The 56831-nt window shown below is 70.0% G+C and carries 58 protein-coding genes (2 of these 58 cut by a window edge); 38 read left to right on the forward strand and 20 right to left on the reverse strand.

The window, feature by feature from the left end:
- The 13 genes from G6N16_RS22030 to secA all read left to right on the forward strand — a co-directional run.
- Positions 1-735 carry the 3' portion of a fatty acid desaturase gene (locus G6N16_RS22030; RefSeq protein ID WP_083032678.1) on the forward strand. The gene continues 699 nt to the left of window position 1, outside the view, so only the last 735 of its 1434 coding nucleotides appear in the window; its start codon lies off the left edge, out of view; it ends in the stop codon at positions 733-735.
- A 28-nt stretch (positions 736-763) separates the two neighbouring features.
- The gene (locus G6N16_RS07920; RefSeq protein WP_083032675.1) at positions 764-952 is read left to right on the forward strand and encodes a rubredoxin; all 189 of its coding nucleotides are present in this window, start codon (positions 764-766) and stop codon (positions 950-952) included.
- A 17-nt stretch (positions 953-969) separates the two neighbouring features.
- Positions 970-1617, forward strand: a complete 648-nt coding sequence (locus G6N16_RS07925) for a TetR/AcrR family transcriptional regulator (RefSeq protein WP_083032674.1) — start codon at positions 970-972, stop codon at positions 1615-1617.
- Between the two features lie 105 nt (positions 1618-1722).
- Positions 1723-3192 carry an adenosylhomocysteinase gene (ahcY, locus tag G6N16_RS07930; RefSeq protein ID WP_083032672.1) on the forward strand — a complete coding sequence of 490 codons (1470 nt, stop codon included), beginning with the start codon at positions 1723-1725 and terminating at the stop codon, positions 3190-3192.
- A gap of 112 nt (positions 3193-3304) precedes the next feature.
- A complete protein-coding gene (locus tag G6N16_RS07935) occupies positions 3305-4657 on the forward strand; it encodes a lipase family protein (RefSeq protein WP_083032670.1) in 1353 nt (450 codons plus the stop codon).
- Positions 4658-4823: 166 nt separating this feature from the next.
- Positions 4824-6128, forward strand: coding sequence for a lipase family protein (locus tag G6N16_RS07940; RefSeq protein WP_083032708.1), 1305 nt, complete (start codon positions 4824-4826; stop codon positions 6126-6128).
- 16 nt (positions 6129-6144) lie between these two features.
- Positions 6145-6771, forward strand: coding sequence for a dTMP kinase (locus G6N16_RS07945; RefSeq protein ID WP_083032668.1), 627 nt, complete (start codon positions 6145-6147; stop codon positions 6769-6771).
- A gap of 59 nt (positions 6772-6830) precedes the next feature.
- Positions 6831-7517: an MtrAB system response regulator MtrA gene (gene mtrA, locus G6N16_RS07950; RefSeq protein WP_083032666.1), complete on the forward strand. Its 687-nt coding sequence runs from the start codon at positions 6831-6833 to the stop codon at positions 7515-7517.
- Positions 7518-9158 (forward strand): MtrAB system histidine kinase MtrB, encoded by a 1641-nt coding sequence (gene mtrB / locus G6N16_RS07955; RefSeq protein WP_083032665.1) that lies wholly within the window; start codon positions 7518-7520, stop codon positions 9156-9158.
- Complete coding sequence (lpqB, locus tag G6N16_RS07960; protein WP_083032663.1) at positions 9155-10924, forward strand: MtrAB system accessory lipoprotein LpqB; 1770 nt, start codon at positions 9155-9157, stop codon at positions 10922-10924. Before mtrB ends, lpqB begins: the two co-directional genes overlap by 4 nt.
- Positions 10925-11027: 103 nt before the next feature.
- Complete coding sequence (locus G6N16_RS07965) at positions 11028-11660, forward strand: ComF family protein (RefSeq protein WP_163787966.1); 633 nt, start codon at positions 11028-11030, stop codon at positions 11658-11660.
- A gap of 237 nt (positions 11661-11897) precedes the next feature.
- Positions 11898-12539, forward strand: a complete 642-nt coding sequence (hpf, locus tag G6N16_RS07970; protein ID WP_083032662.1) for a ribosome hibernation-promoting factor, HPF/YfiA family — start codon at positions 11898-11900, stop codon at positions 12537-12539.
- Positions 12540-12702: 163 nt separating this feature from the next.
- Positions 12703-15498: a preprotein translocase subunit SecA gene (secA, locus tag G6N16_RS07975; RefSeq protein ID WP_083032661.1), complete on the forward strand. Its 2796-nt coding sequence runs from the start codon at positions 12703-12705 to the stop codon at positions 15496-15498.
- 181 nt (positions 15499-15679) lie between these two features.
- Here the strand turns inward: secA and G6N16_RS07980 are convergent, their stop codons facing one another.
- The gene (locus tag G6N16_RS07980) at positions 15680-16138 is read right to left on the reverse strand and encodes an Rv3235 family protein (RefSeq protein WP_163787823.1); all 459 of its coding nucleotides are present in this window, start codon (positions 16136-16138) and stop codon (positions 15680-15682) included.
- Between the two features lie 134 nt (positions 16139-16272).
- Between G6N16_RS07980 and G6N16_RS07985 the strand changes: the two genes are divergently transcribed.
- The 6 genes from G6N16_RS07985 to G6N16_RS08010 all read left to right on the forward strand — a co-directional run bounded on the left by G6N16_RS07985 (position 16273) and on the right by G6N16_RS08010 (position 23168).
- Complete coding sequence (locus G6N16_RS07985; protein WP_083030687.1) at positions 16273-17685, forward strand: WS/DGAT/MGAT family O-acyltransferase; 1413 nt, start codon at positions 16273-16275, stop codon at positions 17683-17685.
- Between the two features lie 9 nt (positions 17686-17694).
- Complete coding sequence (gene ppk2 / locus G6N16_RS07990; RefSeq protein WP_083030689.1) at positions 17695-18573, forward strand: polyphosphate kinase 2; 879 nt, start codon at positions 17695-17697, stop codon at positions 18571-18573.
- The gene (locus tag G6N16_RS07995; protein ID WP_110810826.1) at positions 18570-19064 is read left to right on the forward strand and encodes a DUF6912 family protein; all 495 of its coding nucleotides are present in this window, start codon (positions 18570-18572) and stop codon (positions 19062-19064) included. Before ppk2 ends, G6N16_RS07995 begins: the two co-directional genes overlap by 4 nt.
- Before the next feature lie 52 nt (positions 19065-19116).
- Positions 19117-20265, forward strand: coding sequence for a ferredoxin reductase (locus tag G6N16_RS08000; RefSeq protein ID WP_083030692.1), 1149 nt, complete (start codon positions 19117-19119; stop codon positions 20263-20265).
- Positions 20266-20332: 67 nt separating this feature from the next.
- On the forward strand, positions 20333-21643 hold the full coding sequence (locus G6N16_RS08005) for a fatty acid desaturase family protein (protein ID WP_083030694.1): 1311 nt from the start codon (positions 20333-20335) through the stop codon (positions 21641-21643).
- 235 nt (positions 21644-21878) lie between these two features.
- Positions 21879-23168: an ammonium transporter gene (locus G6N16_RS08010; RefSeq protein ID WP_083030695.1), complete on the forward strand. Its 1290-nt coding sequence runs from the start codon at positions 21879-21881 to the stop codon at positions 23166-23168.
- A 14-nt stretch (positions 23169-23182) separates the two neighbouring features.
- On the opposite strand, the gene G6N16_RS08015 is transcribed toward G6N16_RS08010, so the two are convergent.
- Genes G6N16_RS08015 through aroA form a run of 3 tightly spaced genes read right to left on the reverse strand, consistent with a single transcriptional unit; the run spans position 23183 to position 26391 of the window.
- Complete coding sequence (locus tag G6N16_RS08015) at positions 23183-24031, reverse strand: aldo/keto reductase (protein WP_083030697.1); 849 nt, start codon at positions 24029-24031, stop codon at positions 23183-23185.
- Between the two features lie 31 nt (positions 24032-24062).
- Entirely contained in the window at positions 24063-25073 is a 1011-nt protein-coding gene (gene rsgA / locus G6N16_RS08020; protein WP_083030768.1) for a ribosome small subunit-dependent GTPase A, read from the reverse strand.
- A 16-nt stretch (positions 25074-25089) separates the two neighbouring features.
- Entirely contained in the window at positions 25090-26391 is a 1302-nt protein-coding gene (gene aroA / locus G6N16_RS08025) for a 3-phosphoshikimate 1-carboxyvinyltransferase (RefSeq protein ID WP_083030698.1), read from the reverse strand.
- 74 nt (positions 26392-26465) lie between these two features.
- On the opposite strand from aroA, the gene G6N16_RS08030 reads away from it, so the two are divergent.
- The gene (locus tag G6N16_RS08030; RefSeq protein ID WP_083030700.1) at positions 26466-27218 is read left to right on the forward strand and encodes an SOS response-associated peptidase; all 753 of its coding nucleotides are present in this window, start codon (positions 26466-26468) and stop codon (positions 27216-27218) included.
- 14 nt (positions 27219-27232) lie between these two features.
- Positions 27233-28726, forward strand: coding sequence for a DUF7782 domain-containing protein (locus tag G6N16_RS08035; RefSeq protein ID WP_083030769.1), 1494 nt, complete (start codon positions 27233-27235; stop codon positions 28724-28726).
- 27 nt (positions 28727-28753) lie between these two features.
- Here the strand turns inward: G6N16_RS08035 and G6N16_RS08040 are convergent, their stop codons facing one another.
- Together G6N16_RS08040 and G6N16_RS08045 are read right to left on the reverse strand one after the other, a co-directional pair.
- Complete coding sequence (locus tag G6N16_RS08040; RefSeq protein ID WP_083030701.1) at positions 28754-29599, reverse strand: SDR family oxidoreductase; 846 nt, start codon at positions 29597-29599, stop codon at positions 28754-28756.
- 23 nt (positions 29600-29622) lie between these two features.
- Complete coding sequence (locus tag G6N16_RS08045) at positions 29623-30135, reverse strand: hypothetical protein (RefSeq protein WP_133052925.1); 513 nt, start codon at positions 30133-30135, stop codon at positions 29623-29625.
- A 258-nt stretch (positions 30136-30393) separates the two neighbouring features.
- Between G6N16_RS08045 and G6N16_RS08050 the strand changes: the two genes are divergently transcribed.
- From G6N16_RS08050 to G6N16_RS08060, 3 genes are all read left to right on the forward strand, one after another.
- Positions 30394-31110, forward strand: coding sequence for a TetR/AcrR family transcriptional regulator (locus tag G6N16_RS08050; RefSeq protein ID WP_234805832.1), 717 nt, complete (start codon positions 30394-30396; stop codon positions 31108-31110).
- An 84-nt stretch (positions 31111-31194) separates the two neighbouring features.
- Entirely contained in the window at positions 31195-31368 is a 174-nt protein-coding gene (locus G6N16_RS08055) for a CsbD family protein (protein WP_083030704.1), read from the forward strand.
- Positions 31369-31486: 118 nt separating this feature from the next.
- Positions 31487-31906, forward strand: coding sequence for an anti-sigma factor antagonist (locus tag G6N16_RS08060; RefSeq protein ID WP_083030706.1), 420 nt, complete (start codon positions 31487-31489; stop codon positions 31904-31906).
- On the opposite strand, the gene G6N16_RS08065 is transcribed toward G6N16_RS08060, so the two are convergent.
- Entirely contained in the window at positions 31877-32314 is a 438-nt protein-coding gene (locus G6N16_RS08065; RefSeq protein WP_234805834.1) for a YbaK/EbsC family protein, read from the reverse strand. The genes G6N16_RS08060 and G6N16_RS08065 overlap by 30 nt on opposite strands.
- Before the next feature lie 112 nt (positions 32315-32426).
- On the opposite strand from G6N16_RS08065, the gene G6N16_RS08070 reads away from it, so the two are divergent.
- From G6N16_RS08070 to G6N16_RS08080, 3 genes are all read left to right on the forward strand, one after another.
- Positions 32427-33200, forward strand: a complete 774-nt coding sequence (locus G6N16_RS08070; RefSeq protein WP_407663623.1) for a sigma-70 family RNA polymerase sigma factor — start codon at positions 32427-32429, stop codon at positions 33198-33200.
- Entirely contained in the window at positions 33197-33505 is a 309-nt protein-coding gene (gene rsrA, locus G6N16_RS08075; protein ID WP_083030709.1) for a mycothiol system anti-sigma-R factor, read from the forward strand. The genes G6N16_RS08070 and rsrA overlap by 4 nt, the downstream gene beginning before the upstream one ends.
- A 145-nt stretch (positions 33506-33650) precedes the next feature.
- Positions 33651-35726, forward strand: coding sequence for a hypothetical protein (locus tag G6N16_RS08080; protein ID WP_083030710.1), 2076 nt, complete (start codon positions 33651-33653; stop codon positions 35724-35726).
- A 67-nt stretch (positions 35727-35793) separates the two neighbouring features.
- Here the strand turns inward: G6N16_RS08080 and G6N16_RS22105 are convergent, their stop codons facing one another.
- On the reverse strand, positions 35794-35883 hold the full coding sequence (locus tag G6N16_RS22105) for a 50S ribosomal protein bL37 (RefSeq protein WP_109519535.1): 90 nt from the start codon (positions 35881-35883) through the stop codon (positions 35794-35796).
- A 194-nt stretch (positions 35884-36077) separates the two neighbouring features.
- Between G6N16_RS22105 and G6N16_RS08085 the strand changes: the two genes are divergently transcribed.
- A complete protein-coding gene (locus tag G6N16_RS08085; RefSeq protein WP_083030774.1) occupies positions 36078-36293 on the forward strand; it encodes a biotin/lipoyl-binding carrier protein in 216 nt (71 codons plus the stop codon).
- A gap of 81 nt (positions 36294-36374) precedes the next feature.
- Positions 36375-37874 carry a two-component system sensor histidine kinase PdtaS gene (locus G6N16_RS08090; protein WP_083030712.1) on the forward strand — a complete coding sequence of 500 codons (1500 nt, stop codon included), beginning with the start codon at positions 36375-36377 and terminating at the stop codon, positions 37872-37874.
- 88 nt (positions 37875-37962) lie between these two features.
- Here the strand turns inward: G6N16_RS08090 and whiB1 are convergent, their stop codons facing one another.
- The 3 genes from whiB1 to G6N16_RS08105 form a co-directional block, all read right to left on the reverse strand.
- On the reverse strand, positions 37963-38217 hold the full coding sequence (whiB1, locus tag G6N16_RS08095; protein ID WP_014208822.1) for a transcriptional regulator WhiB1: 255 nt from the start codon (positions 38215-38217) through the stop codon (positions 37963-37965).
- A gap of 234 nt (positions 38218-38451) precedes the next feature.
- Positions 38452-39420 carry a diacylglycerol/lipid kinase family protein gene (locus G6N16_RS08100; RefSeq protein ID WP_083030714.1) on the reverse strand — a complete coding sequence of 323 codons (969 nt, stop codon included), beginning with the start codon at positions 39418-39420 and terminating at the stop codon, positions 38452-38454.
- 42 nt (positions 39421-39462) lie between these two features.
- Positions 39463-40005 (reverse strand): M15 family metallopeptidase, encoded by a 543-nt coding sequence (locus tag G6N16_RS08105; RefSeq protein ID WP_407663624.1) that lies wholly within the window; start codon positions 40003-40005, stop codon positions 39463-39465.
- Positions 40006-40078: 73 nt separating this feature from the next.
- On the opposite strand from G6N16_RS08105, the gene aroQ reads away from it, so the two are divergent.
- Positions 40079-40522 (forward strand): type II 3-dehydroquinate dehydratase, encoded by a 444-nt coding sequence (gene aroQ, locus G6N16_RS08110; protein ID WP_083030717.1) that lies wholly within the window; start codon positions 40079-40081, stop codon positions 40520-40522.
- Positions 40519-40920 carry a hypothetical protein gene (locus G6N16_RS08115; RefSeq protein ID WP_083030719.1) on the forward strand — a complete coding sequence of 134 codons (402 nt, stop codon included), beginning with the start codon at positions 40519-40521 and terminating at the stop codon, positions 40918-40920. Before aroQ ends, G6N16_RS08115 begins: the two co-directional genes overlap by 4 nt.
- Positions 40921-40937: 17 nt before the next feature.
- On the opposite strand, the gene G6N16_RS08120 is transcribed toward G6N16_RS08115, so the two are convergent.
- The 3 genes from G6N16_RS08120 to G6N16_RS08130 are packed head-to-tail and all read right to left on the reverse strand — an operon-like array spanning position 40938 to position 43107.
- Positions 40938-41417 carry a GNAT family N-acetyltransferase gene (locus G6N16_RS08120; RefSeq protein ID WP_083030720.1) on the reverse strand — a complete coding sequence of 160 codons (480 nt, stop codon included), beginning with the start codon at positions 41415-41417 and terminating at the stop codon, positions 40938-40940.
- Positions 41414-42499, reverse strand: a complete 1086-nt coding sequence (locus G6N16_RS08125) for an isochorismate synthase (RefSeq protein WP_083030722.1) — start codon at positions 42497-42499, stop codon at positions 41414-41416. Before G6N16_RS08125 ends, G6N16_RS08120 begins: the two co-directional genes overlap by 4 nt.
- Positions 42496-43107 (reverse strand): acid phosphatase, encoded by a 612-nt coding sequence (locus tag G6N16_RS08130; RefSeq protein WP_083030723.1) that lies wholly within the window; start codon positions 43105-43107, stop codon positions 42496-42498. The genes G6N16_RS08125 and G6N16_RS08130 overlap by 4 nt, the downstream gene beginning before the upstream one ends.
- Before the next feature lie 125 nt (positions 43108-43232).
- Between G6N16_RS08130 and G6N16_RS08135 the strand changes: the two genes are divergently transcribed.
- Positions 43233-44033: a ParA family protein gene (locus tag G6N16_RS08135; RefSeq protein WP_083030776.1), complete on the forward strand. Its 801-nt coding sequence runs from the start codon at positions 43233-43235 to the stop codon at positions 44031-44033.
- 15 nt (positions 44034-44048) lie between these two features.
- Here G6N16_RS08135 and G6N16_RS08140 read toward each other — a convergent pair whose 3' ends face one another.
- Positions 44049-45284 (reverse strand): Rv3212 family protein, encoded by a 1236-nt coding sequence (locus tag G6N16_RS08140; RefSeq protein ID WP_083030725.1) that lies wholly within the window; start codon positions 45282-45284, stop codon positions 44049-44051.
- 26 nt (positions 45285-45310) lie between these two features.
- Entirely contained in the window at positions 45311-46795 is a 1485-nt protein-coding gene (locus tag G6N16_RS08145) for a DEAD/DEAH box helicase (protein WP_083030726.1), read from the reverse strand.
- 243 nt (positions 46796-47038) lie between these two features.
- Here G6N16_RS08145 and G6N16_RS08150 point away from each other — a divergent pair, with 243 nt between their 5' ends.
- Positions 47039-47698 carry a ferritin-like fold-containing protein gene (locus tag G6N16_RS08150; RefSeq protein WP_083030730.1) on the forward strand — a complete coding sequence of 220 codons (660 nt, stop codon included), beginning with the start codon at positions 47039-47041 and terminating at the stop codon, positions 47696-47698.
- 85 nt (positions 47699-47783) lie between these two features.
- On the opposite strand, the gene G6N16_RS08155 is transcribed toward G6N16_RS08150, so the two are convergent.
- Complete coding sequence (locus tag G6N16_RS08155; RefSeq protein WP_179961186.1) at positions 47784-48671, reverse strand: hypothetical protein; 888 nt, start codon at positions 48669-48671, stop codon at positions 47784-47786.
- Between the two features lie 174 nt (positions 48672-48845).
- Here G6N16_RS08155 and G6N16_RS08160 point away from each other — a divergent pair, with 174 nt between their 5' ends.
- Positions 48846-49079: a DUF3107 domain-containing protein gene (locus G6N16_RS08160; RefSeq protein WP_083030731.1), complete on the forward strand. Its 234-nt coding sequence runs from the start codon at positions 48846-48848 to the stop codon at positions 49077-49079.
- 25 nt (positions 49080-49104) lie between these two features.
- On the opposite strand, the gene G6N16_RS08165 is transcribed toward G6N16_RS08160, so the two are convergent.
- A complete protein-coding gene (locus G6N16_RS08165; protein ID WP_083030733.1) occupies positions 49105-49773 on the reverse strand; it encodes an HTH-type transcriptional activator FasR in 669 nt (222 codons plus the stop codon).
- Between the two features lie 130 nt (positions 49774-49903).
- Here G6N16_RS08165 and G6N16_RS08170 point away from each other — a divergent pair, with 130 nt between their 5' ends.
- The 3 genes from G6N16_RS08170 (at position 49904) to G6N16_RS08180 (ending at position 53142) form a co-directional block, all read left to right on the forward strand.
- Complete coding sequence (locus tag G6N16_RS08170) at positions 49904-50956, forward strand: DUF3152 domain-containing protein (RefSeq protein ID WP_083030735.1); 1053 nt, start codon at positions 49904-49906, stop codon at positions 50954-50956.
- Positions 50957-50989: 33 nt separating this feature from the next.
- Entirely contained in the window at positions 50990-52144 is a 1155-nt protein-coding gene (gene moeB, locus G6N16_RS08175) for a molybdopterin-synthase adenylyltransferase MoeB (RefSeq protein ID WP_179961249.1), read from the forward strand.
- 143 nt (positions 52145-52287) lie between these two features.
- Positions 52288-53142 carry a TIGR02569 family protein gene (locus G6N16_RS08180; protein WP_083030738.1) on the forward strand — a complete coding sequence of 285 codons (855 nt, stop codon included), beginning with the start codon at positions 52288-52290 and terminating at the stop codon, positions 53140-53142.
- On the opposite strand, the gene G6N16_RS08185 is transcribed toward G6N16_RS08180, so the two are convergent.
- Complete coding sequence (locus G6N16_RS08185) at positions 53139-53435, reverse strand: MGMT family protein (RefSeq protein WP_083030739.1); 297 nt, start codon at positions 53433-53435, stop codon at positions 53139-53141. The two genes, G6N16_RS08180 and G6N16_RS08185, sit on opposite strands and share 4 nt — an antisense overlap.
- 3 nt (positions 53436-53438) lie before the next feature.
- A complete protein-coding gene (locus tag G6N16_RS08190; RefSeq protein WP_083030741.1) occupies positions 53439-54224 on the reverse strand; it encodes an alpha/beta fold hydrolase in 786 nt (261 codons plus the stop codon).
- 192 nt (positions 54225-54416) lie between these two features.
- On the opposite strand from G6N16_RS08190, the gene G6N16_RS08195 reads away from it, so the two are divergent.
- A protein-coding gene (locus G6N16_RS08195; RefSeq protein ID WP_083030742.1) for an ATP-dependent helicase crosses the window boundary here: on the forward strand, positions 54417-56831 show its 5' portion. The gene runs 714 nt beyond the window's last position; the window shows 2415 of its 3129 coding nt (coding positions 1-2415); its start codon is at positions 54417-54419; the stop codon falls past the right edge of the window.

Raw genomic sequence — 56831 nt, forward strand, 5'->3', positions numbered from 1 at the left:
AAGCCGGTGTGGCATCCGTCCAACGACGTGCTCAACGCCTGGGTGATGTCGCTGGTGCTGTGGGGCGCGCTGGTCGCGGTATTCGGCTGGCAGCTCTGGCCCTACCTGCTGATCTCCGCGGTGTTCGGGTTCTCCCTGCTGGAAGCGGTGAACTACCTGGAGCACTACGGACTGCTGCGCCAGAAGCTGCCCAGCGGCCGCTACGAACGCTGCACCCCGCAGCACAGCTGGAACTCCGACCACATCGTCACCAACCTGTTCCTCTACCACCTGCAGCGGCACAGCGATCACCACGCCAACCCGACCCGGCGCTACCAGACGCTGCGCAGCATGGACGGGTCGCCGAACCTGCCCACCGGCTACGCCAGCCTGATCGGGCTGACCTACTTCCCGCCGCTGTGGCGCCGCATGATGGACCACCGGGTGCTGGAGCACTACGACGGCGACATCACCCGGGTCAACATCCAGCCGAGCAAGCGCGCGAAGATCCTGGCCCGCTACGGCGCCGCCGACGCCGCGGTGGCGGTACCGGACGGTCAGCCGGAGCCCGGACCGGTCGCCACGGTGGTGGCCACCCGGTACCGCTGCCCGAACTGCGAATACGTCTACGACGTCGCCGTCGGCGCGCCCCGGGAGGGCTTCCCGGCCGGCACCGCATGGGCCGACGTTCCCGACGCCTGGTGCTGCCCCGACTGCGGGGTCCGGGACAAGGTCGACTTCACCCCCATCGCCTAGAACCGTCGCGAACCCGAGAGGAAAAGCCATGAGCACCGAGCCCTACAAGCTGTACCGCTGCTTCCAGTGCGGATTCGAATACGACGAGGCGAAGGGCTGGCCGGAGGACGGACTGGCCCCGGGCACCCGGTGGGAGGACATCCCCGAGGACTGGAGTTGCCCGGACTGCGGCGCGGCCAAGGCGGACTTCGAGATGATCGAGGTGGCCCGGTCGTGACGGCTACGCTGTCGGCCATGACCCCGACGAGTCCTGCCCCGCGCCGCCGGGGCAGGACTTCCGGCGTCGGCTACGCCGAGGCCTCCCGCAGCCTGCTGCGCGAGATGGTGCTCGACGCCATGCACGACCTACTGCTGACCAAGGACTGGTCGGCGGTCACCCTGTCCGATGTCGCCGGCGCCGCCGGGGTGAGCCGGCAGAGCATCTACAACGAGTTCGGTTCCCGCCAGGGCCTGGCTCAGGGCTATGCCTTGCGGTTGGGCGACCGGTTGGTCGACGCGATCACGGCGGCCATCGAAGTCAACGCTGGCCACGCCGAGCAGGCGTTCCTGGACGGGTTTCGCTCCTTTTTCCTCGCGTCGGCCGCCGATCCGCTGGTTGTCTCGCTGCAGACCGGGGTGGCCAAGCCGGACCTGCTGCAGATCATCACCACCGACAGCGCGCCGATCATCACCCGTTGCTCGGCCCGGCTCATCGACGCCTTGGTCAACAGTTGGATCCCCATCGGGGTCAACGACGCCGGGGTGCTGGCGCGGGCGGTGGTGCGACTGGCGATGAGTTACGTCTCGATGCCGCCGGAGGCCGACCACGACGTCGCCGACGACTTGGCCCGGCTGCTGGCCCCGTTCGTCATGAACCCGGCCGCGATTGGACCGGCGGATTGACGTAGCGCCCGGCGGTCGGTCGATGTCGCGCCACCGGTGCTCAGGGCGTCGGTCTACTGTGTACCCGAGCTAAGTTAACCGCCGCACCCGAGAAAGTGGGCCTGCATGACGCTGACCGCCGACAGCCGAAACGGCATCGATTTCAAGGTCGCCGACCTGTCCGAGGCCGAGTTCGGCCGCAAGGAAATCCGACTGGCCGAGCACGAGATGCCGGGCCTGATGTCGCTTCGCCGCGAGTACGCCGACGTCGCCCCGCTGCAGGGTGCCCGGATCTCCGGCTCGCTGCACATGACCGTGCAGACCGCGGTGCTGATCGAGACGCTGGTCGAACTCGGCGCCGAGGTGCGCTGGGCGTCGTGCAACATCTTCTCCACCCAGGACCACGCCGCCGCGGCCGTCGTCGTCGGCCCGCACGGCACCCCCGAGGAACCGCAGGGCACCCCGGTCTTCGCCTGGAAGGGCGAGACGCTGGAGGAGTACTGGTGGTGCGCCGAGCAGATGCTGACCTGGCCCGATCGGGACGGCGCGCCGGCGCCGGCCAACATGATCCTCGACGACGGCGGGGATGCCACCATGCTGGTGCTGCGCGGCGCGCAGTTCGAGGCCGCCGGGGTGGTGCCGCCCGCCGAGGACGGCGACTCCGCCGAGTACAAGGTGTTCCTGAACCTGCTGCGCGAGCGGTTCGAGACCGACAAGACCAAGTGGACCACCATCGCCGAGTCGGTCAAGGGCGTCACCGAGGAGACCACCACCGGTGTGCTGCGCCTCTACCAGTTCGAGGCCGCCGGCGAGCTGCCGTTCCCGGCGATCAACGTCAACGACTCGGTCACCAAATCCAAGTTCGACAACAAGTACGGCACCCGGCACTCGCTGATCGACGGCATCAACCGCGGCACCGACGTCCTGATGGGCGGCAAGCAGGTGCTGATCTGCGGCTACGGCGACGTCGGCAAGGGCTGCGCCGAGTCGCTCAAGGGTCAGGGCGCGCGCGTCGCGGTCACCGAGATCGACCCGATCAACGCACTGCAGGCGCTGATGGAGGGCTTCGACGTGGTGACCGTCGAGGACGCCATCGCCTCCGCCGACATCGTCATCACCGCCACCGGCAACAAGGACATCATCACCCTCGATCACATGCTGGCGATGAAGGACAAGGCCATCCTCGGCAACATCGGCCACTTCGACAACGAGATCGACATGGCCGCGCTGGAGTCCAGCGGCGCCACCCGGATCAACATCAAGCCGCAGGTCGACGAGTGGGTGTTCGACACCGGCCGCTCGATCATCGTGCTGAGCGAGGGCCGGCTGCTGAACCTGGGCAACGCCACCGGGCACCCGTCGTTCGTGATGAGCAACAGCTTCGCCAACCAGGTGATCGCCCAGATCGAGCTGTGGACCAAGAACGACGAGTACGACAACGCGGTCTACCGGCTGCCCAAGCACCTCGACGAGAAGGTCGCCCGCATCCACGTGGAGGCGCTCGGCGCCAAGCTGACCCGGCTGTCCAAGGACCAGGCCGAGTACATCGGCGTGGACGTCGAGGGACCGTACAAGCCCGAGCACTACCGGTACTGAACGTGTACGGTCAGGGGCCCGGAAAATTTCCGGGCCCCTCGTCGTACCCGAGACTTCGGGAGATTTCATCCGGAGACCAAATCGTTATGTGATGGTTACACGCATGTTGACGATGAGGTCAGTGGTGAGTTCTGTGGCTGTTGCGGCGACCGTCTTCACCGGGGCGATTCAGTTGGCGGCGGCGAACGCCGACCCGGTCACCGGTAACTGCGGGTTCCCGCCCGGGGACATCTATGCGCATGAATTCCAGTGCAACCGATACGGGGAGTTCTACACCCCGCCGGACCCCCTGCCGGCCGGCAAACCGGGCGACCTGATCCGCCACGAGCCGCAGCCGCTCGTCTACGAGCCCTCCGGTGAACTCGGCAGCTGGGTGGCCACCGGAACCCGGATCATGTATCGGAGCACCGACGCGCGCGGCAATCCCAACGTCGTCACCGGCACCTACTTCGAGCCGGACAACCCGTGGCCGGGAAACGGTCCGCGTCCGCTGCTGGCCGTCGGGCCGGGCACCCAGGGCCAGGGTGATCAGTGCGCGCCGTCGCGGGTGTTCTCCCAGAGCATCCACTTCTCCTCCGGCCTGGACATCACGCTGGGCTACGAGGAAATGTTCGTCGCCACCCTGGTGGCCCGCGGATTCGCCGTGGTGGTGACCGACTACGACGGCCTGGGCACCCCGGGCATGCACACCTACGTCAACCGGCTGGCCGAGGGCCAGGCGTTGCTGGACGCCGCGCGGGCGGCCAAGAAGCTGCCCGGCACCTCGCTGACCCCCGACGGCCCGGTGGCGCTGTGGGGCTACTCGCAGGGCGGTGGCGCATCGGCGTCCGCCCTGGAGCTCGCCCCGTCCTATGCCCCGGAGCTTGACCTGGTCGGCGCCTACGTGGGGGCGCCCCCGGCCGACCTGACCACACTGCTGCCGTTCATCGACGGCTCGATCCTGACCGGGGTGATCGGCTATGTGCTCAACGGCATGATCCAGGCCTACCCCGAAGCCGAGCAGGCACTGCGAGCCAAGCTCACCCCCCAGGGTGAGGACCTGCTGGAGAAATCCAAGGAGCAGTGCATCGGCGAGACCATCATGACCTTCGGCCTGCATCACCTGCAGCCGTATTTCAACGTTCCGCTGGCGGAACTGGTGCGCGATCCGCAGTTCCACGGACTGCTGGACCTGCAGCGCATCGGCCGGCTCAAGCCGAACGCCCCGGCGTTCATCGACAACAACCGGTTCGACCCGATCATCCCCTGGGTGCAGGCCCGTCAGCTCGCGGTGGACTGGTGCGCACTGGGCGCCGATGTCGAGTTCTGGACCAATCAGCAACCGCCGTTCCTCAACAAGCTGGCCATCAACCACGCGCTGCCCATGTTCGTCGAGGGCGAGCGTGCCATCGCCTGGATCACCGACCGGTTCAACGGCGCCCCGACCACCCCGAACTGCGACTCGCTGCCTCCGCTGGAGCTCTGACCGGTAGACCCAGATCCCTACCGGGAGTCTCCACGAGCAACTCGTTGCTGAGAGTTCGGCAAATTTCATCCAGATATCAAATCGTTATGCAACGGTTACCAGCATGTTGACGATGAGGTCAGTAGCGAGCACTGTGGCGGCTGCGGCGACCCTCGTGGCCGTGTCAATGCACCTCGCGATAACGCCGGCAAACGCGGATCCGGTCACCGGCAATTGCGGATTCCCGCCGGGCGACATCTACGCGCACGAATTCCAGTGCGATCGCTACGGCGAGTTCTACACCCCGCCGGACCCGCTGCCGGCCGGCGCATCGGGGAACCTGATCCGCCACGAACCCATGCGGCTGGTGTACGAGCCGTCCGGTCAGCTGGGCAGCTGGGTGGCCACCGGCACCCGGATCATGTACCAGAGCACCGACGCCACCGGGCATCCCGACGTCGTCACCGGCACCTACTTCGAGCCGGACAACCCGTGGCCGGGCAACGGCCCCCGCCCGCTACTGGCCGTCGCACCCGGCACCCAGGGCCAGGGCGACCAGTGCGCGCCGTCGCGGCTGTTCTCCCAGAGCATCCACTTCTCGTCCGGCCTCGACATCACCATGGGCTACGAGGAGCTGTGGGTCGCCACCCTGGTGGCCCGCGGCTACGCCGTGGTGGTCACCGACTACGAGGGACTGGGCACCCCGGGCGATCACCCGTACATGAACCGGCTGTCGCAGGGGCACGCGCTGCTCGACGCCGCGCGGGCAGCCAAGCAGTTACCCGGCACCTCGCTGACCCCGAACGGACCGGTGGCACTGTGGGGCTACTCGCAGGGCGGCGGTGCGTCGGCATCGGCCGTCGAGCTCGCCCCGTCCTACGCCCCCGAGCTCGACCTGGTCGGCGCCTACGTCGGCGCGCCGCCCGCCGACCTGATCGCGACGCTGCCGTTCATCGACGGCTCGATCCTGACCGGTGTGCTGGGCTACGTGCTCAACGGCATGATCCACTCCTATCCCCAGGCCGAGGCGCCGCTGCGGGCCAAGCTCACCCCCCAGGGTGAGGACCTGCTGGCGAAGTCCAAGGAACAGTGCGTCGCCGAAACCGTCATGACCTTCGGCTTCCATCACATGCAGCCGTACTTCAACGAGCCGCTCGCCGACGTGTTGAGCGATCCGCAGTTCCACGCCCTGCTGGAACTGCAGCGCATCGGCACCCTGAAGCCGAAAGCGCCGGTGTTCATCGACTCCAACCGGTTCGACCCGCTGGTGCCGTGGGTGCCGGCCCGTCAACTCGCCCAGGACTGGTGCGACAAGGGTGCGGACGTGGAGTTCTGGACCAACCAGCAGCCGCCGTTCCTCAACAAGACCGGGACCAACCACGTCCTGACCTATCTGGTCGACGGCGAGCGGGCCATGGGCTGGATCCTGGATCGGTTCAACGGTGTCCCCACCACGCCGAACTGCAACGCGCTGCCGCCGTTCGAGCTCTGATCACTACGCTCGGCGTGTGCTGATCGTCATCGAGGGACTCGACGGGGCGGGCAAGCGCACCCTGACCGAGGGGCTGCGCGCCGGCCTGAGCGCGGCCGGGAAAACCGTCGCCACCCTGGCGTTTCCGCGCTACGGCGTCTCGGTGACCGCGGATCTGGCCGCCGAGGCGCTGCACGGCGGTCACGATCACCTGGCCGATTCCAGCTACGCCATGGCGATGCTGTTCGCCCTGGACCGGGCGGGCGCGGCGGGCGAGATCACCGCGCTGGCCGCCGGCCACGACGTCGTCATCCTGGACCGCTACGTCGCCTCCAACGCCGCCTACACCGCGGCCCGGCTGCACCAGGGCGCCGACGGCGACGCCGTCGAGTGGGTCGCGGACCTGGAGTTTCGCCGCCTCGGGCTGCCGCGCCCGGACTGGCAGCTGCTGCTGGCGGTGCCCCCCGCGCTGGCCGCCGAGCGCGCCCGCGGCCGGGAGGCCACCGACGCCGATCGCGTCCGGGACCGCTATGAGCGCGACGGCGACCTGCAGCAGCGCACCGCGGCCGTCTACGCCGATCTGGCCGCCGCGAACTGGATGGGCCGCTGGCACCGAGTCGGGCCCGACGACGACGCGGCCGCCGTTCTCGCCGCGCTGCGCTGAAACACAAAGGCCGCGCTTACGGCGTGTGACGCCCGGGAATATTGCGATTTGGTGACAACATGGACGCCATGAGGCAACGGATCCTGGTCGTCGACGATGACGCTGCACTGGCCGAGATGCTCACCATCGTTCTGCGCGCCGAGGGCTTCGACACCGCGGTGGTCGGCGACGGCAGCCAGGCGCTGCCCGCGGTCCGCGAACTGCGGCCCGACCTGGTGCTGCTGGACCTGATGCTGCCCGGCATGAACGGGATCGACGTGTGCAAGGCACTGCGCGCGGACTCCGGGGTGCCGATCGTCATGCTGACCGCCAAGACCGACACCGTCGACGTGGTGCTGGGTCTGGAGTCCGGCGCCGACGACTACGTGATGAAGCCGTTCAAGCCCAAGGAGCTCGTCGCCCGGGTCCGCGCCCGGTTGCGCCGCAACGAGGACGAGCCGGCCGAGATGCTGTCGATCGCCGACATCGACATCGACGTGCCCGCGCACAAGGTGACCCGCGACGGCGAGCAGATCGCGCTGACCCCGCTGGAGTTCGACCTGCTGGTCGCACTGGCCCGCAAGCCGCGTCAGGTGTTCACCCGCGAGGTGCTGCTGGAACAGGTGTGGGGCTACCGGCACCCCGCCGACACCCGGCTGGTCAACGTGCACGTGCAGCGGCTGCGCGCTAAGGTCGAGAAGGATCCGGAGAACCCGCAGGTCGTGCTGACCGTGCGGGGGGTGGGTTACAAGGCCGGACCCCCGTAAATGTGGCGTTCCACCCGGCGGATCCAGGGCGGTTGGGGGCCCGCCGATCCGCTGGTGCGCGCGCTCCGGGCCCTGGGCCGTGCGCTCGCCGTCATCTGGCGTCGTTCCCTGCAGCTGCGGGTGGTGGTGCTGACCCTGGGGCTGTCGCTGGCCGTGCTGCTGGTGCTGGGCTTCGTGCTGACCAGCCAGATCACCGACCGGATTCTCGACGTCAAGGTGCGTGCGGCGACCGAGGAGGTCGAGCGCGCGCGGAACACCGTCGGCGGCATCGTCGGCGGTGAGGAGACCCGCTCGCTGGACTCCAGCCTGCAACTGGCCCGCAACACCCTGCTGTCGAAGTCCGAACCGTCCTCCGGCGCCGGGCTGGCCGGCACGTTCGACGTCGTGCTGGTGGTGCCGGCCAAGGGTCCCGGCGCCGCCTCGTCGGCCGGGCCGATCGACCAGATCCCCGGCGAGCTGAGGGAATTCGTCAAGGCCGGCCAGGTCAGCTACCAGTACTCGACGGTGCACACCGACGCCTACACCGGCCGGGCGCTGATCGTCGGCACCCCGGCGGTGTCCCGGGTGCCCAACCTGGAGCTCTACCTCATCTTCCCGCTGACCAGCGAGGAGAACACCATCGCGCTGGTGCGCGGAACCATGGCCACCGGCGCCCTGGTGCTGCTGCTGCTGCTGGCCGGCATCGCGGTCCTGGTGTCCCGGCAGGTGGTGCTGCCGGTGCGCTCCGCCTCTCGGATCGCCGAGAAATTCGCCGAGGGCCAGCTCACCGAGCGGATGCCGGTGCGCGGCGAGGACGACATGGCCCGGCTCGCGGTGTCGTTCAACGACATGGCCGAGAGCTTGAGCCGCCAGATCACCCAGCTGGAGGAGTTCGGCAACCTGCAGCGCCGGTTCACCTCCGACGTCAGCCACGAACTGCGCACCCCGCTGACCACCGTGCGAATGGCTGCGGACCTGATCTATGACCACAGCGAGGAGCTCGACCCGGCGCTGCGTCGCTCCACCGAGTTGATGGTCGCCGAACTGGACCGGTTCGAATCGCTGCTGGCCGATCTGCTGGAGATCTCCCGGCACGACGCGGGCGTCGCCGAGCTGTCGGTGGAGGCCGTCGACCTACGGGCCACGGTGAAAAGCGCCCTGGACAACGTCGGGCACCTGGCCGCCGACGCGGGCGTCGCCCTGGAGGTGGACCTGCCCGAGCACGAGGTGATCGCCGAGGTGGACGCCCGGCGGGTGGAGCGCATCCTGCGCAATCTGATCGCCAACGCGATCGACCACGCCGAGCACAAGCCGGTGCGGATCCGGATGGCCGCCGACGAGGACACCGCCGCGGTGACCGTCCGCGACCACGGCGTCGGGCTGCGTCCCGGCGAGGAGAAGCTGGTGTTCTCCCGGTTCTGGCGCTCGGACCCGTCCCGGGTGCGTCGTTCCGGCGGCACCGGGCTGGGGCTGGCGATCAGCATCGAGGACGCCCGGCTGCACCAGGGCCGGCTGGAGGCGTGGGGCGAACCCGGAAACGGCGCCTGCTTCCGGTTGACGCTGCCGCTGGTGCGCGGCCACAAGGTGACCACCTCGCCGCTGCCGCTCAAACCGACCAGCGCCGAACGGGCGATGGCCGGCCAGGCGGGGGACCAGCGATGAGGCCGCGGGTCCTCGGGGCGGTGCTTGCGGCGGTGGTGCTGGGCCTCACCGGGTGCGCCGGGGTGCCGAAATCGTCGGCGCCCCAGGCCATCGGGACGGTTGAGACTCCCGCGCCGCGGGCACTGCCGAACCCCAGCCCGGGCATGGATCCCGACGTGCTGCTGCGCGAATTCCTCAAGGCCACCGCCGATCCCGAGGGCCGCCACCAGGCCGCCCGGCAGTTCCTGACGTCCTCGGCCGGCGGATCGTGGGACGACTCCGGCAGCTCGCTGCTGATCGACAACGTGGTGTTCGTCGAAACCCGCACGGCCAACCGGGTTTCCGTGCGAATGCAGGCCGATATTCTCGGATCACTGTCGGACATGGGGGTTTTCGAGACCGGTGACGGTGCGCTGCCCGACCCGGGTCCGATCGAACTGGCCAAGAGCCCGCAGGGCTGGCGGATCGACAAGTTGCCCAACGGGGTGTTCCTGGACTGGCGGCAGTTCCAGTCCACCTACAAGCGGTACACGCTGTACTTCGCCGAGCCGACCGGCCACACCATGGTGCCGGACCCGCGCTACCTGGCGGTCTCCGACGCCGATCAGTTGGCCACCGAGCTGGTCAGCAAGCTGATCGCCGGGCCGCGTCCCGAACTGTCGCACGCGGTGCGCAACATGGCCGGTGCCCCGCTGAAGCTGCGCGGCCCGGTGACTCGCGCCGACGGCGGCAAGACCGGGGTGGGCAAGGGCTACGGCGGTGCCCGGATAGACCTGGAGGGTCTGTCGACGACCGACCCACAGAGCCGGGCATTGCTTGCCGCGCAACTGATCTGGACGCTGTCGCGCGCCGACATCCGCGGGCCGTACGTGATCAACGCCGACGGCGCGCCGCTGGACGACCGGTTCGCCAAGGGCTGGGAGACCTCCGACGTCGCGGCCACCGATCCGGGCGCCGCCGACGGCGCCGCGGCCGGGCTGCACGCACTGGTCGGCGGCTCGCTGATGGCGCTCGACGGGCAACAGCTGACACCGATGCCCGGCACCTTCGGCCAACTGCCCGAACAGCATTCGGCCGCCCTGTCGCGCGACGGCAGCGGCGTCGGCGCCGTGGTGGTCAACCAGCCGGGCGCCCCCGACGTCGCCTCCCAGCTGTGGATCGGTGCCGGCGGACAGGCCGGGGTGATGGCCGCCGAGGGCCGCAGCATCTCGCGCCCCACCTGGGCGCTGGACTCGGCGGTGTGGGTGGTGATCGACGGCAACAACGTCGTGCGGGTAACCCAGGAGGCCGCCACCGGCGCCCCGGCCCGGGTGCCCGTCGACTCGACGGCGGTGAGCAGCAAGTTCCCCGGGGTGATCAGCGAATTGCAGCTGTCCCGCGACGGGATCCGGGCCGCGATGGTGATCGACGGCCAGGTGGTGCTGGCCGCCGTCGAGCAGGCGCCCGGCGGTGAATTCGCGCTGACCCGGCCGCGGCGGTTGGGCTTCGGCCTGGGCAAATCGGTGACGGCACTGTCCTGGCGCACCGGCGACGACATCGTCGTGCTGCGCAGCAACGCCGAGCATCCGGTGTCGTTCGTCAACCTCGACGGGGTCAACTCCGATGCCCCGGCCGCCGGCCTGACGCTGCCGGTGTCGGCGGTGGCTGCCAACCCGTCGACGGTCTACGTCGCCGACAACCGCGGGGTGATGCAGCTGTCGGGCTCTGGCGCGGAGAACGGTGAGCCCCGGTGGACCGAGGTCCGCCCGCTGATGATCGGCGGCGCGATCCCGGTGCTGCCGGGCTGACCGGCCGCTTCCGGTACCAATCTCGGAGCTTCATCCACACCCCGGCCCGCACCGAACTGAACTGCACAGCTGCCCCGCGCACACTGACCCCATGCTCGCCGCGCTGCTGGATCTGGTGCTGCCGGTCGAGTGCGGCGGCTGCCGGGCGCCGGGGGTGCGCTGGTGCGACAACTGCGCGGCGGCCTGGCGGGTCGACGCCCACGAACCGCTGCTGATCAGCCCCCGGGTCGACCCGGGGGTACCGGTGTTCGCCCTCGGCCGGCACGCCGGGCCGCGGCGCGCGGCGATCGTCGCGCTCAAGGACCGCGGCCGTCGCGACCTGCGGGCGCCGCTGGCCGCCGCGCTGGCCGACGGCATCGATCGGCTGCTGTGCTGGGGGATTCTGCAACCACCGGTGGTCGTCGTCCCCGCACCCACCCGGCGGTGGGCGGCGCGCCGGCGCGGCGGGGACCCGGTCACCCTGCTCGCCCGCCTCGCCGTCGGCCGGGCGCCGCAGGTCCGCGTCGTCCCCGCGTTGCGCACCTCGCCCCGGGTGCGCGACTCCGTCGGTCTCGGCGCCGACGCCCGGCTGCGCAACCTCGCCGGCCGGGTCGCGTTGATGCGCACCCCGCCGCCCGGGGAACTGCTGCTGGTCGACGACATCGTCACCACCGGTGCGACAGCCGCCGAATCGGTGCGGGTGCTGGCCCGGGCGGGGTCACCGGTGGCGGCGGTGCTGGCGCTGGCCCACGCCTGACGGCCCGGGGGACCGCCGGGCGCGGAAATCAGGGCCCGAAGGTCCTGTAACTGATGACCGAAAGGTCTGGTCGGACGCGGTCGACTCGGGCTACGGTCGAAGCAAACGAGCGCGGCAGGAGGTGATGTGACCACCCTGCCGTGCAGGGTGCCGGGACACGTACACTCGCCTGTCAAGCTGTAAAGACATGAACCGACTGCGCACATCGCGCGACGCAAAAGAAACGAGTTGACGAGCATGTCAAGCCAATCCGTTGATACCGGCCAGGCCACCGACGCCGAAGTGGTGGTGAAGGGACGCAACGTCGAGGTGCCGGACCACTTCCGGGTGCACGTCTCCGAGCGGCTGGGTCGCCTGGCCAAGTACGACGATTCGATCTACCTGTTCGACGTCGAACTGCACCACGAGCCGAACCGCCGCCAGCGCAAGAGCAGCCAGCACGTCGACATCACCGCTCGCGGCCGCGGCCCGGTGGTGCGCGGCGAGGGCAAGGGCGAGAACTTCTACGCCGCCCTCGAGCTGGCCGTCAGCAAGCTGGAGAAGCGACTGCGTCGCGGCAAGGACCGCCGCAAGATCCACTACGGCGAGAAGACCCCGATCGCGCTGCACGAGGCCGCCGCGCTGGCTCCGCTGTTCGAGCCGAACGCCGCTACCCCGGAGCAGATCGACCGGGTGGAGGCCATCGACGACGCCAACGAGCCGGGCCACATCGTCCGGGTCAAGGAGCACACCAGCAAGCCGATGACCGTCGACGACGCCCTCTATGAGATGGAGCTCGTTGGCCACGACTTCTTCCTGTTCCACGACAAGGAGACCGACAAGCCCTCGGTGGTGTACCGCCGTCACGCGTTCGACTACGGCATCATCCGGCTGGTCTAGTCCGCCCACCGATACCCGCACAGAGACCCGGCCGGAGCACATCCGGCCGGGTCGACTGTTTTCGGCGGGTGAGCGCGGACACAGCACCTGTCGGTCCCGCGCAGGTGGTTCCCCTACGATGGATCGCAATTACGCGTCGACCCGCTAGGGGATATCTGTGTCAGTGCTGTCGAAACTTCTGCGCCTCGGTGAAGGCCGCATGGTCAAGCGCCTCCACGGGCTGGCCAAGCACATCGAGACCCTGTCCCCGGAGGTGGAGAAGCTCGGCGACGACGAGCTGCGCGCCAAGACCGACGAGTTCCGCAAACGCCATGAGGACGGGGAGAGCCTCGACGACCTGCTGCCCGAGGCGTTCGCCGTCGCCCGCGAGGCGTCCTGGCGGGTGCTGAGCCAGCGTCCGTTCGAGGTTCAGCTGATGGGTGGCGCGGCGCTGCACTTCGGCAACGTCGCCGAGATGAAGACCGGTGAGGGCAAGACCCTGACCTGTGTGCTGCCGGCCTACCTCAACGCCATCGGCGGCAAGGGTGTGCACGTCGTCACCGTCAACGACTACCTGGCCAAACGCGACAGCGAGTGGATGGGCCGGGTGCACCGCTTCCTCGGCCTGGACGTCGGCGTCATCCTGTCCGGCCTGACCCCGGAGGAGCGCCGCGCCGCCTACGCCGCCGACATCACCTACGGCACCAACAACGAGTTCGGGTTCGACTACCTGCGCGACAACATGGCGCATTCGGTCGACGAGATGGTGCAGCGCGGCCACAACTTCGCCGTCGTCGACGAGGTCGACTCCATCCTGATCGACGAGGCGCGCACCCCGCTGATCATCTCCGGTCCGGCCGACGGCGCGTCCCACTGGTACACCGAGTTCGCCCGCATCGCCCCGCTGATGGAAAAAGACGTCCACTACGAGGTCGACCTGCGCAAACGGACCGTCGGTGTGCACGAGATCGGCGTCGAGTTCGTCGAGGACCAGCTCGGCATCGAGAACCTCTACGAGGCTGCCAACTCGCCGTTGGTCAGCTACCTCAACAACGCGCTGAAGGCCAAGGAACTGTTCCTGCGCGACAAGGACTACATCGTGCGCGACGGCGAGGTGCTCATCGTCGACGAGTTCACCGGCCGCGTGCTGCTGGGCCGGCGCTACAACGAGGGCATGCACCAGGCCATCGAGGCCAAGGAGCACGTCGAGATCAAGTCCGAGAACCAGACGCTGGCCACCATCACGCTGCAGAACTACTTCCGGCTCTACGACAAGCTGTCGGGCATGACCGGTACCGCCGAGACCGAGGCCGCCGAGCTGCACCAGATCTACAAGCTCGGCGTGGTGCCGATCCCGACCAACCGGCCGATGGTCCGCGCCGACCAGTCCGACCTGATCTACAAGACCGAGGAAGCCAAGTTCATCGCCGTCGTCGACGACGTCGCCGAGCGCTACGAGGCGGGCCAGCCGGTGCTGATCGGTACCACCAGCGTCGAGCGGTCGGAGTACCTGTCGCGGCAGTTCACCAAGCGCAAGATCCCGCACAACGTGCTCAACGCGAAGTACCACGAGCAGGAAGCCGGCATCATCGCCGAGGCGGGCCGGCTCGGCGCGATCACCGTGGCCACCAACATGGCCGGCCGCGGTACCGACATCGTGCTGGGCGGCAACGTCGACTTCCTGGCCGACCAGCGGCTGCGCAACCGAGGACTGGACCCGGTGGAAACCCCCGACGAGTACGAGGCCGCCTGGGACGAGGTGCTGGAGAAGATCAAGGCCGAGGTCGAGGAGGAGGGCGACAAGGTCCGCGCCGTCGGCGGCCTCTATGTGCTGGGTACCGAGCGCCACGAATCCCGGCGCATCGACAACCAGCTGCGCGGCCGCTCCGGCCGTCAGGGCGACCCGGGTGAGTCCCGGTTCTACCTGTCCCTGGGCGACGAGTTGATGCGCCGCTTCAACGGCGAGACGTTGGAGGCTCTGCTCAACCGCCTCAACCTGCCCGACGACGTGCCGATCGAGGCGAAGATGGTGTCCCGGGCCATCAAGAGCGCCCAGACCCAGGTCGAGCAGCAGAACTTCGAGGTCCGCAAGAACGTCCTCAAGTACGACGAGGTGATGAACCAGCAGCGCAAGGTCATCTACGCCGAGCGTCGCCGGATCCTGGAGGGTGAGGACCTCGCCGATCAGATCCACCAGATGCTGGTCGACGTCATCACCGCCTACGTCGACGGCGCCACCGCCGAGGGCTACGCCGAGGACTGGGACCTGGAGAAGCTGTGGGAGGCGTTGGGCACGCTGTACCCGGTGTCCATCGACCACCACGACCTGCTGGGCTCCGGCGAGATCGGCGAACCCGGCGAGCTGACCCGCGAGGAACTGCTCGACGCGCTGGTCGAGGACGCCGAGAGCGCCTACACCAAGCGCGAGACGACGATCGACGAGCTGGCCGGCGAGGGTGCCATGCGCCAGCTGGAACGCAACGTGCTGCTCAACGTCATCGACCGCAAGTGGCGCGAGCACCTCTACGAGATGGACTACCTCAAGGAGGGCATCGGTTTGCGGGCGATGGCCCAGCGTGATCCGCTGGTGGAGTACCAGCGCGAGGGCTACGACATGTTCATCGCCATGCTCGACGGGCTGAAGGAGGAATCCGTCGGGTTCCTGTTCAACGTGCAGGTCGAGGCCGCCCCGGCGGCACCGGCCGTCGCGCCGATGGACGCGCCGCAGGGGCTGGCCGAATTCGCCGCCGCGGCAAAGGAATCCGGCGCATCGGACGACCAGCCCGAGCCGGCTCCGCAGGTGCACGCCAAGGGCATCGACGGCGACGAGGACAAGCGGCCGCTGACCTACTCCGGTCCCGCCGAGGACGGCCACGCCGAGGTGCAGCGCCGCAGTGGTGGCGCCGCCACCGGCAAGCCGTCCGGCAGCCGTCGGGAACGCCGCGAGGCCGCCCGGAAGGCGGGCAAGGCCCGGCGCTGATCTCCCGGCGCTACCCGATCCCAGTGCTCGGGTGACCTCTTCTCGCAGAACTACACTGCTCGTCGAGTCACCCGATGCCCGTGCTCGGGTGACCTCTTCTCGCAGAACTACACTGCTCGTCGAGTCACCCGATGCCAGTGCTCGGGTGACCTCTTCTCGCAGAACTACACTGCTCGTCGAGTCACCCGATGTGCAGGGCGGTGAACCGCCAGCCCGTCGGGCCCGGTGCCACCCGCCCGGCGATCGCGTGCCCGCGCCCGGCGCGCGCATACCCGGCGACCACCTCGAAGGCGGATTCGGCCGGGTCGACGGCCTGCAGCCGAACCCGGCGCAGGGTCGCGACCTCGGCGTTGGCCGGGCGGCCGCGGATGAAGGACCCCAGCGCGTCGATCAGCCCGTCGGCCAGCAGGCTGCGCAACTGGGCCGGCTGGCGCCGGCCGTCCAGGGTCTCCAACAGGGCGCGCAGGACGGCGTCGGCGAACGCGGTGGCGTCGCGTTGGCGCGGGGTGAGGGGCGCGGGCTCGGGCGCCGGCCGGATGCGGGGGCGCCGCCGGGCACCGGGGCGCCGCGCCACCCTCAGACACCCGGGCACGCCGGTCGGCGGTTCGTAGTCGATGACGGGGGTGACGGTCATGGTCATCGGGCAACCCTCCACGGCTCGGTGCGATAGACGCGGCCTGCTGGAGAGGGGCAGACACGTGCGATCATGGCACAGGACCGGTCGGGAGAATAGTCAGTCACCGTGGGTCATCGGAAGAGGGGAGGAGAGCCGCCGTGGATGCCCGACTGTCGGCCGCCGATGCGGCTTTCTACCGGCTGGAAAACACTGCCACCCCGATGTACGTCGGGTCGCTGGCGATCCTGGGCCCCCCGCCCGGCGGGCTGAGCTACCAGGCGCTGCTGCACACCGTCGAGCAGCGCCTGCCGCAGATTCCGCGCTACCGGCAGAAGGTGCGCGAGGTGACCATGGGCCTGGCCCGCCCGGTCTGGATCGACGACCGCGACTTCGACATCACCTACCACATCCGCCGCTCCGCGCTGCCGTCCCCGGGATCGGATGAGCAGCTGCACGACCTGGTGGCCCGGCTCGGCTCGCGCCCGCTGGATCGCTCCCGCCCGCTGTGGGAGATGTACCTGGTGGAGGGCCTCTCGGAGGGGCGGGTGGCGATCTACACCAAGACGCACCAGTCGCTGGTCAACGGCATGTCGGCGCTGGAGATCGGGCACGTCATCGCCGACCGGACCGAGGAACCCCCCGATTTCGGCGAGGACATCTGGATTCCCGGGCGCGAACCGGGCAACGCGGCGCTGCTGCTGGGTGCGATCGCCGACTGGATCGCCGGGCCGCGTCAGCAGCTCGGTGCCCTCGGCTCGGCGGTCGCCGGCGCCGTCACCAACGCCGGCGAGCTGGTCGAGGCCGGGCGCCGGATGGCCGACATCGCGCGCACCTTCGCCCGCGGTATCGCGCCGAGCAGCCCGCTCAACACCACCGTGTCGCGCAACCGCCGGTTCGCGGTGGCCGCCGGGGATCTGGCCGACTACCGGTCGCTGCGCACCCGGTACGACTGCGACGTCAACGACGTGGTGCTGGCGGTGATCGCTGGGGCCCTGCGCAACTGGTTGCTGTCCCGCGGGGAGCCGGTCACCCCGACGGCCACCATCCGGGCGATGGCGCCGATGTCGGTCTACGCCGACCCGGATTCCGACGGTTCCGCCGGACCCGGCCAGGCGATCAGCGCAGTGGCGCCGTTTCTGGTGGACCTGCCCGTCGGCGAGGGCAACGCGGTGATCCGGCTCTCCCAGATCGCGCACGCCACCGAAAGTCATTCCACCGCAGCGAGTCTGGTCGACGCCCGGACCATCGTCACGCTCTCGGGGTTCGCCCCGCCGACGTTGCACGCCATGGGGATCCGGGTGGCGACCAGTTTCTCGGCACGCCAGTTCAACTTGTTGGTCACCAATGTGCCCGGCGCCCAGGCGCAGATGTACGTCGCCGGCTCCGAACTGCTGGAGACCTACGCGGTGCCGCCGCTGCTGAACAACCAGGTGCTCGCCATCGGGGTGACCTCCTACAACGGCCGGCTGTACTACGGCATCAACGCCGACCGAGACGCCATGAGCGACGTCGATCTGCTGGCAAGTCTGCTTGTCGAATCTTTGGACGAATTGTTGGAGGCGGCGCGGTAAGCTTCGCGGATGCCGAAGACCAAGGCCCGGAAGACCAAGACGTCCGGGGCCGACCCGAGTTCCAATGGGGCGACAAAGCCCAAGAAGCGCAAGCTGCCCAACGACGTCTACGAGGCCGAATTGTTCCGGCTGCAAACCGAACTCGTCGCCCTGCAGGAGTGGGTGAAGGAGACCGGTGCGCGGATCGTGATCATCTTCGAGGGTCGCGACGCGGCCGGCAAGGGCGGCACCATCAAGCGCCTCGCCGAATACCTCAACCCGCGCGTGGTGCGGACCGTGGCGCTGCCGGCACCCACCGAACGCGAGCGCGGCCAGTGGTACTACCAGCGTTACGTGCAGCATCTGCCCACCAAGGGAGAGATCGTGCTGTTCGACCGGTCCTGGTACAACCGCGCCGGTGTGGAGACGGTGATGGGTTTCTGCACCCCGGCCGAGCACACGCTGTTCCTGCGGCAGACCCCTATCTTCGAGAACATGCTGATGGACGACGGGATCATCTTGCGCAAGTACTGGTTCTCGGTGTCCGACGGGGAACAGTTGCGCCGGTTCCGGGCCCGGCTCAACGACCCGGTGCGCCAATGGAAGCTCTCCCCGATGGACCTGGAATCGCTGTACCGGTGGGAGGACTACTCGCGCGCCAAGGACCAGATGATGGTGCACACCGACACCAAGGCCAGCCCCTGGTACATCGTGGAATCCGACATCAAGAAGCACGCCCGGCTCAACATGCTGTCGCATCTGCTGTCCAGCATCGACTATCACCGGGTGGACCGGCCGTCGGTGGCCATCCCGAAGAAGCGGCCCGGCGGAAACTACATCCGGCCGTCGCGGGATCTGGCGACCTATGTGCCCGACCACGTATCGCAGCTGCTCGGCGATCCGAGCTGATGCGGGTCTACCTCCCGGCGACGCTGTCCATGGTGGCGCGCCTGGTGGACGACGGGCGGTTGGCCGCCGTCAACGGAACCGCGTTCGCCCTCACCCCGGCGCTGCGGGAGGCCTATGCGGCCGGTGACGAGGACGAGCTGGCCGAGGTCGCCCTCGGCGAGGCCGCGCTGGCCTCGATCCGGTTGCTGGCCGCCGAGCCCGGTGTGCGGCCCCGGCGTGCGGTGCTGGTCGCCGACGTCGACGACGTGACCCTGCGGCCTGATCTCGACGACGCCGTGGTGCGGCTGGCCGAGCCGGTGACGATGGCGCAGATCGCGGCCGGCTTCGTCGACAACGCCGATGCCGAGCCCGCGGTCGCGGCCGCGATGGCGGCGATCGACGAGGCCGATCTCGGCGACGAGGACGCCGAACTGACCGTCGGCGACGCGCAGGATCACGACCTGGCCTGGTACGGCACCCAGGAACTGCCATTCCTGTTGGATCTGCTGTGAAGTTGTTCTCAGCACTGGCTACCGAACCGTAACTTACGGTACCGTAGGTTTGATGGCTAAGAATCATGTGAAGTTCAACGCCAAGGTCGTGGATACCGTGCGGCCGACGGTGGCCGGCGCCGATCGGCACCCGATCTGGCACTCGGTCCGCGGTCTGGTGGGGCGGATGACCACCCCGCTGCTGCCCGACGACTACCTGCACCTGGTGAACCCGCTGTGGTCGGCGCGCGAGCTGCGCGGCCGGGTGGTGTCCGTGCGCAAGGAGACCGCCGACTCGGCCACCCTGACCATCCGTCCGGGGTGGGGATTCAGCTTCGACTACCACCCGGGCCAGTACGTCGGTATCGGCGTGCTGGTCGACGGCCGGTGGCGGTGGAGGTCCTACTCGCTGACCTCCAGCCCGGTGATCGACGGCGCGCGCCGCGATCGCACCATCTCCATCACCGTCAAGGCCATGCCCGAGGGCTTCCTGTCCTCGCACCTGGTCGACGGCATCGAACCGGGCATCATCGTGCGGCTGGCCGATCCGCAGGGCAACTTCGTGCTGCCGGACCCGGCGCCGGAGAAGGTGCTGTTCCTGACCGCCGGCTCCGGGGTCACCCCGATCATGTCGATGCTGCGCACCTTGGACCGGCGCGACCAGATCACCGATGTCGTGCACGTGCATTCCGCACCGAGGGCCGACGACGTGCTGTTCGGCGCCGAGCTCGCGGCGCTGCACGATGCGCACCCCAGTTACCGGCTGCTGCTGCGGGAGACCCGTACGCAGGGCCGCCTCGCGCTGGACCGGCTCGACGAGGTGGTGCCCGACTGGCGCGAGCGTCAGGCGTGGGCGTGCGGCCCCGGGGCGATGCTGGCCGATGCCGAGCGGGTGTGGGGGCAGGCCGGGCTGCCGGACAACCTGCACCTGGAGCATTTCGCGGTGTCGCGGGCCGAGCCGCACGGTGCCGGTGGCACGGTGACCTTCGCCCGCACCGGGAAATCGGTGACCGTGGACGCCGCGACCTCGGTGCTGGAGGCCGGTGAGGGCGTCGGCGAGCTGATGCCGTTCGGCTGCCGGATGGGGATCTGCCAGTCCTGCGTGGTGGAGTTGGTCGACGGGCACGTCCGCGACCTGCGCACCGGCGTCGAGCACGAACCGGGTACCCGGATCCAGACCTGTGTGTCGGCCCCGTCGGGCGACTGTACGGTCAATTCATAACTTTACCGGTTGGTAACCTACGGTTTCGTAGGTTACGCTAGCGTAGGTAACGGAAAGGGGATGGCACATGGCGATTACCGACGTACCGGAGTTCGCGCATCTGACCGACGCCGACATCGACAACCTGGCCGCCGACCTCGACGAGATCCGGCGTGATGTCGAGGCCTCACTGGGTGAGAAAGACGCCCGCTACATCCGGCGGACCATCGCCGCCCAGCGCGCGCTGGAGGTCGCCGGCCGGCTGATGCTGACCGCCGGCACCAAGCGCAAGGCGTGGTGGGCCGGGGCGGCGACCCTGGGTGCGGCCAAGATCATCGAGAACATGGAGATCGGCCACAACGTCATGCACGGCCAGTGGGACTGGATGAACGACCCGGAGATTCACTCCTCCAGCTGGGAGTGGGACATGGCCGGCGCATCCAAGCACTGGCGGTTCACCCACAACTTCATGCACCACAAGTACACCAACATCCTCGGCATGGACGACGATGTGGGCTACGGCCTGCTGCGCGTCACCCGCGACCAGCGGTGGACGCCGAGCAACGTCCTCAACGTCGTGTACAACACCATGCTCGGCCTGCTCTTCGAATGGGGTGTGGCGCTGCAGCACCTGGAGATCGGCAAGATCTTCAAGGACCGCGACGACCGCCAGGCCACCCTGGTCCGGCTCGGCGAGTTCTCCGGCAAGGCGGGGCATCAGATCTTCAAGGACTACGTGATGTTCCCGGCGCTGACCTCGCTGTCACCGTGGGCGACCTTCCGCTCGACGGCGACGGCCAACGTGCTGGCGAACATCATCCGCAACGTCTGGTCCAACGCGGTCATCTTCTGCGGTCACTTCCCCGACGGCGCAGAGAAATTCACCAAGACCGACATGATCGGCGAGTCCAAGGGCCAGTGGTACCTGCGGCAGATGCTCGGTAGCGCGAACTTCGAGAACGGGCCCGCGCTGCGCTTCATGAGCGGCAACCTGTGCCACCAGATCGAGCACCACCTGTACCCGGATCTGCCCAGCAACCGGCTCTACGAGGTGTCGATCCGGGTCCGGGAGGTCTGCGACAAGTACGACCTGCCCTACACCACCGGACCGTTCCTGGTGCAGTACGCCAAGACCTGGCGGACCATCGCCAAGCTGTCGCTGCCGGACAAGTACCTGCGCGACACCGCCGACGACGCACCGGAGACCTGCAGCGAGGCGATGTTCGCCGTGCTCGGGGCCGACGACGCCGTGGCGCCGGCCGAGGGACCCCGGCGCGGTCTCAAGAGCGCCATCGCCCGGGTCCGGGCGGTGCGCCAGGAGCGCCGCCGGGCCCGCAAGGCCGCGGCCCGAAAGGGTGCCGACGTGACCCGCATCGACCGCGGGGATAAAGCCGCCTGAACCGCCCGAGTCACCCGGGACCACACCGGGTGACTCGGCGAGCGGCCAGTTACTGCGCGAGCGCTCCGTGGCGTCCGCTTCGGGTCGAGCCGTCCTGGGCTTTTGTGTTCCCGGTTGGCCGCTCGTGCAGTAGTTGGCCGCTCACAGCCAGCCGAAACACGCCGGAAATACAATCGCCGCGAACGGGAAACTCGAAGGCGACATTCTCGTGCGGGAACGCCGAAGGAGCTCCCGCATGCATCAGATCGACCCCGCCGCCACCGCGTGGCTGCTGGCCGCCACCGCCCTCGTCCTGCTGATGACCCCCGGGTTGGCGATCTTCTACGGCGGCATGGTGCGCACCACCGGCGTGCTCAACATGATCATGATGAGCTTCATCTCCATCCCGCTGGTGACGGTTTCCTGGCTGCTGTTCGGCTACAGCCTGGCGTTCTCCGGCACCGGCGAGGGCGGCCTGATCGGCAACCTGGCGCACTTCGGGCTGCGCGGGATCGGCCCGGCGTCGGTGCACGGCCAGGTTCCCGAGCTGTTGTTCGCGACGTTCCAGCTGTCCTTCGCCATCATCACCGCGGCCCTGATCAGCGGCGCGATCGCCGACCGGGCCAAGTTCGCGGCCTGGGTGGTCTTCGTGCCGATCTGGGCGGTCGCGGTGTACGCCGTCGTCGCGCACTGGGTCTGGGCGCCCGGCGGCTGGCTGGCCCGACTCGGTGTGCTGGACTACGCGGGCGGCCTGGTCGTCGAAATGGTCTCCGGCGCTTCGGCGTTGGCGTTGGTGCTGGTGCTCGGACCGCGGCTGGGCTTCAAGAAGGACGTCATGCGCCCACACAACCTGCCGTTCGTGCTGCTGGGCGTGGGCCTGCTGTGGTTCGGCTGGTTCGGTTTCAACGCCGGCTCGGCCATGGCGGCCGACGGGACCGCCGCCGCCATCTTCCTCAACACCCTGGTCGCCGGCTGCCTGGGCATGCTCGGCTGGCTCGCCGTCGAGCAGATCCGCGACGGCAAGCCGACGACCTTCGGCGCGGCCTCCGGAGTGGTCGCCGGGCTGGTGGCCATCACCCCGTCGTGCGGGACGGTCAACACCCTCGGTGCCGTCGTGGTGGGCCTGACCGCCGGGATGGTGTGCGCCTTTGCGATCGGGTGGAAATTCCGCTTCAACTACGACGATTCACTCGACGTGGTCGGCGTGCACTTCGTCGGCGGGGTCATCGGCACGCTGCTGATCGGGCTGCTGGCCACCGCGACGATGACCGCGGGCCCGGAGGGGCTGTTCTACGGCGGAGGCCTGGCCCAGCTCGGCAAACAGGCGATGGCCGCCGTCATCGTCGCCGGCTACGCCTTCGGCATGTCCTATCTGGTGGCCAAGGTGATCGACCTGGTGATCGGCTTCCGGATCAGTCCCGACGACGAGGCATCCGGCGTCGACTTCTCCCAGCACGCCGAAACCGCCTACGCCGAAGGGGTTCACGGCCACGCGGGACCGCGCCGCCCCGGCCTGGGACCCGGTCTCGGGCCGGCCGGACACTAGACCCTGACCGTCGGCTACTCCGGGATCCAGTTGAACTGATCGGGATCGGGACCGATGCGGCCGGCGATACCCTTGTCCAGACCGTCGATCGCCGCCATGGCCGCGTCGTCGAGGACGAAGTCGAACACCGACAGGTTCTCCCGCATCCGTTGCGGCGACATGGTTTTCGGGAACACCACGGTGCCCTTCTGGATATGCCAGCGCAGCACCACCTGCGCGGGGGTGCGACCCAGGCCGTCGGCGATCCCGGTGATCACCGGGTCGCCGAGCACCCGGCCCTGGGCGATCGGGGACCAGGCCTCGGTGACGATGCCGTGCTCGGCGCCGTAGCCGCGCACCGCGTCGTTGCCCCAGTACGGGTGCGCCTCGATCTGGTTGACCGCCGGGACGGTCGCCGTCTCGGCGGCCAGTCGCTGCAGGTGGGCGATCTCGAAGTTCGACACCCCGATGCTGCGGGCGCGGCCCTGCTCGTGGAACTCCTCCAGGGTCTTCCAGGTGGACACGAAATCACCGTCGTACAGGCCGGGCAGCGGCCAGTGGATCAGGAACAGGTCGACGTAGTCGAAGCCGAGCTTGGCGAGGCTTTCGTCGAAGGCGCGACGGGCGTCGTCGGGCAGGTGCTTGCCGTTGTGCAGCTTGGTGGTGACGAACACCTCGGAGCGGTCCAGGCCACAGGAGCGGATGCCCTCGCCGACGCCGCGCTCGTTGAAATACATCTGCGCGGTGTCGATGTGCCGGTAACCGGCGTCCAGAGCGGTGCGCACCGTCTCCGCGGTCTCTTTGGGGGGGACCTGGAAGACGCCGAAGCCGAATTGGGGGATGGAGTTGCCGTCGTTGAGTTCAATGCTGGTCACTGGGGTCACCAGGCCAGCCTGGCCCGGGGTGCGGTGGCTGTCAACGCGTGGGCTCGGCCGCGTCGGGGGAGACCCCGTCGCGCAGCAGACCCAGCAGCACCCGGGCGGCGGCCACTCGGCGCACCGCCGGGCCGGTCAGCTCGTCGAGTGCGCATTCGGGGTCGGTCGGCGGGCCCAGATGGCCGCAGCCGCGCGGGCAGTCGCCGATCGCCGCGGCCAGGTCGGAGAAGGCCAGCAGCACGTCGTCGGGGCGGACGTGGGCCAGCCCGAACGAGCGCACCCCGGGGGTGTCGATCACCCAGCCGCCGCCGGGCAGCGGCAGTGCCACCGACTGGGTGGAGGTGTGCCGGCCCTTGCCCACGCCCGACACCCGGCCGATCGCCCGGTCGGCGTCGGGCACCAGGCGATTCACCAGCGTCGACTTGCCGACGCCGGAATGTCCCAGCAGCACCGTCAGTTTCCCGGTCAGCAGCTGCGCGACCTCGTCGACCGCATCGGTGCGCCCGGCGGTGACGATCCGCAGGTCCAGGTCGGCGAAATGCGCGGCGAACGAATCCGGTTCGGCCAGGTCGGATTTCGTCAGGCACAGGATGGGGGACAGGCCGCCGGCGTAGGCGGCGATCAACGCCCGCTCGACGAACCCGGTGCGCGGCGGCGGGTCGGCCAGCGCTACCACGATCAGCAGCTGATCGGCGTTGGCGACCACCACCCGCTCGGTCGGATCGGTGTCATCGGCGGTGCGCCGCAACACCGTTCGCCGCTGCCCGCGACGGACGATGCGGGCCAGGGTGTCCGGGCGCCCGGACAGATCACCGACCACGTCCACGTCGTCGCCGACGACGATCGGGGTGCGGCCCAGCTCGCGGGCCCGCATCGCGGTGACCGGGCGGTCCGGATCCCCGCCGAGCACGCAGCCCCAGCGGCCCCGGTCGACGGTGACCACCATGGCCGCCTCGGCGTCGGCGTGCTCGGGGCGGGTCTTGGTGCGCGGCCGGGTGCCCTTGCCCGGGCGGATCCGGACATCGGACTCGTCGTAGTCGCTGGTCTTGATGCCCAAGGCGGCGGTCCTAGTCCCGGCCCGCCAGCATGGTTGCCCACATGCCCGGGAAATCGGGCAGCGTCTTGGCGGTGGTGGCGATGTCCTCGACCGCCACACCGGGAGTCCGCAGGCCGATAATCGCACCGGCGGTGGCCATCCGGTGGTCGGCGTAGGACCGCCAGGTGCCGCCGTGCAGTTCGCGCGCGGTGATCACCAGCCCGTCGGGGGTCTCCCGACAGTCCCCACCGAGGGCGTTGATCTCGGTGCACAGCGCGGCCAGCCGGTCGGTCTCGTGCCCGCGCAGGTGCGCGATGCCGGTCAGCCGCGACACGGACCCGGGGGTGGCCAGCGCCGCCAGCGCGGCCGCCGCGGGCGCGAGCTCACCGATGTCCGACAGGTCCGCGTCGAACCCGCCGTATGGGGCGGCGCCGCGGACCTCCAGCTGCGTCTGCCCCGGGACGACGACCCCGCCCACCTGCCGCAGCAGCTCGAAGATCGCGGCGGCCGGCTGCAGGCTCGGCGACGGCCAGTTCTCGATCCGCACCGAACCGCCGGTGACGATCGCCGCCGCCAGGAACGGCACCGCGTTCGACAGGTCGGGCTCGACGATCCAGCCCCGGGCCGCCACCGGCCCGGGGCGCACCCGCCAGCGGTCGGGCCCGGCATCCACCGTGACGCCGGCCTGGCGCAGCATCGCCACCGTCATCTGAATGTGCGGGGCCGAGGGCACCCCGGTCGCACCGCGGTGCACCACGGTCACGCCGTCGGCGAACGCCGCGCCGCACAGCAGCAGGCCGGAGACGAACTGCGAGGACCCCGACGCGTCGATGGCCACCTCGCCCCCGGCGACCGCGCCGGTGCCGGTCACCGTGAACGGCAGTCCGTCGCCGCCGATGTCGACGCCCAGGGCCCGCAGGCCGTGCAGCAGCGGGGCGATCGGGCGGGAGCGGGCCTGCTCGTCGCCGTCGAAACCGACGACGGCGCTGCTCAGCGCGGCCAGCGGGGGCACGAAGCGCAGCACCGTCCCGGCCAGCCCGCAGTCCACCGCCGCACCGGGGGCCGGGTTCAGCCGTCCCGACACCGTCAGTGCGGTCGGGTCGTCGCCGGTGGCCTCGACGCTCAGCCCCAGGGTGCGCAGCGCGCCGATCATCAGGTCGGTGTCCCGGCTGCGCAGCGCCCCGGCGATGGTGGAAGTCCCACCGCCGGTGGCCGCGGCCATCGCCGACAGGATCAGCGTCCGGTTGGTCAGCGATTTGGAGCCGGGCACCGCCACGGTGGCGCTCACCGGCGCGCGGGCGACAGGCGCGGGCCAGCGTGGGAGCTCGGACATGGGTCTATCCTGCCAACCCGGCCTCCAGCTGCCCAACTCTGCCCGCCGCGTCGGCCGGGTGAGAAGCTGGTGACATGTGCGGACGGTTCGCGGTGACCACCGACCCGGCGCTGCTGGCGGCCCGGCTCGACGCGATCGACGAGACGGTCCCGGCCGCTGAGGATGCCTGGGAACCGAACTACAACGTCGCCCCGACCAGCCCGATCAGCACCCTGGTGTCCCGACACCCCCGCGAGGAGACCGACACCCCGGCGACCCGGCGGTTGCGCACCATGCGCTGGGGGCTGCTCACCCCGGCGACCGCGGCCGCGGCCGACGGCAGTCCCGCTACCGGTGGCCCGCTGCTGATCAACGCCCGCGCCGAAACGGTCACCACCAGCCCGGCCTTCCGCGGGGCCGCGCGGCGCAAACGCTGCCTGGTGCCGATGGACGGCTGGTACGAGTGGCGCGGGTCCAAGGGCGACAAGACCCCGTTCTACCTCTACGCGGCCGACGGGCAGCCGCTACTGATGGCCGGTCTGTGGTCGGTGTGGCACCCCCCGGGGGAAATGACCCCACCGATCCTGAGCGCCACCATCATCACCACCGACGCCGTGGGCCCGCTGGCCGAGATCCACGACCGGATGCCGCTGTCGATCGGTGCCGCCGACGTCGACCGGTGGCTCGATCCCGACGCCCCGGCCGACATCGGACTGCTGCGCGGCCACGGTGATCTCGACCGCATCGCCATCCGCGAGGTCTCCACCCTGGTCAACAACGCCCGCAACAACGGCCCCGAGCTGATCGCCCCCGTCGAACCCAAACCCGAACAGGCGGAACTATTTTGAGCGTGCCCGAGGACATGCCGCTGCAGGACGTGAGCGTGATCGACGCGCTCGGCGCGGACCTGCGCGCGGCTGGTTACGGTATCGACGCCGTCTTCGCGCTGCTCGGCGAGCCGGTGGCGGCTGCGCTGCGTCGCGGACTGCGGTGGCCCGCGCTGCGCGCCACCGCCGACGCCCCGGATGCGCTGGCAACCATCGTCCGGCTCTTTGAACTCGGTGCGGCGGAGCCGACCGACCGCGTCGAGAATGCTTTCCCGGCAACAGGACTGGCGGCACTGGTGGACAGCGGAGTACTGGCTGCGCAGGTCGACGGAACCTTCGCCGCCGCACTGGACATCCGGCCGCACACCGGAGCCGAGCCGGACTTCCTCGTCGTCGCCGACCTCGACGCCGGGATGCGCGACGGCCCGGTCCGCCATGACCACGTGCTGGGCGTGGGTGGCGCCTCGATGTCGTTGGCGCGGGCGGTGATCCGCGAGCCCGTGCGCACCGCGCTGGACCTGGGCACCGGTTGCGGTATCCAGGCCCTGCACCTGTCCGGGCACTGCGAACACATCGTCGCCACCGACACCAACCCGCGGGCGCTGGCCCTGGCCGCGGCCACCGCCCGGCTCAACGGCCTGAGCTGGGACCTGCGGCGCGGCAGCCTGTTCGAACCCGTGGCCGGGGAACGCTTCGACCTGATCGTGTCCAACCCGCCGTTCGTCGTCGGCTCCGGTGCCCGCGACTACATCTACCGCGATTCCGGCATCGCCGGTGACGGGGTGTGCCGCGCTCTGATCGAGCAGGCCGGTGACCATCTGGAGCCCGGCGGGATCGCCCAGATCATGGCGAACTGGGTGGTCCGCGACGGTGCCGACTGGCACGCCGGAGTCGAAGGATGGCTGGCCGCAACGGGTCTGGACGCCTGGGTGGTGCAACGCGAACTGGCCGACCCGGTGAGCTACGTCGCCCTGTGGACCGCAGATGCGGGGGAGACCCCGGCGCAGCGCGCTGCCCGCGGCGGCGCGTGGCTGGACTGGTTCGCCGACAACAACATCACCGGAATCGGCATGGGCCTGATCACCCTGCGCGCGCCGCACTCCGGGAAGCAACGGACTCCGCGACGACAGTTCGAGGAACTCACCGGCCCCGACGACGTCCTCACCGGGCACGAGGTCGCCGCATTCCTCGCCCGGATGGACTACCTCGCCGACACCGCCGACGACGAGCTGTTGGCCGTCCGACTGTCCACCGCCCCGATCCTGCTGGAACAGCACTCGTTGCCGGGACCGGATGGCTGGCAACCGATCTCGGCAGTGGTGCGCCGACCCGGTGGACCGGGTGCGGTACTCGGCGTCGACGAGGTGTTCACCGCACTGCTGGCCGGCTGCCGCGGCGAGGTTCGGATAGGCGCGCTGATCGAGCTGCTGGCCGCCCACCACGGCGTCGACCCCGGCGCCCTGGCCGAGGCTGCCCTGCCGGAGATCCGGGGGGCCGTCGCCCGGGGGATCCTGTACCCGGCCGGCTAGCGTCGGTGAGCCCTGGCGGGTGGAGCGCTACGGTCCGGTATAGCCCGGCGGATTCGCCGAATCCACCCAGAAGTCCACGCCCAGATCGGATCCGGGCACGCAGTCGTAGGCCGACAGGTCGGTGACCCCGGACTCCAGCAGCACGTCCTCGCACAGCAACGAATGCCCGGTGTAGCTCGACGGCTTGGTCAGGACCGCGTACGCCGCGTCGGAGTACACCTCGGGCTTGCGGGAACGGGCCATCGCCTCGTCGCCGCCGAGCAGGTTCTGCACCGCCGCGGTGGCCACCATGGTGCGCGGCCACAGCGTGTTGGAGGCGATGCCGTGTTCTTTCATCTCCTCGGCAATGCCCAAGGCGCACAACGTCATCCCGTACTTCGCCATCATGTAGGGCGTCGGTCGCAGCCACTTCGACTCCAGCAGGATCGGCGGCGACAGGGTCAAGATGTGCGGATTCTCCCGGCCCTTCATGTGCGGGATGCAGGCCTGGGAGACGGCGTAGGTGCCGCGCACCTGGATGCCGTTCATCAGGTCGAAGCGCTTGAGCGGCACCTCCTCGATCGACCCGAGGTTGATCGCCGAGGCGTTGTTCACGCAGATGTCGATCCCGCCGAACTGCTCGACGGCCTTGGCGACAGCGGCCGCCACCGAGTCCCCGTCGCGGACATCGCCGACGATCGGCAGGGCCTGGCCGCCGACGGCCTCGATCTCGGCGGCGGCGGTGAAGATCGTGCCCTCCAGCTTCGGATGCGGCTCGGCCGTCTTGGCCACCAGCGCGATGTTCGCGCCGTCGGCCGCGACCTTCTTGGCGATCGCCAGGCCGATACCGCGGCTGGCACCGGAGATGAACATGGTTTTCCCGGAAAGCGACATGGGATCAGCCTAGTTGGTGGGGGCTAGAAGCCCAGCGGGTTGGCCTTCATACGCTGGTAGCTGTCGCAGTTGCTGAAGTTCGGGTCGGAAAGGTCGGGGGTCCATTCCATGAGTTTCTGCGACTGTTCCTCGGTAAGTGAAGAGAGCGCGTCGGCTCCGCCTCGCTTGAATACATCTTCCAACTCGGGGTGCTGCGCCTGGTAATCCCGCATCAGGTGGGCCTCTTCCGCCGGGGTCTTGCCCCAATAATCATTCAACCGCGAAAAGCATCGGTACTTCCAGAACGCCGTCGTGATCTCGCCGATGCCGTTCGCGTGCCGCATGTCGTCGACGTAGACCTCCATGACCTGGTCGAACGACACGCCGGCACTCGGTTCCACCGAGTTGTAGTCCGGTGCGGCGGCGTTGCTTTCGGACGCGGGGTTTTCCGATCCGTTCGACTGCTGGTGCCCGCCGCCGCAGGCGTTCGTGCCGAGAGCGACGGCCGCCGCCACTATGGCGACAGCGAGCTTGTTCGCAGCTTTGACAGATGACATTGGCCGTCCTCGTCGGTCCAGGGCGGGTGCGTTCCGCCGTTCGACGCTCACCCGGTTTCACCGAAACAGGTCGAAGCGCTCGGGCCTGAGTTTGCCATGGGCATCACGGTGATTGCACCGGGCTGTCTTGTCGCAGGCCGACTCGTGGATGGGGCGCCGCCCGGTTCGGCGAACGTCGGGGTCGGCAAAGTCGTCGGTCCGAGTCTGCGGGTACCGCCTAAGCTGGAGACCGATCGGTGTGGCGGGAAGGGGTGGTCAGTGGAAGCCGACGTGGACCGCGGGTCCCCGCCGGACGGCCCGCGCCCGCCGTCGCAGTTGAGCCGGGACGCCATCTTGGAGGCGGCCGTCGAGTTCATTGACCGGTACGGCCTGGCGAAGCTGACTATGCGGCGGTTGGGGGCGGCCTGCGGGGTCGAGGCGATGGCGCTCTACCGCTATGTGCACGGTCGCGGCGATCTGCTCACCGGTGTCGTCGACCACATCATCGATCGGCTCTACGACGACCAACTCGCCGCGCGGCGTCAGGAGGACGGCTGGCAGGACTACCTGGTGCGGCTGGCGCACGGCGTGCGCCAGGTCGCGCTGGACCACCCCGAGGTCTTCCCGCTGGTCGCCACGCAGGCGCCGGAGGCTCCTTGGGTCCGCCCGCCGCTGCGCAGCCTGCGCTGGATGGAGAGTTTCCTCGACACGCTGATCTCCTACGGTTTCGACGACGACGCGGCGGTGGCCGCATACCGCGCCTACACGACGTTCCTGATCGGCCAGTTGTTGTTGGAAGTCTCCGCGCACGGCGCCGTACTGCACCCGGACGAGGCCATCCTCGAGCGCGGCGACCGGGCCGGCCGCGGCCTTGCCGACTACCCGCAACTGCGCCGCCTGCAACCGATGTTGGCGCAGGATCGCACCGCCACCGAGTTCGAGGAGGCCCTGGAGGTCACCCTGGACCGGCTCGAACTCCTCCTTGCCCGGCGCTGACCCGGATCTGCCGCCGACGTTTACCCCGGGGGCCGACGGGGTACTTCTCCGAACGAACGATTTCAACCGGAGAGGAGCGTCACCATGGGATTGGCAGACAAGGCCAAGAACGCCGCGCAGGACGTCGCGGGAAAGATCAAGGAGGCCGTCGGCCAGGGAACCGATGACGAGCACTTGAGGAATGAGGGCCGCGCCGACCAGGTGAAGTCCGACTTCAAGAAGGCCGGCGAGAACATCAAGGACGCGTTCAAGGACTGAGCGAGCACCCGGCACGCCCCGCCCGGATCGGGCGGGGCGTGCCGTTGTGTGTGCGGGTCCGGCCGGCGCGGGGGCAGGATCGTTTACAACGTAAACAGACAGGCGTAACTTCGTTCGCATGGTGTTCGGTTTACAACGTAAACCCGACGGCGGGGAACGCGCGGGCAGGCTGCGCGCCGTCGTCGAACAGCGCGGTTCGGCCTGTCTGGTCCACGCCCAGGGTGCGGTCGATGCGGCCAACCTCGGCGTCTGGCACGGGCTGGTCGCCGGGGCGGCCGCGGGCACCACCGCCCCGGGGCCGCTGATCGTCGACGCCGGCGGACTGGAGTTCATGGGAGTCGGCGCGTTCGCGGTGCTGCTCGAGGAGTCCGCCCGCTGCCGCGCCCGCGGAATCACCCTGCACCTGGTCAGCAGCCAGCCCGTGGTGGCGCGCGTCGTCGCCGCCACCGGCCTGGAGCGCGACCTGGCGTTCTCGCCGACGGTGGACGAGGCGCTCGCCGCGGCGCCACTACGCGCAGATATCGACCACCACGGCTGAGGTCAGCGCGACCAGATCGCCCGGCGCCACCGCGAGTGACATGCCCCGCTTGCCCGCACTGAACAGCACCTCGTCGAAGCCCAGGGCCGAGGAGTCCAGCACCGTCGGCAACCGTCGACGCTGCCCCAGCGGCGAGATCCCACCCAAAACGTAGCCCGACGAGCGCTGCGCGTCGGCCGGATCGGCCATCGTCGCCTTCGCCACCCCCAGCGCCGCGGCCGCCGCTTTCAGTGACAGCTTCGCCGGCACCGGCAGTACCGCCACCGCCAGACCCTTCGGCAGCGCCAGCACCAGCGTTTTGAAGATCTGCTCGGCGACCAACTCGCCACCGGTCAGGGCCGCGACCGCCTCGGCGCCGAAGTCGTGGCTGCGGGGATCGTGGTGGTATTCGAGCACCCGGTGCTCCATGCCGGCGGCTACCAGCGCCGCAATCGCCGGGGTTGCCGCCCGGGGTGTCTTCGCCACCGGACCAGGGTAGGGGAATGGAGGACGGCTCCTGCGCTGTTGATTCTCGCAGGACATGCACCGGCAACCGGCGCGGAAATGGAGCGAAGTGGTGTCAGTGGCCTGCCTCGAGGCGCCCGTGCCGACCACCCGGATCGGGCACGACGGACTAGTGTCGTATGCGATGAGTGACATCGAACCCGTGGCCGATGCCGAGGCCGAGAACACGGATCGGGCTCCGGCCGAGGAGACCGACGAGCAGCTCTCCGCCCGATTCGAGCGCGACGCGATCCCGCTGCTCGACCAGCTCTACGGCGCGGCGATGCGGATGACCCGTAACCCCGCCGACGCCGAGGACCTGGTGCAGGAAACCATGATCAAGGCCTACGCCGGGTTCCGGTCGTTCAAGGCCGGCACCAACCTGAAGGCCTGGCTGTACCGGATCCTGACCAACACCTACATCAACAGCTACCGCAAGAAGCAGCGCCAGCCCGCCGAGTATCCCACCGACGAGATCACCGACTGGCAGCTCGCGGCGACCGCCGAGCACACGTCGCGCGGACTGCGGTCGGCTGAGGTCGAAGCGCTGGAGGCGATGCCCGACAGTGAGATCAAAGAGGCGCTGCAGCAGCTGCCCGAAGATTTCCGGATGGCGGTGTACTACGCCGACGTCGAGGGCTTTCCGTACAAGGAGATCGCCGAAATCATGGACACTCCCATCGGGACGGTGATGTCCCGCCTGCACCGAGGCCGACGGCAACTGCGCGAGCTGCTCGCCGATGTCGCCCGGGACCGTGGTTACCTGCGCGGCAGGGATGCCGCCGCCGCGTCCGAGGAGGTGTCCTCATGAGCGACGAGCACGAGGAGGGGAAGTCCTGCAGCGGCCCCCAGGGTCCCATCGACCCCGATCACCAGGACTGTTCGGCGGTGATGGCCGAGGTGTGGACTCTGCTCGACGGCGAGTGCACCGCCGCAACCCGGGAGAGACTGCGCCACCACCTCGATGAATGCCCCGCCTGCCTGCGCCAGTACGGCGTCGAGGAGCGGGTCAAGCGGCTGATCGCGATCAAGTGCGCAGGGGAGAAGGCCCCCGAGACGCTGCGCGCGCGGCTGCGCATCGAGATCAGCCGGACCACCATCATCCGGGGGCAGTGACCCGCGTCCGCCCCGTGCCCCGCGGGTGGCGTCCTGCGTCGCCCGGCTGTGCGTGATTGCCCCATTCGGGCCACGAATGACAACGATCGGTGTCATTCTCCTTGTCGGAATCGGTGGCGGATGACGGGCGAGGGTGGCGGTATTGATGGCGCGAAACGGCGGCTGGCGCGAGTCCGGACGCAATGTCTTGTTCGCGATGGCTCTGGCCGCCGGAATGATCCTGGCCGGCGGGCACCCGTCCGCGTGGGCCGACGGCGGACCCGGCTCCGACACCAAATCCCGCCCGCAGCCGACCGCTCAGCACGCCCGCACCTCGGGCGCGACGGCCGACGCTTCCGGGCCGGCTCGGCGCCAGCGCCCGGGGCCGCGGAAGACCACGGCCACCACCCCCGGCGACAGCACCGAATCGCCGGCGACCGAGCCGACGCCGGCACGCCGGGTCGCCGGACCGGCCGCCCGGGATGTCGACCCCTCGGCGCTGGAAGCCAAGCCGTCGAGCGGGCCCGGGACGTTCGTCACCCTCCGGCCGCCGCGTCTGCGTGAACTGCGGACCAATCTGCGTGAGCTGCGGGCCAAATCGAAGGACCTAGCTCAACTTGAAGCCGACCCGACCGGGATCACACCCGGCGGCACCGATGCCACCGTCGTAGCCGCCGGTGCCGAACCCGGCCCGAGCGTGGCGAGGGTCGTGACGAACCTGCTGGTCGCCGTCGGGCGCCCGGAGGCAGAAACGCCGCAGTCGCATAGCCGATCCCTTCCGGACGGCAGCCTGCCGACCGCCGCCGACACCACCGCCCGGAGGCTCAACGCACCGGCCGGCCTCCGTGCACTGCACGTGGTGCCGGACCTGACCGACGCCGTGGTGCCGGACCTGCGGGAGATCGCCGCGCCGACAATGCGGCTGGCCGGGGCTCGCGCCGATAAGGCCGTGGCGGATATCGGTACGGCGCTGAGCGCCCCGCCGGCCATCGCTACGGTCACCAGCCGGGCCGTCGACACCGACATCCCCGTCGTGCAGCCGCTGTCGCCGCTGGTCAAGCTGGCGCAGGCCCCGGCGCAACTGATCAACAAGGTCCTGCAGGTTCTCGACTTCACCGTGTCGGAGAAGGGGCCGCGCCCGCTGCTCGACTGGAACCCGATCAGCCAGGCCTTATTCGCCGGGTTCCGCAAGATCGAGGACGTCCTCGGGCTGGACAAGCAACCGGCAGACGTGCCGGAGATGACGCAGGTGGACTACACCTGCGCCGATCACGGTACCTGCGACGCCAAAACCCCGACGGTGCAGCAGTTCCTGAATGCCGCCAGCGCGAAGTACGTCCTGGGCGGCCAGCCCGGCGGCGATACCGGCGACCTGAAGCCGTTCGTCGTCGACGGGCACCAGATGACGTCCACCAACACCCTTTCGGGCATGTCGGGCACCGCGTGGGTCACCCCCGAGGGGCAGGTCATCATCGCCTACTCGGGCACCACCGGTGGCACCAACCTGCTGGCCAACCCGGTGATCGCGGTGACCCAGATCATCGCCGACCTGCAGGTGATCGCCACCCCGACCACCCCGTGGGCATTCCACGACGCGCTGGACTTCGCCGACGAGGTCCGCGCCGAGGCGCACAACCAGGGCTACAGCGACGACGACATCTTCGTCACCGGGCACTCGCTCGGCGGCTGGGAGGCCCAGTACGTCGCGCAGCACACCGGCCTGGGCGGCATCGGATTCGAGGGACCGGGACTGAACACCGTGAATCCGGGCAACGACAACGGCGCCGACTCCAACTTCGTCAACGTGCTCACCTACGGTGACGCCGCGGCCTACTTCTCCTCCGATGTGCCCGGGCTGGATCCGATCATGCGGTTGTTCCCCGGAGGCACCACGAAGCCGCACTACGGCAACATCGTGATGATCGGTGACCCCGAGGCGGCGAATCCGATGATCAATGCCGCCGCGCTGATGAACACCAGTCCGTTGTTCCTGCCGGTGGTGGTCATCGACGTGCTGGTCAACTTCTTCCAATACCACCTGCCCGGCGTGCAGGCCCACCACCTGGGCGTCAGCCCCGACCCGGGGGTGGTGCCGTGGCTCGGCAACGTCTCGGGGCGGGTCGACGACTGGGGTGATCTGACCATCCCGCAGCTGCAGCAAGCCGCCTCGGGTCAGGGCAGACTGATGGATAACGGCGCCGCCGACCGTTCGGCTGCGGACTCGCCGCTGCTGGCCGCCTGACCCGTCGCACAAAAATCGCCCGGAACCTGGTCCCGGGCGATTTGGCGGGGCATACCCCGGAAAAGACTTATACGGACTTCGAACCGCAGTTGGGGCGCTTGCCGTGGTTGGCCTTGCTGTGCTTACGGTCGCGCTTCTTCCGGCCACGCTTGGCCATGGTGTACCTCCAGGTCAATGATGATTTCGGCTGTCCCGACGAGCACGCGTCGGCGACGTCTGCTGGCTCCATTGTCGCATAACGCGCTCACCGGTCCTCAATCGAGCCGATCCGGCCCGGCTGACCGCGACCAGCCAGCGACGTTGTGGTTCCATTAGAGCCGCGAAGGTGTGCGTGCAGAGAGTGGAGTGACGATGGCAGAGGACGTGCTCGCCGAGATCGTGGCAACCGTACTGGAAGTTCAGGTGCGGGAGGGAGATCAGGTCAACGAAGGCGACACCCTGGTGCTGCTGGAGTCGATGAAGATGGAGATCCCGGTGCTGGCCGAGTTCGCCGGCACCGTGACCACCGTGCACGTCGCCCCCGGTGACCAGATCCAGGCCGGTCACCTCATCGCCGTTATTGATTGATTTTCTGCGCCGACCGTGGGCGCCGATCAACCCGTCGGGCCGGTAAGGCTCTCGGTCGGCAGATTTGGGAACAGGTGAGGCATGTCGACACTCGGTGACCTCCTCGCCGAGCACACCGTCCTGCCCGGCACCGCCGTCGACCACCTGCACACCCTGGTGGGCGAGTGGCAGCTGCTGGCCGACCTGTCCTTCGCCGACTACCTGATGTGGGTGCGCCGCGACGACGGCGCGCTGGTCTGCGTCGCCCAGGTCCGGCCCAACACCGCCCCCACCGTGCTGCTGTCGGACGCCGTCGGCTCGATCGCCGGGCCCGGCGAGCTGCCCCTGGTGACCGCGGCGTTCGCCTCCGGCGTCATCGGCCACGAGGATCCCGACGGCCGGCCCGCCGACGCCGATCCCGCGGGCCTCAACGTCGAGGCCGTCCCGGTCCGCTACGGCGCCGACGTGGTCGCGGTCTTGACGCACCGCACCGCGCTGGCGGCCACCCGCACCTCCTCGCCGCTGGAACGCGCCTACCTGGCGTGCGCGGGGGACCTGCTGGTGATGCTGTCGGAGGGCACCTTCCCCGACGTCGAGGACCTGGCGATGTCGCGGTCCTCCCCGCGCGCCGGTGACGGCCTGATCCGCCTGGATGTCGACGGCAACTTCGTGTTCGTCAGCCCGAACGCACTCTCGGCGTACCACCGGATGGGTCTGACCCTGGACCTGGAGGGCCAGAACCTGCTGGCGGTGACCCGGCCGCTGATCTCCGATCCGTTCGAGGCCCAGGAACTGGCCGCGCACATCGGGGACTCACTGGCCGGGGGTTCCGGCATGCGGATGGAGGTCGACGCCGGCGGTGCGACGGTGCTGGTGCGTACGCTGCCGCTGGTCCTGCACGGCGCCCCGGCCGGCGCCATCGTGCTGGTCCGCGACGTCACCGAGATCAAACGCCGCGACCGCGCCCTGCTGAGCAAGGACGCCACCATCCGGGAGATCCACCACCGGGTGAAGAACAACCTGCAGACCGTCGCCGCGCTGCTGCGGCTGCAGGCCCGTCGCACCAACAACGCCGAGGGCCGCGAGGCGCTGAACGAATCCGTGCGCCGGGTGTCCTCGATCGCCCAGGTACACGAGGCGCTGTCCATGTCGGTCGACGAGGAGGTCAACCTCGACGCGGTGATCGACCGGATCCTGCCGGTGATGAACGACGTCGCCGCCGTCGACACCTCGATCCGGATCAGCCGTCAGGGCGCCCTCGGTGTGCTCGACGCCGACCGGGCCACCGCGCTGGTCCTGGTGATCACCGAGCTGGTGCAGAACGCCATCGAGCACGCCTTCGATCCGGGCACCCGGGAGGGCTGCGTGACGATCCTGGCCGAACGCTCGGCCCGCTGGCTCGACGTGGTGGTGCGCGACGACGGCCGCGGCGTTCCGGACGGCTTCAGCCTGGAGAAATCAGACCGCCTCGGTCTGCAGATCGTCACCACGCTGGTGTCGGCGGAGATCGACGGCACCCTGGACATGCGCAATGCGCCCGACGGCGGGACCGAGGTGGAGCTGCGGGTGCCCTTGGGGCGCCGGGCCCGCGCCAGCCAATGAATTCATACACCGTGAAGAATTGCGGCAAACACGACGATGGCCCCGGCAAATTCGCCGGGGCCATCGTCGTATCGGAATGAGGCTGGGCTCAGACTCCCGAGCGCGCCTTGGTGCGGGCATTGCGACGCTTGAGCGCGCGACGCTCGTCCTCGCTCATGCCGCCCCACACACCCGCGTCCTGGCCGGACTCCAACGCCCAGGTCAGGCACTCGGTGGTCACCGGGCAGCGGTTGCAGACCAGCTTCGCATCGGCAATCTGGGCGAGCGCCGGTCCGCTGTTCCCCACCGGGAAGAACAGTTCCGGATCCTCGTCACGACAGACCGCCTTGTGCCGCCAATCCATGGCTATTACTCCTCACTGGGCGCGCGGATATGCGCGCCAATAATCCGTTAACTGTTAACCCGCGCAGCGAAATGTTTCTGCGCTGTTGCATACGATCGTTCCAGAGGCTGAACAGATGTCAATAGAACTCAGTTAACACGTGGTCAATGTCACTCGACCCGGCAGGTCGAAGGACGGTCATCCGGCTGTACTACACTGAGGTCCATCTGCGCCCTAAATCTTCCCTAAGCGGGGTTATCCGCGCAGTTCAGACTCGGTTTCCGTCGGTGGGGCGACCACACTCAGGGCCCGCGACACGGACCGGAACATCATCATTTCGCGCTCCCCGATGTAATCCCCGTCGATCTGGCAGGCGACCGGCGTCGCCGCGGTGATCCGGACCCATTCGACGTCGTCTTCCCGGATCACGTGGGCGCCCTTGATGTTCGCCCGGGCCGAGAGCATGCGGCGCGCGAGCAGCAGATTGCGCCACACGTTCATGCTGGTGGTGGCGAACACCCCCAGTCCGGTCTCGAACCGGGTGCCCGGATTGGTGTAGACCGCGCGGTTGTTGGCGTAGGTCCACGGGCTGGAGTTGGACACGAACGCGAAGTGCACACCGTCGACCGGGTCGCGGTCGGGCAGCTCCAGGGTCAACCGGGGCTCGCGGCGGGCCGCGGCCACCACCGTCGGCACGGTGACCCGGATGTAGCGGGCCGCGCTGACGCCCTTCTCCGACTTCTTGCGGTGCGCCTCCACCTTGGCGACGATCTCGCCGTCGACACCCATACCCGCGGTGAACACTCCCCAGCGTTCCCCGCAGTCCATCAGGCCGATCCGCCGCCAGGGTTCGCGGCTGCCGAGCCGGTTGACCAGCATGTTGGTCGCCTCGATCGGGTCGGCCGGGATGCCCAGCGAGCGGGCGAAGACATTGGCCGAGCCGCCGGGTACCACCGCCACCGCCGGCACCGGGCCCAGCGGCAGTGGTCCGGGCCGGCCGAGCAGCCCGTTGACCACCTCGTTCACCGTGCCGTCGCCGCCGTGCACGATCACCACGTCGATGCCGTCGGTGACGGCCTGCTGGGCGATCTCGATCGCGTGCCCCCGGTGCCCGGTGTGGGTGACGGTCAGCCGCACCCGGCTCTCCAGGGCGTGGGCCAGCAGGTCACGCCCCGCCGGGGTGGTGGAGGTGGCATTCGGGTTGACGATCAGCACGGCGCGCACGGTGTCCGAGCCTAGGCGACGACGGCGCCTCGGGCGATCGGGTCAGCCGGCGTCGGGCAGCAGGGCCGGGCAGTTGCCGGCGGCGTCGGTGGCCAGCTCGAAATGCCACATCTCGTTGGCGTAGATCCGGCACAGGCCGAACCGGGCGCCGTTGTCGATCAACCACTGATCGGCGCCGGTGCCGCCGATATCCACCGCGTTGCCGGTGACGTGGTGGGAGTGCTCCGGAGTCTGCACGTACCGCCGCGCCGCGAGGTAGCTGCCATACCGGGCGATCGCGTCGTCGAGCAACTGCTGCTGGAACTGCGGTGAGCGCCACCCGGAGGTGACCGTCATGGCGACCCCGTCGGCCGAGGCAGCCGTCGCCGCGCGCTGCAGCGCGGTCAGCAGATCGGGATTCAGCCGCCCGACCGACGGATCCCAGGTGTCGAACGGCGTCAGCGCACCGTCGTTGTCCACCAGCCGGATCCCGACGGTGCCCGGTTGCTGCGCGGCGCCCGGTTGCGGTGCGGCGCCGACGAGGACGACGGCGGCCAGGGCGGCCAGCGTCGCGGCCGCGGCGCGGCATCTGCTCGATCGGGTCACGATCACCGACCTTATAGGGCGAAACCGGGAAACCGCTGGACTGCAACCGGGGTGACCTCGGTACCGTAGGGCGGTGACCGACCGGCGCCTGCTCCTGCTCAACGGACCGAACCTCAACCTGCTCGGCACCCGCGAGCCCGAGATCTACGGCTCCACCACGCTGGAGCAGATCGTGCAGCGGGTGGGCTCGGTTGCCGCCGCCCACGGTTTCGAGGTGCGGGCGGTGCAGAGCAACCACGAGGGCGAGCTCATCGACGCGATCCAGTCGGCCCGCACCGACTGCGCCGGCATCATCATCAACCCGGGCGGATACAGCCACACCTCGGTTGCGCTCGCCGATGCGCTTGCCGCCGTTGATCTTCCGGTTGCCGAGGTGCACCTGAGCAACATCGCCCGCCGCGAGGCGTTCCGGCACCACTCCTACGTGTCGGCGGTGGCGCAGACCGTCATCTCCGGCGCCGGGCCGCTCGGCTACGAGTTCGCCGTCGCCTACCTGGCCGATCGGCTGACGGCGTGAGCAGACCCGCCACCGTCCGCTACGCCGGCTACCTGGCCGCCGCGGAGGGTGCGGCCGGGCTGATCGTCGCCGCGGTCTACCTGGTCGCCGCGCTGACCGGCGCCGGCCGCGGCCTGGTGCGCGGACCGTCGGGCGCGGAGAACTTCAGCGCCGGCACCGCCGCCTGGTTCGCCGTGATGGGCGCCGGGGTCGGTGCGGCGGGCGTTGCGCTGATCACCGGCCGGCGCTGGGGCCGGGGCCTGGCGGTGTTCGCCAACCTGCTGCTGCTCGGCGTGGCCTGGTACATCCGCACCTCCGACCAGCTGGTGTGGGCGGTGCTGGTCGCGGCGGTGGCGATCACCGTACTGGGCCTGCTGTTTTCCCCGTCGGCGATCGGCTGGGTCGCCCGCAGCGGCTGACCGGGCTGCGTACCCGGTCAGGCCGGGCCGGCCAGGTCGGTCAGCGCTCGCCCGGAGACCCGGTAGGTCGTCCACTCCGACTGCGGGACCCCGCCGACGGCGTCATACAGCGTGATCGCGTCGGTGTTCCAGTTCAGCACCGCCCAGCTCAGCCGGGTGTAGCCACGCTCCAGGCACACCTGCGCCAGCCGGGACAGCAGCGCCCGGGCCAGGCCGCGGCGGCGAAACGCGGGTCGGACGTAGAGATCCTCCAGGTACACCCCGCCGACGCCGGCCCAGGTGGAGAAGTTGACGAACCACACCGCCATCGCGGCCACCGCGCCGTCGACCTCCACCACGAACGCGTCGGCCACCGGGTTGGGCCCGAAAAGCGCTGTGCACATCTGGATTTCGGTGACCGAGCACTGATCCAGCGCCTCTTCGAACTCGGCCAGCTCGCGGACCATCGCCACGATCTCGGTCTCGTCGCCGGGGCGGGCCGCGCGGATGAGCGTCATACCGTCACCCCCAGGCCGGCCAGGATGGTGCGGAACTTGGCGGTGGTCTCGGCGACCTCCTCGTCGGGGTCGGACTCGGCGACGATGCCGCCACCGGAATGCACGACGGCCACCTGCCCGTCGGCGCTGATCTGCGCGCCCCGGATGGACACCACCCAGCGGCCGTCGCCGTCGGCGTCGCACCAGCCGGCCGCCCCGGCGTAGAAGCCGCGGTCACCCTCCACCTCACCGATCACCGCGACCGCCTCCGCCGTCGGCACCCCGCCGACCGCGGGCGTGGGGTGCAGCGCCAGCGCCAGGTCCAGCGAGGTGGTGCCCGCATCGCGCAGCCGCCCGGTGATCGGCGTGCCCAGGTGCCACAGCGCGTCGGTGCCGTGCAGTTTCGGCTCGGCGGCGATGGTCAGCTCGGCACACAGTGGTTGCAGGGCGGCCCGCATCACGTCGATGACCAGGGCGTGTTCGTGCTGGTTCTTGGCGGAGGCGACCAGTGCGGCGGCATTGGTGGCGTCGACGGCCGGGTCGGGATCGCGCGGCGCCGATCCGGCGAACGGATGGCAGCGCACCCGGTCCCCGGTGCGTTCCACCAGCAGCTCCGGCGAGGCTCCGACCAGGGTGGACCCGGCATAGGACCCCCCCGCGCCGGACAGGTCGACCAGATACCCGTAGGCGTCGGGGTTGGCGGCCAGCAGCCGGTGCAGCACCGCCAGCGGATCCCAGGCCCCGTTCTCGGCGCGTAGCTCCAGCGCGCGGGCCAGCACCACCTTCTGCAGCGGTCCCGGATCGCGCAGCCGGGCGATCGCGGCGGCGACGCGTTGCCGGTGCACCGTCGGCTCGGGCCGGGAGGCGACGCCGACCCGGCCGGGGACGGGTTGGCCGGGGCCTTCGGGCAGTCGCCGGGTGACGGCCGCCGGTGCGATCAGCGCGGCAGGGGCGGTGGGGGCGAACGGCAGGGCACCAGCGATCAGTGGCACCGCCCGGTCGCGCAGTGCGGCGCCCGCCGCGCCGACGTCGGTGAACGACTCGCCGACGCCGAGACCGACGACGGTGCCGTCCTTGCCGGTGAGGATGAACGACGGCGTCACGGCGTCACCCCGGTCTGCGGCCGGCCGGCCAGCGCGAGCGCCTTGAGCTGGCGCAGGCCGTAGTCGAATCCGCACACCGACACCGACGCGGTGGGGAATCCGTAGCGGATGCCCTGATCCAACGGCTGCTCGACCCAGCGGGTCAGCACCGCGCGGGAGAAGTGCCCGTGGCCGACGAATACCACGTCGCGGTCGGTGAGATGGTCCAGCGCGAGTCCGATCGCGTCGTCGGCCCGGTCACTGACCTGCTGCACCGATTCGCCGCCCGCGCAGCCGTGGGTCCACAGCAGCCAGCCCGGGTTCGCCGTGCGGATCTGCTGGGTGGTCATGCCCTCGTAGTCGCCGTAGTCCCATTCGGCGAGCAGTCCGGTGATCTCGTCGACAGCCAACCCGGCCAGCTCCGCGGTCCTCCGGGCACGCAGCCGCGGGCTGCAGAACACCATCGGAGAATCCAGATCCAGGCCGGCGAGTGTGTCGGCGGCCGCCAAAGCCTGTTCCCGGCCGACGTCAGTCAGGTCGAGGTCAGTGCGTGAGGTGTGCCGACCCGACTTCGACCACTCCGTCTCGCCGTGCCGCAACAGCACCAGCCGATGTATACCGACACTCACGTTTGTCGATTCTGCCGTATGCATCCATCCGGCCGGGTGGCTCGTACCGGGGGAGCCGGACCGCCTCGGACAGCCGGGCGGGTCGGTTCCGGGTCCTGGACCGGGGGCCGTGACAGGATGTGCTCGTGACGTCTACACATGTGCTGGCGGTGGCCAATCAAAAGGGTGGGGTGGCCAAGACCACGACGGTGGCGTCGTTGGGCGCGGCGCTGGCCGCCGAGGGCAAGCGGGTGCTGCTGGTCGACCTCGACCCGCAGGGCTGCCTGACGTTCTCGCTGGGCCACGATCCGGACAAACTGCCGGTGTCGGTGCACGAGGTGCTGCTCGGCGAGGTGGAACCCGATGTCGCCCTGGTGGAGACCGCCGAGGGCATGACGCTGCTGCCGGCCAACATCGACCTGGCCGGCGCCGAGGCCATGCTGCTGATGCGGGCCGGCCGCGAATACGCGCTCAAGCGGGCCCTGGCCAAGGTTGCCGACCGGTTCGACGTGATCCTGCTGGACTGCCCGCCCTCGTTGGGCGTGCTGACGCTCAACGGGCTGACCGCCGCCGGTGAGGTCATCGTGCCGCTGCAGTGCGAGACGCTGGCGCACCGCGGCGTCGGCCAGTTCCTGCGCACGGTGGCCGACGTCCAGCAGATCACCAACCCGGATCTGACGCTGCTGGGCGCGCTGCCGACGCTGTACGACTCACGGACCACGCACAGCCGCGACGTGCTGCTCGACGTCGCCGACCGCTACAACCTGCCGGTGCTGGCGCCGCCGATCCCGCGCACGGTGCGCTTCGCCGAGGCCACCGCGTCGGGCACCTCGGTGCTGGCGGGCCGGAAGAACAAGGGCGCGTTGGCGTATCGGGAACTGGCGGCGTCGCTGCTGAAGTACTGGAAGACCGGCAAGGCGATGCCGACCTTCACCCCGGAGGTCTAACCACCCCTATCGTCGTCAGCCGAGGCCGACGACGGTGTCGCCGCGCTGCTCGATGATCGTCGATCCCATCGCCTTGAGGCCGACGGCGGAGTCGACGGCCGGGCGGGCGACCGGCAGGAACCGTTGCTTGGCACCGGTTTTGGTGTCATAGACGCCGATCCCGCCGGTGTGCGGGATGAGCAGTTTGCCGGCCATGGTGGTGCCCGGGCCCAGCGGCACATCCGGTCCCGACGCGGTCACCGAGTAGCGGTAGCGCAGGCCGTCGGCCGCCAGTACCACCACGGATCGCCCGGTCCACCAGGTCACCACATCGCCGGACTTCGCGGTCGACGCGGTTTCGGTGCCCGGCGGCCCCAACGGTGCCGCCGGGCCGTCCAGCAGCACCGACGCGGTTTCCTTGCCGGAGTCGTTGAGGATGGACAGCCGCGGTTTGGGGGAGGGCAGGTAGACCGCCGTCGCCCCGCCGGACACCGCGACGATCCGGGCACCGGAGGCCGCGGAGATGCCGGCTTCGGGGACGTCGATCAGCGTGGGTTCGTCGTCCTGATCGGCAGCCTTGACCAGGGTGACCTTGACATCGGCCTTGTCGGGGCAGGCCTGCAGCACCGACACCTGCTGGGATTCGCCGGCGGCCGACAGCAGCGTGCAGCCCTTGCCCAGCCCGACGTGGGCGGGCTTGTAGCGGGCATCGGTCTCACCGAAAGCGATGGTGCGCACCAGATCCGAGCGCCACTGCTCGATCCGGGTGCTGCCGGCGGCCAGGACGGTCGACCCGTCGGTGGACAGCGTCACCTGCTTGTCGGCGTAGCCGGTGCGGGTCGGGCCCCGACGGCCGGTGGAGCCGTTGATCGCCGACACCTGTCCGCAGCCGCGGGAATCGGGATAGACGGCCACGGCCCAGTGATAGACCGAGCTGACCCCGCACAGCGGCAGATCACGCGCATACGTCCACGCCACGTTGCCGGTCACCGGGTCGCGGCCGGTCATCGCCGAGCCGGATGCGGTGATCACCGCGCCTCCGGCGACCACCGGCATGGTGGTGCCCGGGCTGTCCGCGTGCCACAGCTCGTGCACGGCCGTGGGCACGGCGCCAGCCGCCACCGGCGTGGTCAGTTCGACGTCCGCCGGGTCGCTGACGGTGTGCCGGGAGTCGCTGGTCCACCAGAACAGCGCGGCGACGACGGCGACGACGGCGACGATCGCACCCGCGGCGATGAGATCACCGCGGGTGCGGCGCTCGGGTCGGATCATCGGGTTGAGGGCTCGACGGCCAGGGCTCAGCCCTCGGCGGCGGCCGCAGCCGGTGCCTTGCGCGGACGACGACGGCGGCGCCGCGGCGCCGAACCGGTGCCCGCGGCGTCTCCGGCGCCGGCCTCGGCGGCCGGGGGAGTCGCGGCTGCGGTGTCGGATCCGGCCTCGGACGCCTGCCCACCGCGGGTGCGACGACGGGTCCGCTCGCGCGGGGCCTTCTCCCGCTCGACGCGGGGTGCACGGTCGGTGCGCTTGACCGGCGAGCGCTTCGGCTCGCCGATGCTGCCCTTGGCCTCGGCGGGGATGTTCATCTCCGTGTACAGGTGCGGCGAGCTGGAGTAGGTCTCGGCCGGGTCCGGGGACTCCAGGCCCAGGGCCTTGTCGATCATGGACCAGCGGGGCAGTTCGTCCCAGTCGACCAGGGTGACCGCGATGCCGGTCTTGCCGGCCCGGCCGGTACGCCCGATGCGGTGCACGTAGGCCTGCTCGTCGTCGGGGATCTGGTAGTTGATGACGTGGGAGATGTCGTCGATGTCGATGCCGCGAGCGGCCACGTCGGTGGCGACCAGCACGTCGACGTCACCGGCGCGGAACGCCGCTAGCGCCTTCTCGCGGGCGATCTGGCCCAGGTCGCCGTGCACGGCGCCGACCTTGAACCCGCGCTCGGCGAGCTCGTCGGCCACCTTCTGCGCGGTGCGCTTGGTGCGGGTGAAGATCATCGTGGCGCCGCGGCCTTCGGCCTGCAGGATGCGGGCGACCATCTCCACCTTGTCCAGTGCGTGCGCCCGGTAGACGAACTGCTCGGTGGTGTCGTGGGTGGCCGCCGAATGCGGGGCCTCGGCGCGGATGTGGGTCGGCTGGTTCATGAAGGTGCGGGCCAGCGTGATGATCGGGTCCGGCATCGTCGCGCTGAACAGCATCGACTGGCGGGTGTCCGGGGTCAGCCGCAGGATCCGCTCGATATCGGGCAAAAAGCCCAGGTCCAGCATCTCGTCGGCCTCGTCGAGGACCAGAACGGACAGCCCGCCGAGCTGCAGGTGGCCCTGGTTGGCCAGGTCCAGCAGGCGGCCCGGGGTGCCGACGACGACGTCGGCGCCGGCCTGCAGCGCCTCGATCTGCGGCTCGTAGGGACGGCCACCGTAGATCGCGACGACCGACAGCGGGCGGGTGCCGCCGCCTTCAGCGGGGGCGGTGAGGTTCTTGGCGGCGCCGGTCAGGTCGTCGAACACCTGGATGCACAGCTCGCGGGTGGGCACCACGATCAGCACGCGCGGCGCACCGGTCAGCGGGCGCTCGGTGTCGGTGGTGATCTTGTGCAGGGCCGGGACGCCGAAGGCGAAGGTTTTGCCCATGCCGGTGCGGGCCTGGCCGATCAGGTCGTCGCCGGCCAGCGCCATCGGCAGGGTCAGTTCCTGGATGGCGAAGGGGTGCTCGATGCCGCGTTCCCGCAGCGCTTCACAGATTTCGTCGCGCACGCCGAGTTCGGCGAACGACTTGTTGATATGGGTCATGACGGTGCGATGGGGCCTTTCGATTCTGGTCCGAGTTGTCTGCTCGTCGCGTTGTCCATCGCGCGCACGAGTTCGGATGTCGAATCGAGGGTCCGGCGTTGATCGCGGGGATTCCGCGGCGGACCGACTGCGTGCACGCACACTTCTTCAGGTGGTGGATAGGCCACCGCCTGGCTCCCATCATAGCCGGTGGCCGGTCGGCCTCCCGCGAAACCGACGCGGGACGGGCCTTAGAGTGGGCTCATGAGTTCGACGCCGATCACCGCGGACCACCCCGGGATCAACGAACTGTTCTCCCTGCTGGCCTGCGGTGAGGTCGCCGCGTTCTACCGGCTGACCGACGAGGCCCGGATGGCCCCGGACCTGAGCGGGCGGATCAATATGGCGCTGATGGCCGCCGCCGAGATGGGCCATTACGTGCTGGTTCGCGACGCCCTGGAGCTCCGCGGCGTCGACGTGCAGGCCGCGATGGTCCACTATTCGGCGGTGCTGGAGTCCTACCACGCCCAGACCATCCCCAGCACCTGGCTCGAAGCACTGGTCAAGACCTATATCGGGGACGCGCTGGCGGCGGATCTGTACCTGGAGATCGTCGACGCGCTGCCCGACGGGGTGGCCGGCGTGGTGCGCGGAGTGCTGGCCGAGACCGGCCACTCCCAGTTCGTCGTCTCGGAGGTCCGCGCGGCCGTGGAGGCCAGCGAGCAGCAGAAGCACCGGCTGGCGCTGTGGTCGCGCCGGCTGCTCGGCGAGGCGATCACCCAGGCGCAGTACGTGCTGGCCGAGCGCGACGAACTGGTGGATCTGGTGGTCGCCGGCACCGGCGGGCTCGGGCATCTGGCCGAGTTCTACGAGCGGCTGCAGCGCACCCACTCCGAGCGGATGACGGAGCTCGGCCTGGCCTAGGTCCTGTCACGAACGTCACCATCGAAATCGCCAGCATCAACCACTGGCTCAAACGACGTTCGTCACAGGTCCTAGGCGAGCGGGCTCAGTTCGTGCAGGCGGCCAGGATGGTCCCGGCGTTCTGCTGAACCAGCAGGTCACCGGAGCCGTTGCTGATTGCGCAGTTCAGCTTGCCGGCCACGCTGGTCGCCGTCACCGACTTGAGGTTCACGCCGGGGTTGAGCACGACGGTCCGGGTCCACGGCAGCGCCACGTTGATGTCGGTGCGGGGGAAGCCCTGCTCATCGGTGTAGATGACGGTGACCAGGTCGAACAGCTGACGGTCGCCGGTGACGGTGTAGGTGATGGTCCGCTCGGGCGCGGTGGCCGGGTCGGCCGGTTCACCCGCGATGGCCGGGGTGTCGGGGTTCTGGTGCGCCGAGACGCTCGGCGGCACGGTCACCACGGTTTCCGGCGGCAGACCGCCGCCGGGCGCGCGGGTCGCCGAGACGGTGGCCTTCGGCGGCGCCGAGGACACCGGGGCCGACGTCGCGGCGGCCTGGCTGCTGGTGGCGACCGCGTCGTCGCCCGGGGTCGGGGTGGTGGTCGCGGTGGAGGAGTCGCCGCTCTGCAGGGCCATGGCGATGGCGATGACGGCCACCAGCAGGACCACGCCGGCGCCGATCGCGACCCAGCGCCACCGGGTGTCGGTGGAGTAGTAGTAGCCGTCACCGGCGAACCCGTCGTAGCCGCCCGAGGGGTGGTCCTCGTCGTAGTCGGCGTCGAGGAATTCGGGGTCGTCGTACTCCGCGTAGTCCAGGGGTTCGCCCAGGTCGCTGGTGTCGTCGTCGCCGCGGGTGTAGTCCGGGCGGTACTCGGGCGCGTCGTCGTAGAGCGCGGTGGTCGCCGAGCGGGGTGCGTAGCGACGGGGTCCGCGATCGTCGACGTCGTCGGCATAGCCGGTCGACGAGCCATTCCAATGCGACTTGCTCATTGCGTCACCACCCGAGAAACATCAATCACTTAAGTCACTTTTGCAACTTCTTTAACAGGGTACGGGCGTTCAGCGGATCGGGGGTGAAGCCGCCGGGCGTGTCGGGCACCCGGCGCACGCCGCTCGCCGGGTTGCTAGCCTGGCGGAGCACAACCGTCGACGAAAGGGTGCAGCGTGGAGGTCAAGATCGGTGTCGCCGACAGCCCGCGGGAGCTCGTCTTCTCCAGCACCCAGACTCCCGAGGAGTTGGAGAAGCAGGTCGTCGCCGCGCTCGACGGCGGTTCCGTGCTGAGCCTGACCGACGAGAAGGGCCGCCGCATCCTGGTGCAGACCGCCAAGATCGCCTACATCGAGATCGGGCCCGCCGACAGCCGCCGGGTCGGTTTCGGCGTCGGCAAGAGCTCCTAGCCGCCCAGCCCTCAGGCGAAGACCGTCAGCCCTTTTCCGGGCGGGTCAGCGGCACGTGGGACAGGCCGCGCCAGATGAACGCGACGGTGCCCTCGATGGCGTCTTCCTTCGGCATCGGGCGGTCGTTGTCCAGCCAGTAGCGGGCCGAATCGACGCTGATCGACACCAGGCCGACGGCGATCATCCGGGCGCGGTGCGGCTCCAGCCCGGAATCCGAGGCGACCAGGTCGAACACCGCATCGATGCAGGACTCGGTGGCCACCTTCACCTGCGCGGCCACCTGCGGCTCGCTGACGTAGTCGTTGGCGAAGATCAGCCGGTAGCCCTGGCCGTCGTGCTCGATGAAATCGAAGAACGCCTGCACCGCGGCGCGCACCCGCAGCCGGTTGTCGGTGGTGGTGCGCAGCGCCTGGCGCACGCCGGACACCAGATTGTCCACATGCTGAGCCAGCACCGCGAGGTACAGCTCCAGCTTGGACGAGAAGTGCTGGTACAGGACGGGTTTGCTGACGCCTGCGCGATCGGCGATCTCGTCCATCCCGGCCGCGTGGTAACCGCGCTCGACGAACACCTCGCTGGCCGATGCCAGCAGTTGCCCGCGGCGTTCGTCGCGCGGTAGCCGGACACCCCGTCGCGCCGTCCCGCCGTCCATACCGTCGCCACGGGGGCGGCCGGCGCTGGCGAGTTCACTCATTGCTAGATCCTCTATTCAAGTGGCGGAAGTGGGGCGGGGGGTCGTGACGACACTACTCCGCATGTGACGGCGGCTCTTTCAGGGCGCGTTGAAACGCGGTCATGCCATCGACCCGTGGCATCCTGGGACGGTGACCTTCGACCCGGGCCGTGGCGGTGGCAGTCACGCCCCGGTGCTGCGCAGCGACCTTCGGGAACCGCTGCGCGCCCAGCGCGACCCGCTGGCGTCCGGCGCCGGCCGGCCCCGGGCCAACCGCGAGGACCGCGGGCAGTTCAAAAAGCAGGGCTGGCTCGGCCGATTCATCTCCACCTACGGCTGGCGCGCCTACGCGCTGCCGGTGCTCGTCGTCGTCACCGTGATCGTGCTGTATCAGACGGTGACCGCCGAACCCGTCCAGGCACCGGTGGCCGACGACGCCGAGACCGGCCAGAGTGCGGACATCGGCAAGCACGCCACCACCATCGTCGGCGCTCCGCCGCGCGGGCTCACCGAGTTCGACGCCAACCTGCCGACCGGGAAGCTGCCCGACGGCGGGCACTACACCACCGAGCCGGGCCACGGGACCTGGCACATCGTGCCCGGAACCACCGACCAGGTCGGCGAGGGCACCGTCAAGGTCTTCAACTACACCGTCGAGGTGGAGGACGGGCTCGACCCGGACGACTTCGGCGGTGACGACGCGTTCGCCTCGATGGTCACCAAGACGCTGGCCGACCCGCACAGCTGGACCCACGACCCCCGGATCGCCTTCCGCCGCGTCGACGCGAGCTCCGGTATCGACCCGGACTTCCGGGTGTCGCTGACCTCGTCGATGACCGTCCGGGAGGGCTGCGGCTACGAGATCGCGCTGGAATCCTCCTGCTTCAACCCCGCCTTCCACCCGGCCGGCGGCGGCGAGCCCGAGTCCAGGGTGTTCATCAACGAGGCCCGCTGGGTCCGCGGCGCCATGCCGTTCGAGGGCGACTACGTCGCCTACCGGCAGTACCTGATCAATCACGAGGTCGGCCACGCCATCGGCTTCCAGAAGCACCAGCCGTGTGAGAACGACGGCGCGCTGGCGCCGATCATGATGCAGCAGACCTTCTCGATCGCCAACGACGACGAGTCGAAGTTCGACCCCGACCAGGTCAAGGCCGACGGCAAGAAGTGTCGGCCCAACTCCTGGCCGTTCCCGATCGTCTGAGCCGCCGTCATGCAGGTTCCCGGGCCCTCCCCGTTGCCGCCGCTGGTCGCCCCGGCCGCCGAGCTGACCCGCGACGAGATCGCCCGCTACAGCCGGCACCTGCTGATACCCGAGTTCGGGGCCCTCGGGCAGCGCCGACTCAAGAACGCCCGGGTGCTGGTCATCGGCGCCGGGGGACTGGGCGCCCCGACGCTGCTGTACCTGGCCGCCGCCGGGGTGGGCACCATCGGCATCGTGGACTTCGACGTCGTCGACGAGTCCAACCTGCAGCGCCAGATCATCCACGGCCAGGCCGACGTCGGCCGGCTCAAGACCCACAGCGCTGCCGACTCGATCCGGGCGATCAACCCGCTGGTCGACGTGGTGTGCCACGATCTGCAGCTGACCTCGGACAACGTGGCGGACCTGTTCGCCGGCTACGACCTGATCCTCGACGGCGCCGACAACTTCGCCACCCGCTACCTGGTCAACGACGCCGCCGCGTTGGCCGGCAAGCCGTACGTGTGGGGCTCGATCCTGCGGTTCTCCGGGCAGGTGTCGGTGTTCTGGGACGCCGCCCCCGACGGCCGCGGCGTCACCCTGCGCGACGTGTTCCCCGAGCCGCCCGCACCGGGCACGGTGCCCTCGTGCGCCGAGGGTGGGGTGCTCGGGGTGCTGTGCGGCGCGGTGGCCTCGCTGATGGGCACCGAGGCGATCAAGCTGATCACCGGCATCGGGCAGTCGCTGCTGGGCCGGCTGCTGCTCTATGACGCACTGGCCATGACGCACCGCACCCTGAACGTCGCGCGGGACCCGGCCCGGGCGCCGATCACCGAGCTCATCGACTACGAGCTGTTCTGCGGGGTCGTCCCGGACGCCGCACCGGCGGAGGCCTCCATCAGCCCCGCCGAGCTGCACCGACTGCGCGCCGAGGCGGTTCCGCTGGCGCTGGTCGACGTGCGGGAACCGGCCGAGTGGGAGATCAACCGGATCGACGGCGCGGTGCTGATCCCCAAGTCGGAGTTCGACGCCGGGACCGGTGCCGACCGGCTACCCCCGGGTCGCGTGGTGCTGTACTGCAAGTCCGGGGTGCGCTCGGCGGCGGTCGCCGAGACGCTGCGCGCGGCCGGCGTCGACGACGTGGTGTCGCTGACGGGTGGGATTCTGGCCTGGGCCCAGCAATTCGACCCCGACATGGTCAGTTACTGATTCTATTGCGGGCGGTCCCGGTGTCGGTCCGGCTCCGCCGGCACTCGCTGCGCTCGCGCCAACTCCGCCTACCCTCGCCGAACCGCCCGACACGCCGCGGGAGCTGGCACCGCAGGTCAGCGGCCGGTCGATAGGGTGACGGGGTGAGTGTGGAACCGCCTCCCGACCATGTGCTCGCCGCATTCGGGCTCAACGCCGCGCGCCCCGCGGCTCTCGGCGCAGGCTGGGAGGACGGCTGGCGGTGCGGTGAGGTGGTGCTGTCGCAGGTCGCCGATCACGCCCGGGCCGCCTGGTCGGCCAAGGTCCGCGAGACCCTGTTCGTCGACGGCGTGCGGCTGGCCCGCCCGGTGCGCTCCACCGACGGTCGGTTCGTGGTGTCGGGCTGGCGGGCGGACACCTTCGTCGCCGGCACCCCCGAGCCCCGCTACGACGAGGTGGTCTCGGCCGCCGTCCGGTTGCACGAGGCCACCGCCAAACTGGAGCGCCCGCGCTTTCTGACCCAGCCGCCGTCGGCGCCGTGGGCCGAGGTGGACGTCTTCATCGCCGCCGACCGCGCGGCGTGGGAGGACCGGCCGCTGCACTCGCTGCCGTCCGGGGCGCGGCTGGCGCCCGGCTCGGCCGACGGGCAGCGCAGCATCGACCTGCTGCAGGCACTGGCCATCCTGCGCAAGCCGACCCGCAGTCCCAACCAGCTGGTACACGGCGACCTGTACGGCACGGTGCTGTTCGCCGGCGCCGCGGCTCCCGGGATCACCGACATCACCCCGTACTGGCGCCCGACGTCGTGGGCGGCCGGGGTTGCCGTCGTCGACGCGCTGAGTTGGGGAGACGCCGATGACGGCCTGGTGGAGCGCTGGGATGCGCTGCCCGAGTGGCCGCAGATGTTGTTGCGCGCATTGATGTTCCGGCTTGCCGTGCACGCCCTGCACCCGCGGTCGACCGCCGCGGCCTTCCCCGGCCTGGCGCGCACCGCCGCCGTCGTGGAATCCGTGATCTAGAACTCGAACCGGTACTCCGACAGGCGGATTCGCCCGTCGTTCGCTAAAACGCCTTCGGCGCGCAGCAATTCGAGCTGCAGGTCGCTCTTGTGGGCGGCGGGCCGACCGGAGGCGCCGATCACCCGATGCCACGGCAGGTCCGCGGAATCCGTGCGCATGATCCACCCGACAATTCGCGGGCTGGAAAGTCCTGCGGCAGCGGCGATATCACCGTAGGTGGCGACCCGGCCGGGCGGTATCGCGGCGACGAGCCCGCGGACCCGTTCGATATCGGCATCGCTGACCTTGGCCACCGGCTACTCCGCCAGCAGTCCGCGGATCAGCGCGGCGGTCTCGGCGGGCTTGGCCTGGGCCACCATGTGCAGGCACTCCAGGTCCACCAGCTGCAGATTCTCGCCCAAATGCCCACGCAGCCCGGCGATCAGGGAATCGGTGACATACGGCGGGTCGGTCCACAGCGCGCGGGCCAGGATCGTCGGCGTGCCCGGGCGCGGATAGACCACCGGCCGGGCCAGCTCGCTCCAGTACGACACCATCGCCGGGACGTACATGCGCCAGCCGTAGCGGCCGCCCGGCAGCGTGATCAGGTGCTCGTCCATATCGGCGTCCAGCAGTGCGGGGTCGACATCGGCCCAGGACCCGCCGGCCTTCTCCTCGCGCGCCTCGGCCGGATCCGGGTAGTCCGGGGAAGCCAGCATCGCCGCGGCGATCTCCGCCATCCACTCCCCGTCCAGGCCGACGGCGGGGTCCAGCAGCACCAGCCCGGACACCAGATCCGGGCGGTGATGAGCCAGCTGCAGCGCGACCGCGCAGCCGAACGAATGCCCCACCACCACAACGGGTTCACCGCCGTCGGCCTCCAGCAGCGCGGACAGTGCCTGCACGTTGGCATCGAAATTCCACGGCGCTGCCCATGACGAGCGGCCGTGTCCGATCAGGTCCGGCGCGACGATCGGCACCTCGGGAAGGAAATTCTGTGCGATGTGTTCCCAGCGCCTGCCGTGCCCGGTCAGCCCGTGCAGTGCCAGGACGCGGGCCGGTCCCTCGGGGCCGTAGCGGTAGGTGTGCAGGTGTGCGGTCACGCCCTAGATCGTGCCAGGCGCCGCGATCCGACGCCGCGGCCGCGTCACCGGGACTTGTCACCTGTAGCTTCCGCCAAGCTCTTCGCGGCTCCGGGTTCGTAACCGTCACGCTCATCGCGGCTCCTTCGTCGCCGCTCGACGTGCCGGGCCTCACCGCCTCGACTTGTCGGACCCACGTGATGTCATGGGCTCATGACGATCCTCCTGGCGCAGCCCGGCCTCGGTCCCGACGGGCTGACGGCCGACGCCCGCGGAATCGTCCGGCTGCTGGGCGGGCCCGGAACCGGCAAGAGCACCCTGCTCGTCGAGCTGGCCGCCACCCGGATCGCCGCCGGCGCCGACGTCGAATCGGTGCTGCTGCTGACCGGGGCCGGCCGCCCCGCCACCGCCACCCGGGCCCGGCTGACCACTGCGCTGCTGGCCGCCCGCCCCGGCCTCGCCGTCGTCCGCGAACCGCTGGTCCGCTCGCCGCACGGCTACGCCTTCGCGCTCTTGGCCCGCGCCGCCCAGCGCGCCGGGGACCCGGCGCCACGGCTGATCACCGGCACCGAGCAGGACGGCATCATCCGGGAACTCCTGGCCGGAGACGTCGCCGACGGCGCCGACTACTGGCCCGCCTCCCTGCGCCCGGCGCTGGCCACCGCCGGATTCGCCACCGAACTGCGCGACCTGCTGGCCCGCTGCGCCGAACGCGGCCTGGACGCCACCGACCTGCGCCGGCTCGGCAAGAGCACCCGGCGCCCCGCCTGGGTGGCCGCCGGCCGGTTCGCCCAGCAATACGAACAGGTCATGCTGCTGCGCGCAGCCGTCGGCATGGCCGCCCCGCAGGCCACTATCCCCGCACTGGGCGCAGCCGAGATGATCGGCGCCGCCGCCGACCTGTTGCAGACCGACCCGGACCTGCTCGACGCCGAACGCGCCCGGCTGTCCACCCTGCTGGTCGACGACGCCCAGCATCTCGACCCGCAGGCCGTGCGGTTGATCCGCCTGCTGGCACCAGGCCCCGAGCTCACCGTCATCGCCGGTGACCCCAACCAGACCGCCTTCGGATTCCGCGGCGCCTCCCCGGAACTGCTGCTGGAAGACACCGACGACCCGGTGATCGAACTGCACACCTCCTACCGCTGCTCGCGCCCGGTCGCCGACGCCGTCACCGCGGTGGCCGCCGCCCTGCCCGGCGTCGGACCGGCCCGACGGATCACCGCCACCGACGACGACGGCCGCGTCTCCGCTCTGCTCGCCGCGTCCCCGCACGCCGAGGCACTGGCGATCGCCGACGCGCTGCGCCGCGCGCACCTGATCGACGGCACCCCCTGGTCGCAAATGGCGGTCATCGTCCGCTCGGTGCCCCGGGTCGGCACCGCACTGTCGCGCACCCTGACCGCCGCCGGGGTACCGGTCGCACCCGGTCGCACCCGCCCGCCGCTGGCAGAAAACCCGCTGGTGCGGACCCTTCTCACGGTGCTGCGGGCCACCGACGACGGGCTTACCGACGAGGACGCGCTGGCGCTGCTCACCGGCCCGCTCGGTCGCGTCGACCCGGTCACCCTGCGCCAGCTGCGCCGCGCCCTGCGCCGCATCGACGCCACCCTGCCGCCCCGCGGGTTCGGTGAACTGGCCGCCGCAGCCCTGACCACCACCGTGCCCGACGGGCTGGCCCCCCAGCACGCCCGGCCGCTGCAACGGCTGCGGGCGGTGCTGCACGCCGCCCAACGGGCCGGAGCCACCGACCCGCGTCGCGCACTGTGGCAGGCCTGGCAGCGCAGCGGCATGCAGAACCGTCTGCTGGCCGCCGTCGAACGCGGGGGAGCGGGAGCGCTGCGCGCCGAGGCCGACCTCGATGCGGTCACCGAACTCTTCGACGTCGCCGACCAGTTCGTCATCCGCAGCCCCGGCGCCACCGCCGGCAGCCTCGTCGACCACATCACCGGCCTGACCCTGCCGATCACCGCCGCCGATCCCGTCGACACACCCGACGCGGTCACCGTGCTCAGCCCGCAGCAGGCTCTCGGCGCCGAATGGGACGTGGTGGTCATTGCCGGACTGCAGGAAGGCCTGTGGCCCAACACCGTTCCGCGCGGCGGCGTGCTGGCCACCCAGGAGCTGCTGGACGTGATCGACGGTGTCACCGGCGAGGTGTCCGCGCGCGCACCGCTGGTCGCCGACGAACGCCGACTGCTGCTGACGGCCATGGGCCGGGCCCGGCGCCGGCTCATCGTCACCGCCGTGGACAGCGACACCGGCGGCGACGGCGCCGAACTCCCGTCACCGTTCTTCCACGAGATCTCTCGTATTGCCCACACCGACATCGCGACCGACACCGACACCGACGCCGCGCCGGTCCCACAGGCCGCCCCGCCGGTGCTGTCGCCCGCCTCGGTGGTCGGCCGGCTGCGCGCGGCGGTCTGCGCCCCCGACGGCGAAATCGACGACGCCGCACGTGCCGCAGCCGCCCGCGAACTGGCCCGGCTGGCCGCCGCCGGTGTGCCCGGTGCCGACCCGGCCCAGTGGTACGGGCTCGCCCCGGTCAGCACCGACGCCCCGCTGTTCGATACCGCCGCGACCGTGCCGATGTCCCCGTCGACGCTGCAGACCGTCCTGGACTGC

It is taken from the genome of Mycolicibacterium insubricum (assembly GCF_010731615.1).
Classification (GTDB): Bacteria; Actinomycetota; Actinomycetes; order Mycobacteriales; family Mycobacteriaceae; genus Mycobacterium; species Mycobacterium insubricum.

Excerpts from the sequence above, each read along its gene's own strand:
- G6N16_RS08035 (WP_083030769.1), top strand. The coding sequence starts at position 27,233 with ATGCCGCTGCAGGACGTGAGCGTGATCGACGCGCTCGGCGCGGACCTG.
- G6N16_RS07935 (WP_083032670.1), top strand. The coding sequence starts at position 3,305 with ATGAGGTCAGTGGTGAGTTCTGTGGCTGTTGCGGCGACCGTCTTCACC.
- G6N16_RS08085 (WP_083030774.1), top strand. The coding sequence starts at position 36,078 with ATGGCAGAGGACGTGCTCGCCGAGATCGTGGCAACCGTACTGGAAGTT.
- G6N16_RS08120 (WP_083030720.1), bottom strand. The coding sequence starts at position 41,417 with ATGACGCTCATCCGCGCGGCCCGCCCCGGCGACGAGACCGAGATCGTG.
- G6N16_RS08065 (WP_234805834.1), bottom strand. The coding sequence starts at position 32,314 with ATGGAGCACCGGGTGCTCGAATACCACCACGATCCCCGCAGCCACGAC.
- G6N16_RS08165 (WP_083030733.1), bottom strand. The coding sequence starts at position 49,773 with ATGAGTGAACTCGCCAGCGCCGGCCGCCCCCGTGGCGACGGTATGGAC.
- aroA (WP_083030698.1), bottom strand. The coding sequence starts at position 26,391 with ATGTCCGAGCTCCCACGCTGGCCCGCGCCTGTCGCCCGCGCGCCGGTG.
- G6N16_RS08090 (WP_083030712.1), top strand. The coding sequence starts at position 36,375 with ATGTCGACACTCGGTGACCTCCTCGCCGAGCACACCGTCCTGCCCGGC.
- G6N16_RS08070 (WP_407663623.1), top strand. The coding sequence starts at position 32,427 with ATGCACCGGCAACCGGCGCGGAAATGGAGCGAAGTGGTGTCAGTGGCC.
- G6N16_RS08005 (WP_083030694.1), top strand. The coding sequence starts at position 20,333 with ATGGCGATTACCGACGTACCGGAGTTCGCGCATCTGACCGACGCCGAC.
- hpf (WP_083032662.1), top strand. The coding sequence starts at position 11,898 with ATGTCAAGCCAATCCGTTGATACCGGCCAGGCCACCGACGCCGAAGTG.
- G6N16_RS08145 (WP_083030726.1), bottom strand. The coding sequence starts at position 46,795 with ATGACCCATATCAACAAGTCGTTCGCCGAACTCGGCGTGCGCGACGAA.
- G6N16_RS22105 (WP_109519535.1), bottom strand. The coding sequence starts at position 35,883 with ATGGCCAAGCGTGGCCGGAAGAAGCGCGACCGTAAGCACAGCAAGGCC.
- ppk2 (WP_083030689.1), top strand. The coding sequence starts at position 17,695 with ATGCCGAAGACCAAGGCCCGGAAGACCAAGACGTCCGGGGCCGACCCG.
- mtrA (WP_083032666.1), top strand. The coding sequence starts at position 6,831 with ATGGACGCCATGAGGCAACGGATCCTGGTCGTCGACGATGACGCTGCA.
- whiB1 (WP_014208822.1), bottom strand. The coding sequence starts at position 38,217 with ATGGATTGGCGGCACAAGGCGGTCTGTCGTGACGAGGATCCGGAACTG.
- G6N16_RS07920 (WP_083032675.1), top strand. The coding sequence starts at position 764 with ATGAGCACCGAGCCCTACAAGCTGTACCGCTGCTTCCAGTGCGGATTC.
- G6N16_RS08080 (WP_083030710.1), top strand. The coding sequence starts at position 33,651 with ATGGCGCGAAACGGCGGCTGGCGCGAGTCCGGACGCAATGTCTTGTTC.
- G6N16_RS08155 (WP_179961186.1), bottom strand. The coding sequence starts at position 48,671 with ATGAGCAAGTCGCATTGGAATGGCTCGTCGACCGGCTATGCCGACGAC.
- lpqB (WP_083032663.1), top strand. The coding sequence starts at position 9,155 with ATGAGGCCGCGGGTCCTCGGGGCGGTGCTTGCGGCGGTGGTGCTGGGC.
- G6N16_RS08000 (WP_083030692.1), top strand. The coding sequence starts at position 19,117 with ATGGCTAAGAATCATGTGAAGTTCAACGCCAAGGTCGTGGATACCGTG.
- G6N16_RS08030 (WP_083030700.1), top strand. The coding sequence starts at position 26,466 with ATGTGCGGACGGTTCGCGGTGACCACCGACCCGGCGCTGCTGGCGGCC.
- G6N16_RS08140 (WP_083030725.1), bottom strand. The coding sequence starts at position 45,284 with ATGATCCGACCCGAGCGCCGCACCCGCGGTGATCTCATCGCCGCGGGT.
- G6N16_RS08060 (WP_083030706.1), top strand. The coding sequence starts at position 31,487 with ATGGTGTTCGGTTTACAACGTAAACCCGACGGCGGGGAACGCGCGGGC.
- G6N16_RS07940 (WP_083032708.1), top strand. The coding sequence starts at position 4,824 with ATGCACCTCGCGATAACGCCGGCAAACGCGGATCCGGTCACCGGCAAT.
- rsrA (WP_083030709.1), top strand. The coding sequence starts at position 33,197 with ATGAGCGACGAGCACGAGGAGGGGAAGTCCTGCAGCGGCCCCCAGGGT.
- G6N16_RS08010 (WP_083030695.1), top strand. The coding sequence starts at position 21,879 with ATGCATCAGATCGACCCCGCCGCCACCGCGTGGCTGCTGGCCGCCACC.
- G6N16_RS07925 (WP_083032674.1), top strand. The coding sequence starts at position 970 with ATGACCCCGACGAGTCCTGCCCCGCGCCGCCGGGGCAGGACTTCCGGC.
- G6N16_RS08150 (WP_083030730.1), top strand. The coding sequence starts at position 47,039 with ATGAGTTCGACGCCGATCACCGCGGACCACCCCGGGATCAACGAACTG.
- G6N16_RS08040 (WP_083030701.1), bottom strand. The coding sequence starts at position 29,599 with ATGTCGCTTTCCGGGAAAACCATGTTCATCTCCGGTGCCAGCCGCGGT.
- mtrB (WP_083032665.1), top strand. The coding sequence starts at position 7,518 with ATGTGGCGTTCCACCCGGCGGATCCAGGGCGGTTGGGGGCCCGCCGAT.
- G6N16_RS08045 (WP_133052925.1), bottom strand. The coding sequence starts at position 30,135 with ATGTCATCTGTCAAAGCTGCGAACAAGCTCGCTGTCGCCATAGTGGCG.
- G6N16_RS08055 (WP_083030704.1), top strand. The coding sequence starts at position 31,195 with ATGGGATTGGCAGACAAGGCCAAGAACGCCGCGCAGGACGTCGCGGGA.
- G6N16_RS07980 (WP_163787823.1), bottom strand. The coding sequence starts at position 16,138 with ATGACCATGACCGTCACCCCCGTCATCGACTACGAACCGCCGACCGGC.
- ahcY (WP_083032672.1), top strand. The coding sequence starts at position 1,723 with ATGACGCTGACCGCCGACAGCCGAAACGGCATCGATTTCAAGGTCGCC.